This is a genomic window from Acidovorax sp. GW821-FHT09B03 (assembly GCF_059418305.1).
This window is the reverse complement of the sequence record NZ_JBWKPP010000009.1, coordinates 164,073-220,827: the sequence shown is the minus strand read 5'-3', so window position 1 is coordinate 220,827 and position 56,755 is coordinate 164,073. Positions and strand designations below refer to the sequence as shown.

The 56,755-nt window shown below is 68.3% G+C and carries 49 protein-coding genes and 2 tRNA genes (2 of these 51 only partly in view); 26 read left to right on the top strand and 25 right to left on the bottom strand.

Translation table 11 applies throughout. The features are described from left to right. On the top strand, positions 1-879 hold the 3' portion of the coding sequence (locus tag AC07PA_RS18195; RefSeq protein WP_494607647.1) for a DMT family transporter. Its footprint begins 108 nt before the window's first position; the window shows 879 of its 987 coding nt (coding positions 109-987); its start codon lies beyond the left edge, outside the window; the stop codon is at positions 877-879. Here AC07PA_RS18195 and AC07PA_RS18190 read toward each other — a convergent pair. Beyond that, complete coding sequence (locus AC07PA_RS18190) at positions 866-1,468, bottom strand: DUF2199 domain-containing protein (protein ID WP_157405875.1); 603 nt, start codon at positions 1,466-1,468, stop codon at positions 866-868. The genes AC07PA_RS18195 and AC07PA_RS18190 overlap by 14 nt on opposite strands. Positions 1,469-1,566: 98 nt before the next feature. Between AC07PA_RS18190 and AC07PA_RS18185 the strand changes: the two genes are divergently transcribed. After that, positions 1,567-2,343: a hypothetical protein gene (locus AC07PA_RS18185; protein ID WP_494607645.1), complete on the top strand. Its 777-nt coding sequence runs from the start codon at positions 1,567-1,569 to the stop codon at positions 2,341-2,343. A gap of 13 nt (positions 2,344-2,356) precedes the next feature. On the opposite strand, the gene AC07PA_RS18180 is transcribed toward AC07PA_RS18185, so the two are convergent. The 5 genes from AC07PA_RS18180 to aceE all read right to left on the bottom strand — a co-directional run bounded on the left by AC07PA_RS18180 (position 2,357) and on the right by aceE (position 10,590). Next, positions 2,357-2,869, bottom strand: coding sequence for a DUF4274 domain-containing protein (locus tag AC07PA_RS18180; protein ID WP_494607643.1), 513 nt, complete (start codon positions 2,867-2,869; stop codon positions 2,357-2,359). Between the two features lie 16 nt (positions 2,870-2,885). Beyond that, positions 2,886-4,085: a hypothetical protein gene (locus tag AC07PA_RS18175; protein ID WP_494607641.1), complete on the bottom strand. Its 1,200-nt coding sequence runs from the start codon at positions 4,083-4,085 to the stop codon at positions 2,886-2,888. 247 nt (positions 4,086-4,332) lie between these two features. After that, a complete protein-coding gene (gene lpdA, locus AC07PA_RS18170) occupies positions 4,333-6,165 on the bottom strand; it encodes a dihydrolipoyl dehydrogenase (RefSeq protein WP_494607639.1) in 1,833 nt (610 codons plus the stop codon). Between the two features lie 15 nt (positions 6,166-6,180). Next, on the bottom strand, positions 6,181-7,854 hold the full coding sequence (aceF, locus tag AC07PA_RS18165) for a dihydrolipoyllysine-residue acetyltransferase (protein WP_494607637.1): 1,674 nt from the start codon (positions 7,852-7,854) through the stop codon (positions 6,181-6,183). 18 nt (positions 7,855-7,872) lie between these two features. Then, positions 7,873-10,590: a pyruvate dehydrogenase (acetyl-transferring), homodimeric type gene (gene aceE, locus AC07PA_RS18160; protein WP_007848506.1), complete on the bottom strand. Its 2,718-nt coding sequence runs from the start codon at positions 10,588-10,590 to the stop codon at positions 7,873-7,875. A gap of 239 nt (positions 10,591-10,829) precedes the next feature. Between aceE and AC07PA_RS18155 the strand changes: the two genes are divergently transcribed. Genes AC07PA_RS18155 through AC07PA_RS18135 form a run of 5 tightly spaced genes read left to right on the top strand, consistent with a single transcriptional unit; the run spans position 10,830 to position 17,709 of the window. Next, complete coding sequence (locus AC07PA_RS18155) at positions 10,830-13,391, top strand: sensor histidine kinase (RefSeq protein ID WP_007848515.1); 2,562 nt, start codon at positions 10,830-10,832, stop codon at positions 13,389-13,391. Next, a complete protein-coding gene (locus AC07PA_RS18150; RefSeq protein WP_007848524.1) occupies positions 13,388-14,014 on the top strand; it encodes a response regulator transcription factor in 627 nt (208 codons plus the stop codon). Before AC07PA_RS18155 ends, AC07PA_RS18150 begins: the two co-directional genes overlap by 4 nt. Before the next feature lie 60 nt (positions 14,015-14,074). Next, positions 14,075-14,932, top strand: coding sequence for a bifunctional methylenetetrahydrofolate dehydrogenase/methenyltetrahydrofolate cyclohydrolase FolD (gene folD, locus AC07PA_RS18145; protein ID WP_007848532.1), 858 nt, complete (start codon positions 14,075-14,077; stop codon positions 14,930-14,932). 41 nt (positions 14,933-14,973) lie between these two features. Continuing rightward, entirely contained in the window at positions 14,974-17,019 is a 2,046-nt protein-coding gene (locus AC07PA_RS18140) for a M3 family metallopeptidase (protein WP_494607634.1), read from the top strand. Between the two features lie 36 nt (positions 17,020-17,055). Continuing rightward, complete coding sequence (locus tag AC07PA_RS18135) at positions 17,056-17,709, top strand: glutaredoxin domain-containing protein (protein WP_494607632.1); 654 nt, start codon at positions 17,056-17,058, stop codon at positions 17,707-17,709. 112 nt (positions 17,710-17,821) lie between these two features. On the opposite strand, the gene rpiA is transcribed toward AC07PA_RS18135, so the two are convergent. Further along, positions 17,822-18,511: a ribose-5-phosphate isomerase RpiA gene (gene rpiA, locus AC07PA_RS18130; protein ID WP_494607630.1), complete on the bottom strand. Its 690-nt coding sequence runs from the start codon at positions 18,509-18,511 to the stop codon at positions 17,822-17,824. Positions 18,512-18,558: 47 nt separating this feature from the next. Between rpiA and AC07PA_RS18125 the strand changes: the two genes are divergently transcribed. Together AC07PA_RS18125 and AC07PA_RS18120 are read left to right on the top strand one after the other, a co-directional pair. After that, positions 18,559-19,614: a quinone-dependent dihydroorotate dehydrogenase gene (locus AC07PA_RS18125; RefSeq protein ID WP_007850468.1), complete on the top strand. Its 1,056-nt coding sequence runs from the start codon at positions 18,559-18,561 to the stop codon at positions 19,612-19,614. Positions 19,615-19,804: 190 nt separating this feature from the next. Continuing rightward, complete coding sequence (locus AC07PA_RS18120) at positions 19,805-20,455, top strand: response regulator (protein ID WP_007850470.1); 651 nt, start codon at positions 19,805-19,807, stop codon at positions 20,453-20,455. 85 nt (positions 20,456-20,540) lie between these two features. Here AC07PA_RS18120 and AC07PA_RS18115 read toward each other — a convergent pair whose 3' ends face one another. After that, positions 20,541-22,322, bottom strand: coding sequence for an ATP-binding response regulator (locus tag AC07PA_RS18115; RefSeq protein ID WP_494607628.1), 1,782 nt, complete (start codon positions 22,320-22,322; stop codon positions 20,541-20,543). A 136-nt stretch (positions 22,323-22,458) separates the two neighbouring features. Here AC07PA_RS18115 and AC07PA_RS18110 point away from each other — a divergent pair, with 136 nt between their 5' ends. After that, positions 22,459-28,080: an alpha/beta fold hydrolase gene (locus tag AC07PA_RS18110; protein WP_494607626.1), complete on the top strand. Its 5,622-nt coding sequence runs from the start codon at positions 22,459-22,461 to the stop codon at positions 28,078-28,080. On the opposite strand, the gene AC07PA_RS18105 is transcribed toward AC07PA_RS18110, so the two are convergent. From AC07PA_RS18105 to AC07PA_RS18085, 5 genes are all read right to left on the bottom strand, one after another. Then, complete coding sequence (locus AC07PA_RS18105) at positions 28,043-28,369, bottom strand: hypothetical protein (protein ID WP_007850480.1); 327 nt, start codon at positions 28,367-28,369, stop codon at positions 28,043-28,045. The genes AC07PA_RS18110 and AC07PA_RS18105 overlap by 38 nt on opposite strands. Further along, the gene (locus tag AC07PA_RS18100; RefSeq protein ID WP_145696571.1) at positions 28,369-28,764 is read right to left on the bottom strand and encodes a phage holin family protein; all 396 of its coding nucleotides are present in this window, start codon (positions 28,762-28,764) and stop codon (positions 28,369-28,371) included. Before AC07PA_RS18100 ends, AC07PA_RS18105 begins: the two co-directional genes overlap by 1 nt. A gap of 65 nt (positions 28,765-28,829) precedes the next feature. Further along, on the bottom strand, positions 28,830-29,135 hold the full coding sequence (locus AC07PA_RS18095) for a DUF883 family protein (protein WP_007850485.1): 306 nt from the start codon (positions 29,133-29,135) through the stop codon (positions 28,830-28,832). A gap of 160 nt (positions 29,136-29,295) precedes the next feature. Then, positions 29,296-30,396, bottom strand: a complete 1,101-nt coding sequence (locus AC07PA_RS18090) for an NAD(P)/FAD-dependent oxidoreductase (protein WP_494607623.1) — start codon at positions 30,394-30,396, stop codon at positions 29,296-29,298. Next, entirely contained in the window at positions 30,393-31,439 is a 1,047-nt protein-coding gene (locus AC07PA_RS18085; protein WP_494607621.1) for a histone deacetylase family protein, read from the bottom strand. The genes AC07PA_RS18090 and AC07PA_RS18085 overlap by 4 nt, the downstream gene beginning before the upstream one ends. A gap of 332 nt (positions 31,440-31,771) precedes the next feature. Here AC07PA_RS18085 and atzF point away from each other — a divergent pair, with 332 nt between their 5' ends. The 14 genes from atzF to AC07PA_RS18015 all read left to right on the top strand — a co-directional run bounded on the left by atzF (position 31,772) and on the right by AC07PA_RS18015 (position 45,241). Then, entirely contained in the window at positions 31,772-33,508 is a 1,737-nt protein-coding gene (atzF, locus tag AC07PA_RS18080) for an allophanate hydrolase (RefSeq protein WP_494607619.1), read from the top strand. Positions 33,509-33,556: 48 nt separating this feature from the next. Further along, positions 33,557-34,564, top strand: coding sequence for an ABC transporter substrate-binding protein (locus tag AC07PA_RS18075; protein WP_494607617.1), 1,008 nt, complete (start codon positions 33,557-33,559; stop codon positions 34,562-34,564). Positions 34,565-34,578: 14 nt separating this feature from the next. Further along, complete coding sequence (locus tag AC07PA_RS18070) at positions 34,579-35,409, top strand: ABC transporter permease (RefSeq protein ID WP_007850497.1); 831 nt, start codon at positions 34,579-34,581, stop codon at positions 35,407-35,409. After that, on the top strand, positions 35,406-36,227 hold the full coding sequence (locus tag AC07PA_RS18065) for an ABC transporter ATP-binding protein (RefSeq protein WP_007850500.1): 822 nt from the start codon (positions 35,406-35,408) through the stop codon (positions 36,225-36,227). Before AC07PA_RS18070 ends, AC07PA_RS18065 begins: the two co-directional genes overlap by 4 nt. After that, on the top strand, positions 36,224-36,430 hold the full coding sequence (locus tag AC07PA_RS18060) for a DUF4089 domain-containing protein (protein WP_494607615.1): 207 nt from the start codon (positions 36,224-36,226) through the stop codon (positions 36,428-36,430). Before AC07PA_RS18065 ends, AC07PA_RS18060 begins: the two co-directional genes overlap by 4 nt. Beyond that, positions 36,427-37,845 (top strand): AtzE family amidohydrolase, encoded by a 1,419-nt coding sequence (locus AC07PA_RS18055; protein ID WP_494607613.1) that lies wholly within the window; start codon positions 36,427-36,429, stop codon positions 37,843-37,845. Before AC07PA_RS18060 ends, AC07PA_RS18055 begins: the two co-directional genes overlap by 4 nt. A gap of 11 nt (positions 37,846-37,856) precedes the next feature. Continuing rightward, positions 37,857-38,237 (top strand): oxalurate catabolism protein HpxZ, encoded by a 381-nt coding sequence (hpxZ, locus tag AC07PA_RS18050; RefSeq protein ID WP_494607611.1) that lies wholly within the window; start codon positions 37,857-37,859, stop codon positions 38,235-38,237. A gap of 65 nt (positions 38,238-38,302) precedes the next feature. Next, positions 38,303-39,424 carry a BMP family ABC transporter substrate-binding protein gene (locus AC07PA_RS18045; protein WP_494607609.1) on the top strand — a complete coding sequence of 374 codons (1,122 nt, stop codon included), beginning with the start codon at positions 38,303-38,305 and terminating at the stop codon, positions 39,422-39,424. Between the two features lie 13 nt (positions 39,425-39,437). After that, positions 39,438-40,532, top strand: a complete 1,095-nt coding sequence (locus tag AC07PA_RS18040) for an ABC transporter permease (RefSeq protein ID WP_494607607.1) — start codon at positions 39,438-39,440, stop codon at positions 40,530-40,532. Next, positions 40,529-41,455 carry an ABC transporter permease gene (locus tag AC07PA_RS18035; RefSeq protein ID WP_494607605.1) on the top strand — a complete coding sequence of 309 codons (927 nt, stop codon included), beginning with the start codon at positions 40,529-40,531 and terminating at the stop codon, positions 41,453-41,455. Before AC07PA_RS18040 ends, AC07PA_RS18035 begins: the two co-directional genes overlap by 4 nt. A 12-nt stretch (positions 41,456-41,467) precedes the next feature. Further along, complete coding sequence (biuH, locus tag AC07PA_RS18030) at positions 41,468-42,169, top strand: biuret amidohydrolase (protein WP_494607603.1); 702 nt, start codon at positions 41,468-41,470, stop codon at positions 42,167-42,169. Positions 42,170-42,187: 18 nt separating this feature from the next. Continuing rightward, positions 42,188-43,795 carry an ABC transporter ATP-binding protein gene (locus AC07PA_RS18025; protein WP_494607601.1) on the top strand — a complete coding sequence of 536 codons (1,608 nt, stop codon included), beginning with the start codon at positions 42,188-42,190 and terminating at the stop codon, positions 43,793-43,795. Next, complete coding sequence (locus tag AC07PA_RS18020) at positions 43,792-44,478, top strand: cysteine hydrolase family protein (RefSeq protein WP_494607599.1); 687 nt, start codon at positions 43,792-43,794, stop codon at positions 44,476-44,478. The genes AC07PA_RS18025 and AC07PA_RS18020 overlap by 4 nt, the downstream gene beginning before the upstream one ends. 16 nt (positions 44,479-44,494) lie before the next feature. Then, positions 44,495-45,241 carry a GntR family transcriptional regulator gene (locus AC07PA_RS18015; RefSeq protein ID WP_494607597.1) on the top strand — a complete coding sequence of 249 codons (747 nt, stop codon included), beginning with the start codon at positions 44,495-44,497 and terminating at the stop codon, positions 45,239-45,241. A gap of 8 nt (positions 45,242-45,249) precedes the next feature. On the opposite strand, the gene AC07PA_RS18010 is transcribed toward AC07PA_RS18015, so the two are convergent. The 7 genes from AC07PA_RS18010 to AC07PA_RS17980 all read right to left on the bottom strand — a co-directional run bounded on the left by AC07PA_RS18010 (position 45,250) and on the right by AC07PA_RS17980 (position 52,588). Beyond that, on the bottom strand, positions 45,250-46,623 hold the full coding sequence (locus AC07PA_RS18010) for an MmgE/PrpD family protein (protein WP_494607595.1): 1,374 nt from the start codon (positions 46,621-46,623) through the stop codon (positions 45,250-45,252). An 81-nt stretch (positions 46,624-46,704) separates the two neighbouring features. Further along, on the bottom strand, positions 46,705-47,685 hold the full coding sequence (locus AC07PA_RS18005; RefSeq protein WP_494607684.1) for a Bug family tripartite tricarboxylate transporter substrate binding protein: 981 nt from the start codon (positions 47,683-47,685) through the stop codon (positions 46,705-46,707). Between the two features lie 170 nt (positions 47,686-47,855). Next, entirely contained in the window at positions 47,856-48,521 is a 666-nt protein-coding gene (locus AC07PA_RS18000) for a GntR family transcriptional regulator (protein ID WP_494607593.1), read from the bottom strand. 41 nt (positions 48,522-48,562) lie between these two features. Next, on the bottom strand, positions 48,563-49,540 hold the full coding sequence (locus AC07PA_RS17995; RefSeq protein ID WP_494607591.1) for a Bug family tripartite tricarboxylate transporter substrate binding protein: 978 nt from the start codon (positions 49,538-49,540) through the stop codon (positions 48,563-48,565). A gap of 29 nt (positions 49,541-49,569) precedes the next feature. Beyond that, positions 49,570-50,565 (bottom strand): quinone oxidoreductase family protein, encoded by a 996-nt coding sequence (locus tag AC07PA_RS17990; protein ID WP_494607589.1) that lies wholly within the window; start codon positions 50,563-50,565, stop codon positions 49,570-49,572. A 23-nt stretch (positions 50,566-50,588) separates the two neighbouring features. Then, the gene (locus AC07PA_RS17985; protein WP_494607587.1) at positions 50,589-51,398 is read right to left on the bottom strand and encodes an enoyl-CoA hydratase; all 810 of its coding nucleotides are present in this window, start codon (positions 51,396-51,398) and stop codon (positions 50,589-50,591) included. After that, positions 51,398-52,588, bottom strand: coding sequence for a CaiB/BaiF CoA transferase family protein (locus tag AC07PA_RS17980; protein WP_494607585.1), 1,191 nt, complete (start codon positions 52,586-52,588; stop codon positions 51,398-51,400). Before AC07PA_RS17980 ends, AC07PA_RS17985 begins: the two co-directional genes overlap by 1 nt. A gap of 185 nt (positions 52,589-52,773) precedes the next feature. Here AC07PA_RS17980 and AC07PA_RS17975 point away from each other — a divergent pair, with 185 nt between their 5' ends. Together AC07PA_RS17975 and AC07PA_RS17970 are read left to right on the top strand one after the other, a co-directional pair. Next, positions 52,774-53,634 (top strand): ABC transporter substrate-binding protein, encoded by an 861-nt coding sequence (locus AC07PA_RS17975; RefSeq protein WP_494607583.1) that lies wholly within the window; start codon positions 52,774-52,776, stop codon positions 53,632-53,634. Between the two features lie 48 nt (positions 53,635-53,682). Further along, positions 53,683-54,654 (top strand): MBL fold metallo-hydrolase, encoded by a 972-nt coding sequence (locus AC07PA_RS17970; RefSeq protein WP_494607581.1) that lies wholly within the window; start codon positions 53,683-53,685, stop codon positions 54,652-54,654. 80 nt (positions 54,655-54,734) lie between these two features. Here AC07PA_RS17970 and AC07PA_RS17965 read toward each other — a convergent pair. From AC07PA_RS17965 to hscA, 5 genes are all read right to left on the bottom strand, one after another. After that, positions 54,735-54,809, bottom strand: a tRNA-Val gene (locus tag AC07PA_RS17965). A gap of 52 nt (positions 54,810-54,861) precedes the next feature. Next, positions 54,862-54,936, bottom strand: a tRNA-Val gene (locus AC07PA_RS17960). A 38-nt stretch (positions 54,937-54,974) separates the two neighbouring features. Next, entirely contained in the window at positions 54,975-55,688 is a 714-nt protein-coding gene (dnaQ, locus tag AC07PA_RS17955) for a DNA polymerase III subunit epsilon (protein WP_494607579.1), read from the bottom strand. A 1-nt stretch (position 55,689) separates the two neighbouring features. After that, on the bottom strand, positions 55,690-56,028 hold the full coding sequence (fdx, locus tag AC07PA_RS17950) for an ISC system 2Fe-2S type ferredoxin (protein ID WP_007851267.1): 339 nt from the start codon (positions 56,026-56,028) through the stop codon (positions 55,690-55,692). A gap of 42 nt (positions 56,029-56,070) precedes the next feature. Then, positions 56,071-56,755, bottom strand: partial view of a Fe-S protein assembly chaperone HscA gene (gene hscA / locus AC07PA_RS17945; protein WP_494607577.1) — the end only. Its footprint extends 1,184 nt past the window's final position; only the last 685 of its 1,869 coding nucleotides appear in the window; its start codon lies off the right edge, out of view — the gene reads right to left on this strand; its stop codon occupies positions 56,071-56,073.

The following is a 56,755-nucleotide window of genomic DNA, read 5'->3' as shown; positions in this document are numbered from 1 at the left end:
GTGCCCCAGGCCACGCCGGTCGATTCGGTCACCCTGCTGGCGCTGCGCATGGCGTTCTCGCTGCCGGTGTTCGCCTGGGTCGGCTGGCGCGCCAGCCGCAGCCTGGCGCCGCTGACCCGGCGCGACTGGGCGCTGGTCGCGGCCCTGGGCCTCCTGGGCTACTACGGCGCGAGCATCCTCGACTTCATCGGCCTGCAGTACATCACGGCCAGCCTGGAGCGGCTGATCCTGTTCCTGTACCCCACGCTCACCATCGTGATCGGCGTGCTCTTCATGGGCAAGCGCGCATCGCGGCGCGAGATCGGCTCGCTGCTGCTGTCCTATGCCGGCATCGGCCTGGCCTTTGCGCACGACCTGCACGTGGCCGGCGATACCCGGGCCGTGCTCATCGGCGCAGGCTTCGTCTTCGGCTCGGCCGTGTCGTACGCCTTCTACCAGGCGGGCAGCGAATCGGCCATCCGCACCCTGGGCGCGGCGCGCTTCACCGCACTGGCCATGCTGGTGTCCACCGTGGCCACGCTGGCGCATTTTGTCGCGACCCAGCCGGTCGCGGCGCTGGCGCAACCCGCGCCGGTGTACCTGCATGCACTGGGCATGGCGATCTTCTCCACCGTGCTGCCGGTGTTCATGACGTCTGCCGCTATCCGCCGCATCGGCGCCGCCCGCACCGCGCTGATCGGCAACCTGGGGCCCATGCTGACCATCTTCTTCGGCTGCTGGCTGCTCAACGAGCCGCTGTCCTGGTGGCAGATGGCCGGCGCGGGGCTGGTGCTGGCGGGGGTGCTGCTGATCAGCAAGCGCCCCGCGCCAGCGGCGGCCAGGGCCCTGCCCCCGTCCACCCCGCTGGCGGGCAAGCCCAGCGTGGTCACCCAGCCTTGATCGAGGCGAACCAGGCCTTGATGGACTCGACGCGCTCGGGGCTAACGCCCCCGGCCTGGTCCTGCACCAGCGGATGCGGCCCGGCATCCAGCACAAAATTCGGCCGCAGCCCCTGCGGCTGGACATGCACCATCAGCGGCAGGCCGAGGGTCACCGGGTAGAACGGGATGTCGGTACCCAGCAGCGCCGCCAACGGCGCGTGCGCCTCCCGCCCCTCCTCGGCACGCAGTTCCTGGTAGGCCATGAACTGCTCCTCGCTCACTTCGGCCCAGGCGCCCCAGGCAAACTCGTCCGGGTGGCCATGGATGGAGAGCAGCACCGACCCGTACAGGTAGAAGCGCTCGTCGTCGATCACGCACATCTCGCCGTTGGACCAGACCCGCTCGGCCCACTCCGCGGGCGGCACCTTGTCCGTCAGTGTCGGCCGCGAGACCGGGATGGAAACCGACAGGCCGTCGTGCGCCAGCCCGCAGCAGGGGCAGATGCCGGGAGCCGGGGCGGTTGGCGTGTCGGCCTCTGGTGGGCGGCTGGTGTTCATGCGGTCGTGCCCGTGGATTCGGTCACCGGTTGTGGGGGATGGGAGGGGCATGCTACCTGACAGACCGACTGGTTGGGCCGCAGGCCTACACCGGCATCCAGGCACCATGCCTATCATCAGTGCTCCCCCGCCCCACGCTGCCAGCTCCCATGCGCAACCTGCTCGACTTTAGCTCCTGGTCCACCCTGCTCACCACCCTGATGGGCCTGCTGGTGGCCACCCTGGTCATGGTGGGTACGCGCCTGGTGTTCATGCAGACCATCCAGAAGCGGCGCGAGCGCGAGAACCGGCAGATCAACGAACGCCTCAAGACCCTGATTGCCGCGTACAAGACGCTGGGTGGCTCATTCACCGGGCAGTTGCAGGTGCATCCCACGCACATGCGCGACCTGAGGCGCCACCAGGTGCATGACAGCGCCGTGCAGATGGCCATGGCTGGAGAAACGCCGCAAGCCGATGCCGCCGAAAATGGGGAGCCAGCCCTGCCTTCCCTCGCCCTCACCAGCACCGAACGCCAGCGCCGCGTGCGCGATGCGGTCGAGGCCGCGCTGTCCGACGTGATCCTGCTCGGCACCGAGGAACAGGTGGAACTGGCCGCCAAGGCCGCCCAGGACATGGTGGCCGGGCGCAGCATCGAGACTGCGCAACTGGTGGTGTCGCTGCGCCACTTCATTCGCTCGGCACTGGACCTGGAGCCCATCCCCAGCGCGGTGGCCATTCCCAACCAGGGCCCATTGCGCCCCAGCAGCGGCGGTGGAGGCGGTGCCGCCGGAAAGCGGGCAGCCGGCAGTACCGAGGGCGGTGGCGGGCGCAGCGCAGGTGGCAGTGGCGGTGGTGGGGCCGGCATGGGAGGCATGGCCATGGGCGCGGGACTGGGCTCGCACAGTGCAGACACCGAGGCGCCCGACGGTACGACGGCCCGCTGACCCGCCGGAAAGCTCAGCTGTCGCTGTCCTCGAACAGCGCGTAGATCGCCACTGCCACAGCCATCGGCAGCCCGTCGTCAAAGCCCTCCGGGTCCAGCTCAACGAACTCGCTGCCGTTCACCGGCTTCAGCATGATGGCGGGCACGGGCCGCACCACCGGCACCTTGGGGTAGTCGTCGGGCCGGCCGCCTTCGGAGGTGTGCGGGTCGAACCAGATATGGCCCGTGTTGTAGAAGCCCGCTGCGTAGCGCTCCTCGATCAGGCGCAATAGCAAGAAGGTCTCTGGGCTCAAGGCCTGTTCTGCCGAGGTGAACTGCACATGCCAGCCGGCGCCCAGGTACCAGTAGATGAGCAGCGCCGTACCCCGGTCCAGCGTGGGCTGGTCCACCAGCCACTGCAATGCCTGCAGATTGCCGTCGTAGTTGGAGCGCGCAGCAAAGACGTGCCAGGCGGCGGGAGAGGCATCGGCCAGGTAGGCCTGCACGATCGCCTGGACACGGGTTTCGATGTCGTTGTCGGAAGTCATGTCGGTAGGGGATGGATCAGGCGCCCAGTGCGGCAGGCCGCTCGACCAGGCTGTGGAGAATGGCGTCGAACAAGGCATTGCCATCGTTGCCGCTGACGGGCTTCCACTGCACGTGCTGCGTCACGCGCTGGCGGTGGCGCAGGGTTTCGACCCAGACATCGCGCAGCGGCGTCCTGCAGTGCAAGGCCAGTACCAGAAGGGCCATCTGCTCCTGCAGATAGAACAGGCCGTGCACGCCGCTCTCGCCGTCCTTGAGCACGCGGCTGACCTGGTCGACCGAAAGCAGCAGCTTGCCCAGGGCCGCCATGTCCTTGGGCGCGTCCTGCCAGAGGATGGCGCGCTCGGCGGCCCAGAAGGCCAGGGCCTTGGCAAACTCGGCCAGGTCGTGCGCGCTGCGCAGGTCGTTCTGGCCCAGGCGCGGGTTGCGGTGCCAGGGGATCTGCTGAAAATCGTTCAGGGTCCGCTCGTAGTCGGGGATGAAGGTCTTGATGCGGCCGCGCAGTTCGGGCCCGCCCAGTTCGTCCAGGCGCGCCAGCCAGGCCTCGCGCACGCCGGGCAGCCACCAGTTCACGGAGCAATGGATGTACTGCCGGTCATGCTCGGGCTGCACCTGTATGAAAAACGCCTGCACCGTAGGGCCATAACTGCGCTGCACGAGGCGCGCGCGTGAGTTCACCGGATGGGGGTGGACTTCGAAACCCAGGGGCGCGAGCCGCTCCAGCAGTGCACCGCACAGCACGTCCAGGCTGTGCGGCACCCGCGCCGGGGCAAAGCTGCCGGGCGCGGCATGCACCTTGGGCGGCTCCACGCGCAGGGCGCGTTCGGCAAAGGGCTCGACCGTGCCGTCCTCGTAGACCACCTGGCGGTCCAGCCGGTACAGCGCCCCGCCCTGCGGCTCGAACAGCTGCAGCCCGGCGTCGGCTGCCACATGGCCCAGGGTGGAGAGCACCGTGGCGTCCAGCGCCTGCAGGTGCAGGCCCAGGTTCAACGGCCAGTGGTCCAACGGCCCGAACGGCAGGCCCTCGGCCCAGATCAGGGGCTGCTCCACCCCGTTGGCACCAGCGGCCAGCGGGTAGTAGCACTGCACCTCGCGCAAGAACTGGTCGAACATGGCCACCACCCGGGGCGTGGCGCGCTGGTCGCGCTGGCACGCGGCCAACGCGGTGGGCACGTCGGTGGCCGTGATGCGGTCGAAGATCTGAACGATGGTGCTCATGAAAGCGGCAGGCGCCCGAAAATGTAACGGGATCAGCGGATTGTGCGCAATGGCGCGCCGGGCGGCTACCGGAAAACCCCGCCTGCCCGGGACCCGATGCACTCGCACAACGGTTGGTAGAGGCCGGGTGGCAGCCGCGCACGCCGATGTCCTGGTGGATCGGTACGTGGCCGGGCACAAAAAAAAGCCGCACGTGCCCGAAGGCATGCGCGGCTTTTTGCTGGAGTGAAGCGGCCCGTCTGCCTACTTACTTCTTCTGCGGCGGCACATCCGTGCAGCTGCCGTGCGCGATCTCCGCCGCCATGCCGATGCTCTCGCCCAGCGTGGGGTGCGGGTGGATGGTCTTGCCGATGTCCACCGCGTCCGCGCCCATCTCGATGGCCAGCGCGATCTCGCCGATCATGTCGCCGGCGTGGGTGCCCACGATGCCGCCGCCCACGATCTTGCCGTGGCCATGGGCCTCGGGGCTGTCGTCGAACAGGAGCTTGGTGTAGCCCTCGTCGCGGCCGTTGGCAATCGCCCGGCCCGAGGCCGTCCAGGGGAACAGGCCCTTCTTGACCTTGATGCCCTGGGCCTTGGCCTGGTCTTCGGTCAGGCCCACCCAGGCCACTTCGGGGTCGGTGTAGGCCACCGAGGGGATCACGCGGGCGTTGAAGGCGGCGCTGGCCAGTTCCTTGTTGCCCTGGATCTCGCCAGCGATGACTTCGGCCGCCACATGCGCTTCGTGCACCGCCTTGTGCGCCAGCATGGGCTGGCCCACGATGTCGCCGATGGCGAAGATGTGCGGCACATTGGTGCGCATCTGGATGTCGACGTTGATGAAGCCACGGTCGGTGACGGCCACGCCAGCCTTCTCGGCGGCGATCTTCTTGCCGTTGGGGGTGCGGCCCACGGCCTGCAGCACCAGGTCATAGACCTGGGGCGCCGGAGCCGTGCCGCCCTCTTCCGCGGCAGCAAACGTCACCTCGATGCCTTCGGGCGTGGCCTTGGCCCCCACCGTCTTGGTCTTGAGCATGATGTTGTCGAAGCGCTTGGCGTTCATCTTCTGCCAGACCTTGACGAGGTCGCGGTCGGCGCCCTGCATCAGGCCGTCCAGCATTTCCACCACGTCCAGGCGCGCGCCCAGGGTGCTGTAGACGGTGCCCATTTCCAGGCCGATGATGCCGCCGCCCAGGATGAGCATGCGCTTGGGCACGGCCTTCAGGTCCAGGGCGCCGGTGGAGTCCACCACGCGCGGATCGTCGGGCATGAAGGGCAGGCGTACGGCCTGGCTGCCAGCGGCGATGATGGCGTTCTTGAAGGCGATGACCTTCTTGGTGCCCGTCTTCTCCTGGCCGGTGGCGCCGCTGGTCTCTTCCACCTCGAGGTGGTTGGCACCGACGAATTGGCCGAGGCCCCGCACGGTGGTGACCTTGCGCATCTTGGCCATGGCGGCCAGGCCGCCAGTCAGCTTGCCGATGACCTTTTCCTTGTGGCCGCGCAGCTTGTCGATGTCGAGCGTAGGCTCACCGAAGCTCACGCCCAGGTCGGCCATGTGGCTGACTTCGTCCATCACGGCCGCCACGTGCAGCAGCGCCTTGGAGGGAATGCAGCCCACGTTCAGGCACACGCCGCCCAGGGTGGCGTAGCGCTCGACCAGTACGACCTTGAGGCCCAGGTCGGCTGCGCGGAAGGCGGCGCTGTAGCCGCCGGGGCCGGCGCCTAGCACCAGCACGTCGCATTCGAGGTCGGCGCTGCCGCCGAAGCTCGATGCCTGGGGCGCGGGTGCAGCGGGGGTTGCCGCAGCGACCGGTGCGGCTGCCGCGGGCGCTGCCGCAGGTGCGGGAGCCGCGGCACCTGCGTCCGCCGCCTCCAGCGTCAGCACCACGGCGCCCTGGGCGACCTTGTCACCGATCTTGACCTTGAGCTCCTTGACCACGCCAGCGTGGCTGGAGGGGATCTCCATGGAGGCCTTGTCGGACTCCACGGTGATCAGGCTCTGCTCGGCCTTGATGGTGTCGCCGGGCTTGACCAGCACTTCGATGACGCCGACTTCGTCGAAGTCGCCGATGTCCGGAACCTTGATATCAATGATTGCCATACCAGGGTCTCCTCGTTACAGCAGGATGCGGCGGTAATCCGCCAGCACCTGGCCCAGATAGGCGTTGAAGCGCGCAGCGCTGGCACCGTCGATCACGCGGTGGTCGTACGACAGCGACAGCGGCAGCACCAGGCGCGGCACGAACTGCTTGCCGTCCCACACGGGCTTGGTCTGGCCCTTGGACAGGCCCAGGATGGCCACTTCGGGCGCATTGATGATGGGCGTGAAGTGCGTGCCGCCGATGCCGCCCAGCGAGCTGATCGACATGCAGCCGCCCTGCATGTCGGCCGAGCCGAGCTTGCCGTCGCGGGCCTTCTTGGCCAGCTCACCCATTTCATTGCTGATTTGGATGATGCCCTTCTTGTCGGCGTCCTTGAGCACGGGCACCACCAGGCCGTTGGGCGTGTCCGCCGCAAAACCGATGTTGTAGTACTGCTTGTAGACCAGGGTGTCGCCGTCCAGGCTGGTGTTGAACTCCGGGAACTTCTTGAGTGCAGCCACCACGGCCTTGATCACGAAGGCCAGCATGGTCACCTTGACGCCGCTCTTCTCGTTCTCCTTGTTGGTGGAGACGCGGAAGGCTTCGAGCTCGGTGATGTCGGCCTCGTCGTTGTTGGTGACGTGGGGGATCATCACCCAGTTGCGGTGCAGGTTGGCGCCGCTGATCTTCTTGATGCGCGACAGGTCCTTGCGCTCGACGGTGCCGAACTTGCTGAAGTCGACCTTGGGCCAAGGCAGCAGGTCCAGGCCTGCGCCGCCACCACCACCGCCCGCAGGCGCCTTGGCAGCCTGGGCCTTGGTCTGGGTGGCGCCGCTCATGACCTGCTTGGTGAAGGCCTGTACGTCGTCCTGGCTGATGCGGCCCTTGGGGCCGGTGCCCTTGACTTCTTCGAGCGGCACGCCCAGTTCGCGGGCGAACTTGCGCACCGAGGGCGATGCGTGGGGCAGGCCTGCGGTGGGGGTGCCGGGTTGGTGGGCGGGTACTGCAGCGGTGGCGGCTGCGGAGGCTGGCGCTGCGGCGGCCTGGGCCGGCGCAGGTGCTGCTGCAGCTGGCTGGGCTGCGGGGGCCGGAGCAGGTGCTGGCGCAGATGCTGCGGGCGCGGCCGCGCCCTCGAGAATCGCCACCAGGTCACCGATGTTCACGGTGTCGCCGATCTTGACCTTGAGTTCCTTGACCACGCCTGCGGCGGGCGAAGGGATCTCCATGGAGGCCTTGTCGGACTCCACGGTAAACAGGGACTGCTCAACCTTGATGGTGTCACCCACCTTGACCAGCATCTCGATGACGGCCACGTCCTTGAAGTCGCCGATGTCGGGTACGCGCACTTCCACCGGGCCGGATGCCGCGGCCGGGGCTGCAGCGCGTGCAGGCGCAGGTACTGCGGCCTGGGGCGCCGCAGCCGCCGGAGCGGGTGCCGCGGCCGGGGCTGCCGCTGCGGGAGCAGCCGCGTCGGCGGCTTCCAGCACGACGATGACGGACCCCTGCTTGACCTTGTCGCCCACGGCGATCTTGATCTCCTTGACCACGCCTGCGTGGCTCGAGGGGATCTCCATCGACGCCTTGTCGGATTCCACCGTGATCAGCGACTGCTCGGCCTTGACCGTGTCGCCGGGCTTGACCAGCAGCTCGATCACGCCGACTTCGTCGAAGTCACCGATGTCCGGAACCTGAATGTCTACCAATGCCATTGTTGTCTCCGGTGCGATTTATGCGTAGAGCGGGTTGACCTTGTCGGCCTGGATGTTGTACTTGGCGATGGCCTCGGCCACCTTGGCCGCAGGCACCTTGCCTTCTTCGGACAGCGCCTTGAGGGCCGCCACGACAATGTAGTGGCGGTTGATCTCGAAGTGCTCACGCAGCTTGCTGCGGAAGTCGCTGCGGCCGAAGCCGTCGGTGCCCAGCACCTTGTAGGTGCGGCCGGCCGGGATGAACGAGCGGATCTGGTCCGCGTAGTTCTTCATGTAGTCGGTGGAGGCGACCACGGGGCCCGTGGTCTTGCCCAGCTGCTCTGCGACGAACGAGACGCGTGGCGTTTCGGTCGGGTGCAGCAGGTTCCAGCGCTCCACGTCCTGGCCATCGCGGGCCAGTTCGTTGAAGCTCGGGCAACTCCAGATGCTGGCGGCCACGCCCCAGTCCTTTTCCAGCAGCTCCTGGGCGAAGAAGGATTCGCGCAGGATGGTGCCGCTGCCCAGCAGTTGCACCGTGGGCGCATCGGCGGCCAGGGCGGGTGCCTGCTTGCACAGGTACATGCCCTTGAGGATTTGCTCTTCCGTGCCGGGCTGCAGGCCGGGCATGGGGTAGTTCTCGTTGAGCAGCGTGATGTAGTAGAAGACGTTTTCCTGGCGCTCGACCATGCGCTTCAAGCCATGGTGCATGATCACGCCGACTTCGTGGGCGAAGGTCGGGTCGTAGCTCACGCAGTTGGGGATGGTGCCGGCCAGAATGTGGCTGTGGCCGTCTTCGTGCTGCAGGCCTTCGCCGTTGAGCGTGGTGCGGCCCGAGGTGCCGCCCAGCAGGAAGCCGCGGGCCTGCATGTCGCCCGCCGCCCAGGCCAGGTCGCCGATGCGCTGGAAGCCGAACATCGAGTAGTACACGTAGAACGGGATCATGATCCGGTTGTTCGTGCTGTAGCTGGTGGCGGCAGCGATCCAGCTGGCCATGCCGCCGGCTTCGTTGATGCCTTCCTGCAGGATCTGGCCGGCCTTGTCTTCACGGTAGTACATCACCTGGTCGCGGTCGACCGGGGTGTACAGCTGGCCCTTGGGGTTGTAGATGCCGATCTGGCGGAACAGGCCTTCCATGCCGAAGGTACGTGCCTCGTCCACCAGGATGGGCACGACGCGCGGGCCCAGGGCCTGGTCGCGCAGCAGCTGCGTGATGAAGCGCACGTAGGCCTGGGTGGTGGAGATCTCGCGGCCTTCGGCCGTGGGTTCGAGCACGGCCTTGAAGGTATCGAGCGAGGGCACGGTGAAGCTCTCTTCGGCCTTGGGCAGGCGCTTGGGCAGGTAGCCGCCCAGGGCCTTGCGGCGCTCTTGCAGGTACTGCATTTCCGGCGTGTCGTCGGCCGGCTTGTAGTAGGGGATGTCGGCCAGTTGGCTGTCCGGGATCGGGATGCTGAAGCGGTCGCGGATGTACTTGATGTCCTCGTCCGAGAGCTTCTTGGTCTGGTGCACGGTGTTCTTGCCTTCACCGGCCTTGCCCATGCCATAGCCCTTGACGGTCTTGACCAGCAGCACGGTGGGCTGGTTCTTGTGCGCGTTGGCGGCGTGAAAGGCGGCATACACCTTGGCGGGCTCGTGGCCACCGCGGCGCAGCTCGAAGATCTCGTCGTCGGTCATGTGCTCGACGAGCTTGAGCGTCTCGGGGTAGCGGCCGAAGAAGTTCTTGCGCACGAAGGCACCGTCGTTGGCCTTCATGGCCTGGTAGTCGCCGTCCAGCGTCTCCATCATCAGCTGCTTGAGCTTGCCGGTCTTGTCGCGCGCCAGCAGGGTGTCCCAGCCATTGCCCCACAGGAGCTTGATGACGTTCCAGCCGCTGCCGCGGAACTCGCTTTCGAGCTCCTGCACGATCTTGCCGTTGCCACGCACCGGGCCGTCCAGGCGCTGCAGGTTGCAGTTGATCACGAAGACCAGGTTGTCGAGGTTTTCGCGCGCGGCCAGGCCGATGGCGCCCAGCGATTCGGGTTCGTCCATCTCGCCGTCGCCACAGAACACCCAGACCTTGCGGTTTTCGGTGTTGGCGATGCCCCGGGCGTGCAGGTACTTGAGAAAGCGCGCCTGGTAGATGGCCATCAGCGGGCCCAGGCCCATGGACACCGTGGGGAACTGCCAGAACTCGGGCATCAGCTTGGGGTGCGGGTAGCTCGAGAGGCCCTTGCCGTCCACTTCCTGGCGGAAGCTGTCGAGCTGCTCTTCGGTCAGCCGGCCTTCGAGGTAGGCGCGGGCGTAGATGCCGGGCGAGCTGTGGCCCTGGATGTACAGCAGGTCGCCGCCGTGGTCTTCGCTGGCGGCATGCCAGAAGTGGTTGAAGCCCGCGCCGAACATGCTGGCCACCGATGCGAACGAGCCGATGTGGCCGCCCAGGTCGCCGCCGTCGGCGGGGTTCAGGCGGTTGGCGCGCACGACCATGGCCATGGCGTTCCAGCGCATGTAGGCGCGCAGGCGCTTTTCAATCGCGATGTTGCCGGGACAGTGGGCTTCCTGGTCGGCTTCGATGGTGTTCACGTAGCCGGTGTTGGCCGAGAACGGCATGTCGATGCTGCTCTGGCGCGCGTGCTCCAGCAGTTGTTCCAGCAGGAAGTGGGCGCGCTCGGGGCCCTCCTTGTCGATCACGGCGGACAGCGCATCCATCCATTCACGGGTTTCCTGCTGATCGACGTCGGTACCGAGGCCGAAAGCGGCCTGAGGGTCGGGCTGAGCTGACATGCTTTGTCTCCTATGGGTGTGGCAGCAATTTAGAACACTGCCCCTAGTTTCTCACAACTTTTCGCCAATTTCAAATGGTGCCCATCGATATCGCATTATGAGATTTTGCTGCAACTGCACAAGAACGAGCGTTCGCAAAAGGCCTACGCCAGCCTGACAAGCCGCCGCAAAAGGGATCGTGGACAGGTTTGTCCCCGCTGTCCGTAACCAGGTGTGCACCTCCTCTACACTTGAGGGACATGCATCCCACCGACCCAGCGCCCTCCCCCACGGTCTCCCCCATCGCGGCCCCTGCGCGCTGGTGGCGCAAGTGGTGGCGCAGCCTCTCGCCCACCCGGCAGGACCGGTTCGCCGCGCTCGCGCCCCTGGCGGCGGTGCTGATGTTCCTGGCGGCGATCGTGGCGGCCTTCTGGTACCTGCGCGCCGAAGAGGCCGAGCGCGAGCAGGAAGCCCTGCGCCGCGATGTGGAATATGCCCAGCAGCGCGTGCGCCTGCGCCTGCTGGAGCGGCAGGAGCAGCTCATGCGCATTGCGCGCGACCTGTCCAACCAGGAGCTGGAGCGCTCCGAGTTCGTGAGCCGGGCCGAGACGCTGATCAGCCAGTACCCCGAGCTGCAGGCCATCACCTGGATCGACGAGCGCCGCCGCATCCGTGCCAGCCATGCCGCGCCCACGCTGGCCAGCAGCGAGCTGCGCATTGCCGGCGAGGTGCTCAAGGCCGGCGACACGGCCGACACCTACGGCCTGGCGCGCGACCTGCAGCAGCCCGTCTACGCCCAGCCACCGGCCGCCCAGGGCGATGTGACGCCGCTGCTGCAACTGCAGGTGCCGCTGAACAACCAGGGCAAGTTCAGCGGCGTGGTGCTGGGCGAGTACTCCATCGACAGCCTGCTGCGCTATGGCACGCCGACCGAGGTGCTGGCACGCTATGCCGTGACCATGCTCGATGGCAAGAGCCAGGTGCTGGCGGGTACGCCCCTGGGCCCGCGCAACCCGGCCACGCAGTTCCTTCCCTGGAGCCCGCGCGCCAACGAGTACGAGGTGCCCGTCTCCCCCGTGGGCAACGGCCTGGTGCTGCGCGCCCAGGCCTACCGCACCTCGCTGGGCGTGGTGGGCAGCGGCCTGTTCTGGCTGGTGGGCACGCTGTCGGCCATGACGGCCTGGATGCTGATCGCCACCTGGCGCCACACGCGCCGGCGCATGCAGGCCCAGCAGGCCCTGGTGGCCGAGACCAATTTCCGCCGCGCGATGGAGAACTCCATCCTCACCGGCATGCGCGCCCTGGACATGGAAGGCCGCATCACCTACGTGAATGCCGCGTTTTGCCAGATGACGGGCTGGAGCGAGGCCGAGCTGGTGGGCCTGAAGGCACCCTTCCCCTACTGGCCCGACTCGGACCACGAGGCGCTGCACGCCAAGCTGCGCGATGAACTCAGCGGCAAGACCATCGTCGGTGGCTTCCAGGTGCGGGTGCGGCGCAAGAGCGGCACGCTGTTCGATGCGCGGCTGTACGTGTCGCCGCTGATCGACGCCCATGGCCACCAGACGGGCTGGATGACGTCGATGACCGACATCACCGAACCCAACCGGGTGCGCGAGCAGCTGTCGGCATCGCACGAGCGCTTCACCATCGTGCTCGAATCGCTCGATGCCTCGGTGTCCGTGGCGCCGCTGGGCAGCGAGGAGCTGCTGTTTGCCAACAAGCTGTACCGCCAGTGGTTCGGCTCGCAGACCGGCGGCCACCTGCAACTGGTGGCCCAGGCCGGCGTGGTGCCCGTGGCGAGCAGCACGTCGACGGGGGTGGACGACGAGGACGGGCTGATGGGCCTGCCCACCGATACGCTGACCAGCGCCCGCACCGAAAACGCCGAGATCTACCTGCCCGACCTGGGCAAGTGGCTGGAAGTGCGCTCACGCTACCTGAACTGGGTGGACGGCCGCCTGGCACAGATGGTGATCGCCACCGACATCACGCCGCGCCGCCAGGCCGAAGAGCAGGCCTCGCGCCAGGCCGAACGCGCCCAGTCGGTGAGCCGGCTGATCACCATGGGCGAGATGGCATCCAGCGTGGCGCACGAGCTCAACCAGCCGCTCACCGCCATCAACAACTACTGCAGCGGCATGGTCTCGCGCATCCAGAGCGGGCAGCTGACCGAGGAGGCCCTGCTCACGGCCCTGCAGAAGACGGCCCACCAGGCGCAGCGCGCCGGGCAGATCATCCAGCGCATCCGCTCCTTCGTGAAGAAGAGCGAGCCCAACCGTGCCCTGGCCGACGTGCACTCCATGGTGACCGAGGCCGTGGAGCTGGCCGACATCGAGCTGCGCCGCCACCATGTGCGCCTCACGCTGTACATCGCTGCGCGCCTGCCGCCCGTGATGGCCGACACCATCCTGATCGAGCAGGTGCTGGTGAACCTGATGAAGAACGGCGCCGAGGCCATCCAGCAGGCCAACCGCCCCACCGCCGGCCGCAGCGTGGAGCTGCGCGTGGTCCCCAAGACCATCGAGGACCGCGGCGTGGTCGAGTTTTCGGTGCTGGACACCGGCAAGGGCCTGGCGCCCGAGGTGCTGGAGCGGCTGTTCGAAGCCTTCTTCTCCACCAAGCAGGAAGGCATGGGCATGGGCCTCAATCTGTGCCGCAGCATCGTCGAGTCGCACCAGGGCCGGATGCATGCAGAGAACATCTACAATGGTTCCGAGGTCACGGGCTGCAGGTTCTCCTTCTGGTTGCCGCTTGCCAAGCCTGCCGATGACACTACAAATTCTGTAGCAAACGCACATACTCCAAGGACAATTGCATGAGCTTGATTCCGAAAAAAGGCACCGTATACGTCGTGGACGACGACGAAGCCGTCCGAGACTCCCTGCAGTGGCTGCTGGAAGGCAAGGACTACCGGGTGCGCTGCTTTGATTCGGCCGAGACCTTTCTGTCGCGCTACGACCCGCGCGAAGTGGCCTGCCTGATCGTGGACATCCGCATGGGCGGCATGACCGGGCTGGAGCTGCAGGACCGTCTGATCGAGCGCAAGTCGCCCCTGCCCATCGTGTTCATTACCGGCCACGGCGACGTGCCCATGGCCGTGAACACCATGAAGAAGGGTGCGCTCGACTTCATCCAGAAGCCTTTTGACGAAGAAGAGCTGGTCGGCCTGGTCGAGCGCATGCTGGACCATGCCCGCGAGGCCTTCGCCGGCTACCAGCAGGCCGCCAGCCGCGATGCCCTGCTTTCCAAGCTCACCAGCCGCGAGGCGCAGGTGCTCGAGCGCATCGTCGCCGGCCGCCTGAACAAGCAGATCGCCGACGACCTCGGGATCAGCATCAAGACGGTGGAGGCGCACCGCGCCAACATCATGGAAAAGCTCAACGCCAATACCGTGGCCGATTTGCTGAAAATCGCCCTCGGCCAGAATGCCCCCAAGGGCTGAGCCCACACCAGTCACCCACCAGGGCGCCCCCCGGCGCCCTTTTCGATCCGTATTCCAGCCATGACAGCCCAACTCATCGACGGCACCGCCCTCTCCCGCCAACTGCGCAGCGAAGTCGCCCAGCGCGCCGCCGCCCTCACCGCGCGCGGCCACCAGCCCGGCTTGGCCGTGATATTGGTGGGTGAAGACCCGGCCTCCGCCGTCTATGTGCGCAACAAGGTCAAGGCCTGCGAGGACAGCGGCGTGCGCTCGGTCTTCGAGAAGTACGAGGCCACTCTGAGCGAGGCCGACCTGCTGGCCCGCATCGCCGCGCTGAACGCCGACCCGACGGTGCACGGCATCCTGGTGCAGATGCCCCTGCCCAAGCACATCGACCCGCACAAGGTGATCGAGGCCATCTCCACCGCCAAGGACGTGGACGGCTACTCGGTGCTGTCGGCCGGCGAGCTGATGGCCGGCCTGGAGGGCTTTCGCCCCTGCACGCCCTACGGCAGCATGAAGCTGATCGAGTCCACCGGCCAGTCGCTCAAGGGCAAGCATGCCGTGGTGATCGGGCGCAGCAACACCGTGGGCAAGCCCATGGCCCTCTTGCTGCTGCAGGCCAATGCCACCGTGACCGTGACGCACAGCGGCACGCCCGACCTGGGCTACCACACGCGCCAGGCCGACGTGGTGGTGGCGGCCGTGGGCCGCGCCAACACGCTCACGGCCGACATGGTCAAGCCCGGTGCCATCGTGATCGACGTGGGCATCAACCGCAACGCCGAAGGCAAGCTCTGCGGCGACGTGGACTTCGAGGGCGTCAAGGAAGTGGCCGGCTGGATCACCCCCGTCCCTGGCGGGGTTGGCCCGATGACCATTACCATGCTGCTGGTGAACACCATCGAGGCCGCCGAGCGCACCGCGGCAGCCCGGTGAAAAATCCTTGAACCTACGCCCCGAGGCGCCATCTACACCGCATGAGCAACGCCCTTCTCGAATTCTCCGGCCTTCCCCAGTTTGACCGCATCACCCCCGAGGACGTCGCGCCTGCGGTCGATGTGCTCCTTGAGCGTGCCAACGTGGCGCTGGAAAAGGTGACCGCCCCCGACTTTCCCGCCCGCTGGGACGCCATTGCCCAGGTGCTGGACGTGGCCACCGAGCAACTGGGCACAGCCTGGGGCGCGGTGAGCCACCTCAACAGCGTGGCCGACACACCCGAGCTGCGCGCCGCCTATAACGCCGCCCTGCCCCGCGTGACCGAGTTCTGGACCCGCCTGGGCGCCGACGAGCGCCTGTACGCCAAGTACAAGGCCATCGACCCCGCCGCCCTCACCGGCGAGCAGCGCCAGGCGCACAAGAATGCCGTGCGCAACTTCGTGCTCAGCGGTGCAGAGCTGGTGGGCGCCGCCAAGGAGCGCTTCGCTGAAATCCAGGAGCGCCAGGCCGAGCTGAGCCAGAAGTTCAGCGAGAACGCGCTCGATGCCACGGACGCCTTTGCCTACTACGCCACCGAAGCCGAGGTCGATGGCGTGCCGGCCGACGTGCTGCAGGCCGCGCGCGATGCCGCCCAGGCCGATGGCAAGGATGGCTACAAGCTCACGCTGAAGATGCCGTGCTACCTGCCGGTGATGCAGTTCGCCCACCACAGCGCCCTGCGCGAGAAGATCTACCGCGCCTACGTGACCCGCGCCTCGGACCAGGCCGAGGGCGACGCCCGCAAGTACGACAACACGGCGCTGATCAGCGAGATCCTGGCCCTGCGCAAGGAAGAGGCACAGCTGCTGGGCTACGCCAACTTTGGCGAGGTCTCGGTGGTGGCCAAGATGGCCGAATCGCCTGCCGAAGTGGTCAGCTTCCTGCGCGACCTGGCGCACCGTGCCCGGCCCTACGCCGAGAAGGACGTGGCCGACCTGCGCGCCTTTGCCTCGACCAGCCTCGGCCTGGCCAACCCCCAGGCCTGGGACTGGCCCTATGTGGCCGAAAAGCTCAAGGAGGCGCGCTACGCCTTCAGCGAGCAGGAGGTCAAGCAGTACTTCACGGCGCCCAAGGTGCTCGCCGGCCTGTTCAAGATCATCGAGACGCTGTTCGAGGTGGCGATCCGCCGCGACAGCGCCCCGGTCTGGAACCCGGCCGTGGAGTTCTACCGCATCGAGCGCGGCAACACACTCGTCGGCCAGTTCTACCTGGACCAGCCAGCGCGCACCGGCAAGCGTGGCGGTGCCTGGATGGACGACGTGCGCACCCGCTGGCTGCGCCCCGACACCGGCGTGCTGCAGACCCCTGTGGCGCACCTGGTGTGCAATTTCGCCAGTGGCGTGGACGGCAAGCCGCCACTGCTCACGCACGATGACGTGATCACCCTGTTCCACGAATTCGGCCACGGCCTGCACCACATGCTGACCCAGGTGAACGAGCGTGACGTCTCGGGCATCGGCGGCGTGGAGTGGGATGCGGTGGAGCTGCCCAGCCAGTTCATGGAGAACTTCTGCTGGGAGTGGGACGTGCTCAAGCACATGACGGCCCATGTGGACACCGGCGAGCCGCTGCCGCGCGCGCTGTTCGACAAGATGATCGCGGCCAAGAACTTCCAGAGCGGCATGCAGACGCTGCGCCAGATCGAGTTCTCGCTGTTCGACATGCTGCTGCACACCGAGCACGACCCGGCCCGGGACATCATGCCCCTGCTGGCCCAGGTGCGTGCCGAGGTGGCGGTACTGCAGCCACCGGCTTTCAGCCGCACGGCGCACACCTTCAGCCACATCTTCGCGGGCGGTTATGCTGCGGGCTACTACAGCTACAAGTGGGCCGAGGTGCTGAGCGCCGACGCCTATGCCGCTTTTGAAGAAACGGTGGGCAGCGATGGCCAGCCGAGCGCCGAGACCGGCCGCCGCTACCGCGAGGCCATCCTGGAAGCCGGCGGCAGCCGCCCGGCGATGGAGTCGTTCAAGGCCTTCCGGGGCCGAGAGCCGCGCCTGGACGCCCTGATGCGCCACCAGGGCATGGCCGAACCGGCCGCAGCCTGAGTTTCCCCACAACACACGGATCCGAGGAGAAAGACGATGCGCAAGAACCTGCTGTCCCTGCCCATGCTGGCCCCGGTGCTGGTCCTTCTTGCCTGCGCGGGAGCCCAGGCGCAAACGGTGTACCGCATCGTCGGGCCCGACGGCAAGGTCACCTTCTCGGACCGGGCACCGGAAAATGCGAGCAAGGCCACGGCCACCACCACCAACCCGGCAACGGGTGCCGTGGGCAGCACGACCGGCCTGCCACTGGAACTGTCGCGCATTGCCCAGCGCTTTCCCGTCACGCTGTACACCGGCAGCGACTGCGCGCCCTGTGTCAGCGCACGCAGCCTGCTGGTGAACCGGGGCGTGCCCTTCACCGAGCGCAGCGTGACCACCAACGAAGACCTTGATGCACTGCGCAAGCTCAGCGGAGACACCTCCTTGCCCTTCGGCACCATCGGAACCCAGCGCATGGTCGGTTTTTCTGACACGGAGTGGACGCAATACCTGGATGCGGCCGGCTATCCCAAGGCGTCGCAATTGACGGCCAGCTATCGGCGCCCGCCCGCTACGCCATTGGTCGCCGCGGCCCCTGCTGCCGCAGCGCCCGCCTCGGATGCGGCGGCCACTACGGCTTCGCCGCGCGCGCGCCCGGCACCGTCCACCGAAGGCCCGTCGACCACCAACCCGGCAGGCATCCGGTTCTGAGCCTTCGAGCAGGCATCCGGCCAGCCCCATCCTCCAAAAGACAATGGGCCGCGACTGCGGCCCATTGTCTTTTTTGCTGGCAAAGCCCCGACGAGGGGGCGTGCGCAAGCAATCAGTAGCTCAGCGTCTTCACACCCTGGGCGGTGCCCAACAGGCAGACCGAGGCCTTCTGGTGCGCAAACACCCCCACCGTGACCACACCAGGCCACTGGTTGACGTCAGACTCGAAGGCCAGCGGGTCAGTGATGGACAGGCCGGTGACGTCAAGGATGTGCTGGCCGTTGTCGGTGACCAGGGGCTGCCCGTCCTTCTGGCGGATGGATGCCTTGCCGCCCAGGGCCGCAAAGCGGCGTGCAATGTTCTGGGCCGCCATCGGAATCACTTCCACGGGCAGGGGGAACTTGCCCAGGGCCGGCACCAGCTTGGATTCGTCGGCGATGCAGACGAAGCGGCCGGCCAGTGCGGCCACGATCTTCTCGCGCGTGAGCGCTGCGCCGCCGCCCTTGACCATGTGGCCCTGGCCGTCGATTTCGTCGGCGCCGTCGATGTAGACCGACAGGGCTTCGACCTCGTTCGCGTCGAACACGGGAATGCCCAGGGCCTTCAGGCGTTCGGTGCTGGCCACCGAGCTCGACACGGCGCCCTTGATGCTGTCCTTCATGCTGGCCAGCGCGTCGATGAACTTGTTGACGGTGGAGCCCGTGCCCACCCCCACTATCTCGCCAGGCACCACGTATTGCAGGGCAGCCTGGCCTACGAGGGCCTTGAGTTCGTCTTGGGTCAGGGGGATGGAGGTCGTCATGAGGGAAAATCGGAGGTTGTTGCGCAATTATCCCCTGTCATCCCCCCATGTCTCTGATCCCCTACGCCCTCACCCGCCCTTTCCTCTTCGGCATGGATGCCGAAGCCGCGCATGAACTCACCATGGACATGCTGGCGCGCGGGCAACGCACGCCGCTGCAATGGGCCTGGTGCAACACCCGGGTGGACGACCCCATCGAGCTGGCAGGCCTCACATTTCCCAACCGCGTGGGCATGGCCGCCGGGCTGGACAAGAACGCCCGCGTGATCGACGCCCTGGGCGCCATGGGCTTCGGTTTCGTGGAAGTGGGCACCGTGACACCCAAGGCCCAGCCCGGCAACCCCAAGCCGCGCATGTTCCGCCTGCCCGAGAAGCGCGCCCTGATCAACCGCCTGGGCTTCAACAACGAAGGGCTGGACGCCTTCTTGCGCAATGTGCAGCAGTCGCGCTTTCGCGAGCAGAAAGGCCGCGGCCCGCGCATGCTGCTGGGCCTGAACATCGGCAAGAATGCCAGCACGCCCATCGAGAATGCCACCAGCGACTACCTGGCCTGCCTGGATGGCGTGTACCCCCATGCCGACTACGTGACGGTGAACATCAGCTCGCCCAACACCCAGAACCTGCGTGCGCTGCAAAGCGACGAGGCGCTGGACGGACTGCTGGGCGCCATTGCCGAGCGCCGCGAGGTGCTGGCAAAACAGGCCGGCAAGCGCACGCCCATCTTCGTGAAGATCGCGCCCGACCTCAGCGAAGAGCAGGTGTCCGTGATCGCCGCCACTTTGCAGCGCCACGGCATGGACGGCGTGATCGCCACCAACACCACCATCGGCCGCGATGCGGTCAAGGGCCTGCGCCACGCGGAGGAAACCGGTGGCCTGAGCGGCGCACCGGTGCTCGAAGCCAGCAACAACGTGATCCGCCAGCTGCGCGCCGCGCTGGGCGGCCAATTCCCCATCATCGGCGTGGGGGGCGTGATGAGCGCCGACGATGCAGTGAGCAAGATCCGCGCGGGCGCGGACGTGGTGCAGATCTACACCGGGCTGATCTACGAAGGCCCGGCGCTCGTGACCCGGGCGGCGCAGGCCATCAAGGCCCTGCGCTGAGGCACCGGGGCAGGCTCTGCACGCCAGCAATTCCACCAAGTGGTAAAAAACTGGGGTATCCCACAGCACGGACGCCAAGACCATGGCATAGTCGGCGCGATACCAAATGTGTCATCCGATGGCAATCCAATCCATTTTGACCGTGCATGTGGCCTTTGTGGCATCACGGTGATGCCCCGCATTTCCATCCATGAATGTTCTTGTCATTGACGATCACTCCCTGTTTCGAGAGGGACTGCGCCTGCTGCTCGCCGAGCTCGGTTTCGGAATAGACACCCAGATCGCGGGCAGCTGCGAGGAGGGGCTCGAAAAACTGCGGGCGCAGCCCGCAGATGTCGTACTGCTGGACTGGCACATGGAAGGCCTTTCCGGCGCCGATGCCATGGTGGCCATCCGTGAACTGGTGCCCCAGGCACGCCAGATCGTGCTGTCGGGCGAGAAAAGCGCGGCCCTGGTGCGCACGGCGATCGACAACGGTGCGGTCGGCTTCATTGCCAAGGACTCCGAGCCGGAAATACTGCTGCAGGCCCTCAACACCATTGCCTCGGGCGGCATCTACCTGCCTGCCACCCTGCTCTCCGGGCCCGGGAGGACGGCGGCGCCCACGGACAAACACCTGCCCAGCGACCTCACCCAGGCGTTTCCCGAACTGACCCAGCGCCAGGGCGATGTGCTGGCGGCGATCCTGCGCGGCTTGCCCAACAAGGTGATTGCGCGCGAGCTCAACATCAGCGACCAGACCGTGAAGTCGCACCTGAGCGTCATCTTCCGCCAGCTGAACGTCCAGAGCCGCACCGAAGCGGTCTACGTCTGCGCACGGCAAGGTGTGCGCATCGCGTGACGCGATGGGGGGTGGCGCGCAGCGCCACGGATAACTGAAATGCTCCCGCTTGTTACGCGGGGCATGGGCCCGTGCCGGGCCCGCTTCATGACGGACTGACGGTCCCGGGCCTGTCGGCCAGAGGCCCCAGGGCCGGAGCACGGCGGTCGGCCACCGGCTCGCCGATCTCTGCCAGCCAGTTGATCAGCAGCGAAGGCAGCACCGGCTTTTGCCACATCGCGATATTGCCCAGGCGTGCGACCTCGTGGACGTCGATGCCGGGGTCGCCCGTGATGATCGCCACCGGCAGCGCGGGCCAGCGGGTGCGCAGGCGCTGCGCCACATCCAGGCCGGTGGCATCGCCAGAAAGCCGGTAGTCGGCGACCAGCGCATGCGGAGGTGCCGCCGCCGCGTCGATCGCGGAATCGGGCGGCATGCCGTCCCACTGCGTGACCTTGCAGCCCCAGGACTCAAGCGCCTGCGTGGTCGCCATCCGCACCAGGGCATGGTCCTCGACGAGCCAGACATCCACCGCCATGCCCAACACCACCGGCTGGGCCGGTGCCGAGAGGGCGCCCGCGCCCGTGCTCTCGAAGATGGGCGCCTGGGGCAAGGTGAGCATGAAGGTCGTTCCCTGGCCGGGATTCGACTGCATGCCCATTTCCAGCCCGAGCAGGGTCGCCAGCCGGCGCACGATGGCCAGGCCCAGGCCACTGCCCTGCCCCGGGTCGCGCGAGGGATTGCCGACCTGGAAGTACTCCTCGAACACGCGGGCCTGCGAGTCGAGCGCAATGCCGATGCCGGTATCGCGGACCTGCAGCTCCACCACGCTTTCCTTCGCGAGCACGGAGACCATGACGCCACCGTCGTTGGTGTACTTCACCGCGTTGTCCACCAGGTTGCGCAAGATGCGCTCCAGCAGAAAGGCGTCACTCAGCACCCACGCCTCATCGTCGCCCTCGGCCACGATGGACACCCCTTTGGCAGCGCACCTCGGCTCGAACTCGCGTGCCAGGTCCTTCACCATGGCGGCGATGTTCAGGGCCTGCATCTGCGGCACGATGCTGCCGGTTTCGAGCTTGGAGAGATCGAGCAGCCCCGAGAACAGCTTGTCCAGCGAGCCTGCCGCATCACGGATGTGGGCGATCAGTTGCGCAGTCTGGGGCGTTTCATGGCGGTGCAGCAGGGAGGAGAAGACCAGCAGGGCATGCAGGGGCTGGCGCAGGTCATGGCTGGCAGCGGCCAGGAACCGCGACTTGGCGGCGTTCGCCTCTTCGGCCACCTGCTTCTCTTCCCCCAGCCGGCGCAGCAGGTCCGCATTCTCGAAGCGGATCTGCAGCGAATCCCGGAAGGCCTGCGCCGTCTGCCGCGACGAGACCGCGACCACCAGCCCCACGCCAAACAGGGCCAGGGCCAGCGGCAGACCATTCGTGCCGCCCTGGGTGAGCCAGAACACGGCGGCGAAGGCCAGGTTGATCCACGCCCCGGCGATGAAGGTCGCCGGGTGCGTTGACGCATTCACCAGCGCCCCACCCAGGTAGATGAGCTGCAGCACGGTGGCAAACGTCGCGATGCCCCCGCTGGTGCCGTAGCCGATCCACCAGACGGTCGTCCCCATCAGGGCCTGGTTGGCCACAGTGATCCACCAGTGATCGGTCTGCTGCTCGGCCAGCGCAGCAGCGTCCGCCGTCTCGAGCATGGCCAGTGCGCGGGCACTGAGCACCGCATTGATCTGGGCCATGAGCACCACGGGAAGCATCCACGCCAGCACGCGCCAGGCCGGCGTGGAAAAGCCAAAGCAGATCGCCGCCACGATGGCCGCCACGACCACCATGGTGCGCGCGCTGACCGACTGCTGCGCACGCAAGCGCAGGGACTCGCGCGCCATCGCTACATCCAATGGGTGATTGGCATCGACGGGAAAGGGCGGTAGAAAATGCATGTAAACAATTGTTACTCAAAAACAAGCCCTACGGAAAGGCCCCATGGCGACCCATTCTCGCTGGTCAGAACCAATCGAAGCGATGCTGCAGGTCCACCCCGCTCCCAGCTGCGATGTACTCATTGTGGGCTCCGGCTATGGGGGGAGTTTCGCAGCGCGCGAACTGGCCGGCCCAGGCGTGGAAACCTGGGTCGTCGAACGCGGCAAGGAATACGCGCTCGGCGACTTCCCCGAGGATATCGGCCACCTGCCCGGCCACCTGCGGATGCAGCGCAGTGCCAGTGGAAAATCCCTGGGCAACGCACAGGCGCTGCTCCAGGTGCAGAACTTCGACGACGTGGCGGTGCTCACCGGCAGCGGCCTGGGCGGCGGCTCCCTGGTCAACGCCGGCGTGGCCTTCAAGCCGGCGGCCAGCGCCTTTGGCCACGCACGGTGGCCCGGTGTGTACCGGCCCGGCGGCGCACGCCACGGGGCCCTGGTGCAGGCCCTGGACGAAGTCGTCTCGGCGCTGGAGGCGGCCCCCCTGGAACGCGCAGCGGAGCTGCCCAAGTTCCAGGCGCTGTCGCGCCTGGCCGGCGCGCTGCAGGCGGGCGGCGCCCAGCCGGTCGACCTCACCATCTCGAGCACGAAGAGGACCAACGCCCACGGGGTGGAGATGGAGGCCTGCGTGCGCTGCGGCAACTGTTTCACCGGCTGCAACATCGGTGCCAAGGGATCGCTGGCCACGAACCTCATCCCGGCGGCGCACAGCCGTGGCGCGCGCTTTTTCGTCGGCGGCCATGCCCTGCGGGTAGAGCCCCTCGCGGCATCCGCACACAGCGCCAACGGGCGCGGCCTGCGCTGGCGCGTGCATTTCCGGTGTGCCACGGGCGGCCGCAACACGGCGCCCGCCGAGTTCACCATCGACGCGCACACCGTCATCGTCAGCGCAGGCAGCCTGGGCAGTACCGAGCTGCTGCTGCGATCCACCGGGCTGCCGCACTCCGGAACGCTCGGCTCCGCCTTTTCCACCAACGGCGACGTGGTGGCGATGGGCTGGCGCCAGCGCCAGAGCGTCAACGCCGTCTCGGCCCCCGAAGCCGGCAGCACCGCACCGAGCCGTGATGTCGGCCCGACGATCTGCGCCACGCTGCGCGTGCCCCTGGAGGTGGACGGTGTGCCGCAGGAGATCCTGGTCCAGGACGGCGCCATCCCCTCCGCGCTCGCCCAGGCCACGAATACCCTGGGCCACACGCTGGCGACCCTGCACCGCTATGTGGGCGATGCCGATGCACGGTTTCCCGGCACCGACGACCCCCTGGCCCTGCCCCCCGTTGCGGCGCGGCACACGCAGTTGCTACTGGCCATGGGCCAGGACGCGTCGAACGGCAGGATCTCGCTGCGCCCGCCCTCCGGCACCAGTCCCGTGGACCCAGAGGCCCTGGAACTTGACGTGCGCTGGCCGAGCCACGGCAAGACCGCGACCGCAGGGCGTGCCGCGTACTACCAGGCCGTGCACCGCGCACTCCACCAGGCGCATGCGGCCGGCGGTTTCGATGGTGGCGACTACCTGCCCAATCCCCTGTGGCACCCGGCACCCGATGGCTTTTCCGACATCATCGCGGGCGGCCAGCGCGAAAAATCGGTCACCGTGCACCCGCTGGGCGGCTGCCCCATGGGCGACGACGGTGCGCAGGGGGTGGTCGACTGGCGCGGCGCGGTCTTCCAAGGCCCGGGGCGCGAGGTGCATGCGGGCCTGCACGTGCTGGACGGAGCCATCGTTCCACGCGCCCTGGGCGTCAATCCCTTCGTCACGATTTCCGCCCTGTCCATGCTCGCGGCCAGGGACATCGCCAGCGAACTGGCCCTGCCGGACCTGGGCAGCGCAGCGCCCGTGGCGGCGAAGCCCGTTCCCAGGCCGCAGCCACGTGTGGCGCAGGCCACGCGTGCCGGCTCCGATGGGGTGGCGGTGTTTCGCATCCACGAGCACCTGCTGGGCGGTACCGAACAGGGCCACTTTCCCGACTGGGCCCGGCAGCTCCTGTCCCGGCACGACCCCGCGCTGCCGCCCGGGGCCGCGATGCAGCCGCGCGCGTTCATCGCAGCCGTCGAGGTCGCGGTGGACCTGCAGCAATGGCTGGTCAACCCGTCGACCCGCTGGGATGCCTCGATGGCGATCTACGCCAACCCCCTTCCCGGCTGGCCGTCGATCCACTCCGAGGCCTTGAAGGGCGAGCCTTTGCTGCGCGGCCCGGGCCAGGTGTCCCTGCTCGCACTCGACCAGGCCGGCTTCGCGTGCAGGGTCTGGCGTTGGCTGCTGGCGTTCGGCACTTACCTGAAGCGCAGGCCCGGCGGAATCCGCCAGTACTTCACCGCCGACTGGCGCAAGAAGATCATGGCCTTCATCCGCGCGGGCTGGCTGCATACCCACTATCGCACGCTCGACTACCGCTTCACCCTGACCCCGCATGCCAGCACCGCAGGTGAAGCCCTGGAGATCGCCGTCACGGGCCGCAAGCTGCTGGCCTACCGGCATGGCACACGCACGCTGTGGGAAGCGCTCACGATGCTCGACCTCGAACTGCGGCACAAGGACAGCGCGCCCTGGAAGATTGCGCTGCGGGTCGATCTCGCGGATCTCGTGAGCCGGCTGCGGCTGCAGATCCGCGAGGCATCGAGCACGCCGGCCTCCATCGTCGCGCTGGCATCGTTCGCCTCCGTGTGGCTGCGCGCGGTGATGCAGACGCACTTCTGGTCGCTGCGCGGCCTGGACTACGGCAAGTACCAGCGCCCGGCCCTGCCAGCGCATCCGCCCATGAAAACCGCGCAGGGAATCGAAGTCTGGCCAGAGACCGAGGTGCTGAAGGCGGCACGCCGCCATGGCGCGCAGGAACAGATCGATCTCCAGCTGACGGTCTACCGCCCACCCCGCAGCGCGCGCCATGTCCTGTTCATCCATGGGCTGGCCCACGGCAGCGGCGTGTATGCGACGGACACCGTGGACACCAACATGGCCGGCCACTTCCTGCGCGAGGGCTACACCGTCTGGCTGCTGGACAACCGCATGTCCAACCGCCTGGGCTACGCGCGCGATGCGCACACCATGGACGACATTGCGCACAACGACATCCCGGCCGCCATCGACCGCGTCCATGCGCAGGCCGGCAACCAGGCCATCGACGTCTTTGCGCACTGCGTGGGCGCGGGCGCCTTCGCGATGGCGGCGCTGCAGGCGCGCTTTGACACCACCAAGGTGCGCGCGGCCATCATCCATGCCGTGCACCCCTGGGTGGTGCCGTCCGTGTCCAATCGGTTCTCGGGGGCGCTGGCCGCGCTCTACCGCAACCTGCTGACGGGAGACGAGCGCATCGACCCCCTGCCCCCGGCCAACCCCGGCCCTGCCGACGAACTGCTGGACCGCTTCGCCGCGACCCTGGCCTGGTCGGACGAGGAACGCAGCCTGCACGAAGCGCACCGCGAATCGCCGGGCGCAGGCTGCGCCATCTGCAACCGGATGACCGCCTTCTACGGACGCGAATGGGTGCATGGCAACCTGGATCCGCGCACGCACGAGCGGCTCGGCGAACTCGTGGGCGTGGCCGGCGTCGAGGTGTTCCGCCAGCTGTACTTCATCGTGCTGCGCGAGCGGCTCACCAACCGCGAGGGCGAGAACACCTACCTCCTGGAGGACAACTTCCTTCGGAACTGGCACTTTCCCACGCTGTTCGTGCACGGCCTGGACAACCAGGTGTTCGATCCGCGCGGAGCGGCGCGTACCTGGAACCGGCTGCGCCGGGTCTTCGCGCACCGTCCCGGGCGCGTGGTGCGCACCTTCATCCGTGAAGGCTACGGGCACATGGACTTCCTGTTCGGAAAGAATGCCCACCGGGACATCTATCCCCACCTCACCCGCTTTTTCGGGAATCCGGCCGCATTCGAGGACATCTCCGATGGCTGCCACATCGATCCCGACCTGCCGTGCCCGGACGGCCAGTCCAGCGACACCGACCTGGCCGACCGCGACTTCATCGCGCCCATCCGTCCGTTGACCGGCCCCATGCTGCAGGCCGAGTGGCACGGGCAGGGAGCCACGCGCCAGCGCCGGCTCGTGATCTGGGTGGAGCAGTACTTCGACACCACCAGCACGCCGATGCCGCCCGAGGTCCGGATCGGTGGCGAAGTGTGCCATGCCGCCCGCGTGACGGCGTTTCCCGGCGTGCTGGAGGAAAGCACCGCGCCGGCCGCGCCGGCCACCGGCCAGGGCTACTACTGGACCTGTGTGCTCGAGGAAAGCGACAGCCTGCGGTTCGCAGGCCTGCCGCCGATCAGCCTGACGCTGCGCTGCCTTCCCCAGGAATCCGGCACGGCCCGGGCGGTACAACCTGACCGCCAGCCCGGCGCAGCGGCGCCGATCCCTGCTCCGAACGCATCGCAGCCCGTCGTTCTCGATCTGGCGGCACTGCCCTGGTGGCAGCACTGGACCACGGAGGGCCAGGCGCGTACCAGCACCAGCTTCCTCGCCAGTTCCTGCCGCTGGCCCGGCATGGCCTTCGAGCGCCGCGCGATCGACGCGCTGGCCGGCGACATGGAGCAGCATGTCACCCATGCCACCGCGCCGGTGCAGGCCTTGCTGCTGCTGGGAGACCAGATCTACGCCGATGCCACGGCCAACATCGCAGAAACCACGGAACGCGATGAACGCGGTGCCCAGCGCTACCGCGAGAGCTGGGGCAGCACCGCCACGCGGCAGCTGTTTTCACGCCTTCCGGTCTGGCTGGTGGTGGACGACCATGAGTTCGACGACAACCTCGATGGTGCGGACCATGCCGCCGCAGATTCCTTGCGCGGGCAGCGCTTCTTCCACGGCTTCCTGGCGGCCACGGCCTACCAGTCGCGCTTTCACCGCCCGGAGCGACCCAGGCTGTCCAGGCCGTCCATGGGCCCGCAGGGATGGAAGGTGGAGCACGGCCTGTGGCACGCATTCGAGGTGGGTGGTATTCCCGCCTTCGCCGCCGATACGCGCACCGAGCGCACCTCACGCACCCTGCGCAACTGGAGGGACGTGACCATCATGGGCGAAGAACAGATGTGCGCCATCGAAGGCTGGCTGCAGGCGCACCCCAAGGGGCCCAAGCTGCTGTGCAGCGGCAGCGTGTTCGCCATGCCGGAAAACCGCTTCGTCGCCGAGCCGACGACCTGCGTCGCGGCCGACAACTGGCTGGGCTACCCGGCCAGTTGGCGCAGGCTGGTCCGGTTCATTGTCCGGAACGAGATCGAGGGACTCATCTTCGTGGCCGGCGACTACCATCTGAGCGCCCTGGTCGAGATCGAACTCAGCAGCCAGGGCAAATCCGTGACGGCGCTCAATCTGGTGTGTTCGGCGTGGAACGCCAGCCTGCCCTTCGCCAACGCCCAGCAGTCGGATTTCACCTTCGACCAGCCGGTGCGCGCGCCGGGCAGCGATGCGGATGTGGCCATGGTGTCCACCGCACGCTTCGCGTCGGACGCCCTGCGGCAGTTCTCCAAGATCACGGTCAGCCAGGATCCCGCGGACGGTGGCCAGGCAATGGTCGCCATGGACGTCTACGAACCTGGCAACACCCTGGCCAAGGAACTGCGGGCCCCGCTGGCAGTGGGCAGCCGGACCACCGGCGCGCTGCATGTGCAGGCCGTGCGGCCCGCGGCCGTCAGCCCCCGCGCGCCAGGAAGGGCCGAAGCCGGGTGATGAGCGGCATCGCCAGCCCCACCCAGCGGACCAGGCGGCGCGGCCCTGCGACCAGGGCCACACCCGCCAGGGCTGCGACCGCGACCGGGTGCTGCTTGGCAAAGGCCGCAGCCCGCAGCGCAAACGGCTCGTCCGAGGAGGCCTGCTGTGCAGACTGGGCCAGCGCCATCGACTGGGCTCGGGCCACGCGCCGCGCGCGGATGCGCTCGCGCTGCATGGCAATGCGGTCGAGCACGCGCTGCTGCTCGGCCGTGGGTTCGGGAACAAGGGCTTGGTTGTCGGCAGCCATCACAGGCGCTCCTTGATATCGCGCCAGTCCTGGGCGAGTTCCTTGCGGGTCAGGGCAAAGCCGTTGCTGGCCCGCTTGGCCACGGAAACCAGACCCAGCAGCGTGCCGCCCCAGCCCAGCAACCAGGCCCCCGCCACCAGCCAGCCCACGAGCACCCGGTGTTCGGTATCCCAGAAATGCACCAGCACCGCCATGGACAGCATGATGAGTGCCACCACCGTGAGCCCGCCGAGCAGGATGGTCAGCACCAGCAATTGCTGCAGGCGCTGCTTCTGGTCCTGCCATTCCAGGCGGGCCAGGTCCATCCGGTCTTCGGCGGCAATGGCCCCTTCTATGACATTTGCGCGCCAGCGCGCCACCAGCGCATCCAGGCCCAGAAGAGCAAGCCAGTTCATCAGTGTCCTTGGGTTCTACGGGATAAAAGCAAGCGGCGGGGCCAGCGGTTCAATGCACAGCCGCTTCAGCGGCGGGCCAGCAGAAAGCCGACCAGGGCGCCCACGGCCAGCGCAGCACCGGCCACACGCCAGGGTTCGTCATGGGCATAGCGGTCGGCGGCCAGGGCAGCATCCTTGGCCTGGCGGGCGGCGTCCTGGGCAGCACGCACGGCGGCCTCGCGGGCCGAATGCAGGCCATCGTCCAGCTTCTGGCGCAGGATCTTGATGTCGGGCACGGAATCGAGGTCCTTGCTGGCCAGCAGGCCGCGCAGGTCGGACACGAGTTTTTCCAGATCGGCCTGGGTCGTGGAGAGGGATTCGGAAACGCTCATACAGCAAACCTTTCTGATTAGAAATTGAAAAGAACACACCCCATGGGTTGCCTGTGGCTCCCACTCATGCAGCGTTCGTTGTCATCTTAGCGGACACATCGCCAAAAACCATGTAGGACTTGGACGCAATGGCTTACCGTTGGCAGGGAGTTGACACGGATCAGGCAGCCATTGCAGCCACGTGCGCACCGATCGCCAGTGCGCTCGTGAGCCCCGGCGACTCGATGCCGAACAGGTTCACCAGCCCTGGCACGCCATGCTCCGCAGGCCCCTGGACCACGAAGTCGGCCGCCGCCTCGCCCGGTGCACTGATCTTGGGGCGCATGCCGGCATAGCCCGGGTCCAGCGCCCTATCGCGCAGTCCCGGCCAGTACTTGCGCACCTCGGCGTAGAAGGCATCGCCGCGGGCCGGGTCCACCTGCAGGTCGGCAGGGTCGTCCACCCATTGCACGTCGGGGCCGAAGCGGGCCTGGCCACCCAGGTCCAGGGTCAGGTGCACGCCCAGGCCCGCGGCCTCGGGTGCGGGGTAGATGAGGCGGCTGAACGGCGCGCGCCCGGCCAGCGTGAAATAGCTGCCCTTGGCGTAGTAAGGCGTGGGCACGTGGCGGGCGTCCAGGCCCCCGAAGCGGCGCGCCAGGTCGGGCGCGGCCAGGCCCGCCGCATTGACCACCGTGCGCGCCAGCAGTTCGGTGCCATCGGCGGCCTGCAGGTGGATGCCTTGGGCCGTGCAGCGTGCCTGGGCCAGCGGCGAGTTGAGCGCCACCAGGCCGCCCGCATGCTCCAGGTCGCCTTGCAGCGCCAGCATCAGCGCATGGCTGTCGACAATGCCGGTGCTGGGCGAATGCAGGGCCGCCACGCACTGCAGCGCGGGCTCCAGCGCCTGCGCGGCCGCGGCGTCCAGCCACTGCAGGTCGGTGACGCCATTGGCCAGGGCACGTGCCGCGATGCCCTGCAGCGCAGGGATCTGGTCGGGGGACGTAGCCACGATGAGCTTGCCACAGCGCTGGTGCGGCACGCCGCGCTCTGCGCAGTAGGCATACAGCATCTCGCGCCCCTGCACGCACAGCCGGGCCTTGAGGGACCCCGTGGCGTAGTACAGACCGGCGTGGATGACCTCGCTGTTGCGCGAACTGGTGCCGGTGCCGATGGCATCGGCCGCCTCCAGCATCACCACCTCGCGCCCCTGCAGCGCCAGGGCCCGGGCCACGGCCAGACCGACCACGCCGGCGCCCACTACCACGCAGTCGACGGCTTCGCTCATCGCGCCGCTGCGTGGTCGAAGCCGTCGAGCACGTTCACGGCGTTGTGGCCCAGTTCGGCCGCCGCATAGCCGCCTTCGAGCACGAACACCGTGGGCAGGCCCAGCGCTGCCAGGCGTTCGCCCAGGCGCGTGAAGTCCGAGGTCTTGAGGGCAAACTTGGAGATCGGGTCGTCCTCGAAGGCATCGAGCCCGAGCGAGACCACCAGCGTATCTGCCTGGTACTGCGCAATCCGCACGCAGGCCTGCTCCAGTGCGGCGAACCATTCGTCGGCACTGGTGCCCGCGGGCAGCGGCAGGTTGAGGTTGAAGCCTGCCCCGGCGCCTTCGCCGGTTTCGTCGGCATGGCCCAGGTAGAACGGGTATTCGGTGCGCGGATCGCCATGCATGCTGATGAACAGCACATCGGCGCGGTCGTAGAAGATGCTCTGCGTGCCGTTGCCGTGGTGGTAGTCCACGTCGAGCAGCGCCACGCGAGCGGACCCGTGGTTGCGCAGCCATTGCGCGGCCACCGCCGCGTTGTTGATGAAGCAGTAGCCGCCCATGAAATCGGGGCCGGCATGGTGGCCCGGCGGGCGCGTGCAGCAAAAGGCTGCGCGCGCCCCCTGCGCCACACGGGCCGCCGCGCTGGCCGCAGCGTCGGCACCGGCCTTCGCGGCCTCCCAGGTGCCTTCGGCCATGGGCGTGCCGTTGTCCATGGAGTACAGGCCCAGCTTGGCGACGAAGTTGTCCGGCTCCACGTCGCTGCGCAGGCTGCGCACCGGCCAGACCGAGGGAAAGGGCTGCACCGAGGCGTTGGCGGCGTCCAGCGCCAGCCATTGCTGCCAGGCCGTCTGCAGAAAGGCCAGGTAGCGCGGCGCGTGGATCTGGGCCAGCACGGGGCTGCTGTCCACATCGGGCACCAAGAGGCCGTGGCCGCGTTCGCGCAAGGCGTCCTCGACATACTGGGCGCGCACCGGCTTCTCGAAGCAGGGGACGCGCTCGCCGCGGTAGAACTCGTGGACCGGCGCATGCCGGTGGTGCAGGGGGTTGTGGAAGGAGATCATGCGGACACGGGCAGGGAAAGGGTTTCACGCCGGCGTCCTCCATGCGCTCCAGGGACACCAGCAGGGCTCACCACTTTAGCGCGTCCCGCACCACCCGAGACCCAATCCGTGCACCAGACGGCAGCAGGACCCGTCTCGATGGCCCTTCGCTGGCGCCACACCCCGCCAGCCCGGCCAGTGCGCCCATGACCACGGCCAGCAACCCCGCACACAGGAAGACAGGCGCCCTCTTCCCCCTGCCCGGATGTGCAAACCACCGCGCACTTGGCGCTACCCGCCGTCCTGGCACAGCGCTTGCATCTCATCTTGTATCCAAGATTGAATTCTTCAAAATGGTGCAAACAATAAGCCCCCTGGTCGCCGAACTTCCTGCCGCAGCGGAAGGCCTGCCCGTGCTGGCGCCGCAGGCCTGGATCCTGCGCTGCAGGCCGCCCATCGCCGGCACGCCGGGCGGGCCGCTCAGCGGCCTCACTTTTGCGGTCAAGGACAACATCGACGTGGCGGGCCACCCCACGTCGGCCGCATGCCCCGCCTTCGCCTACACCGCCACGGCCCATGCGGCGGTGGTGCAGCGCCTGCTCGATGCGGGCGCCACGCTGGTGGGCAAGACCAACCTGGACCAGTTCGCCTGCGGGCTCAACGGCACGCGCTCGCCGCACGGTGCCGTGCCCAATGCGCTGGACCCGGCCTATGTGTCGGGCGGCTCCAGCTCGGGTTCGGCCTATGTGGTGGCCACGGAGCAGGTCGACTTCGCGCTGGGCACCGACACCGCAGGTTCGGGTCGCGTGCCGGCCGGGCTGAACAACATCGTCGGCATCAAGCCGACCAAGGGCCTGGTCAGCGCACGCGGCGTGGTGCCCGCGGCGCAGAGCGCCGACTGCGTCTCGATCTTCGCGCGCACGGTGGACCTGGCGGCCCGCGTGCTGCAGGTGGCCCAGGGCTACGACGCACAGGACCCCTATGGCCGCCAGCTCACGCTGGCCCGCCAGCCGCTGCCCGCGGGCTTTCGCTTCGGCGTGCCCGACGTGCTGGAGTTCTTCGGCGATGCCGCGGCCGAGGCGGCCTTCGCCGAAGCCGTTGCCCGGCTGAAGGCCCTGGGCGGCACGCCGGTCTCCATCCACTACGCACCGCTGGCCCAGGCCGCCGCCCTGCTCTACGAAAGCGCCCTGGTGGCCGAGCGCTACGCCGCCGTGCGCAGCTTCTTCGATGCGCATGCCGACGAGGTGGTGGAGCCGGTGCGCAGCATCCTGGCCAGCGGGCGCGGCTACAGCGCGGCCGACCTGTGCGATGCCCAGACCCGCCTGCGCGCGCTGGGCCAGCAGGTCGCACCCATGTGGCAAGGGGCCGAGGCCATCGATGTGCTGCTGGTGCCCACGGCGCCCACGCACTACACCATTGCCGCGATGCAGGCCGACCCGGTGGTGCTCAACCGCAACCTCGGGGCCTACACCAACTTCGTCAACCTGCTGGACTATGCCGCCATCTCGGTGCCCAGCAGCCTGCGCGCCGACGGCCTGCCCTTTGGCATCACCCTGATCGGCCCCTGCGGCAGCGACCTGCAACTGGCCGAGCTGGGCCAGCGCTACCACCATGCCACGGGCCTGCCCCAGGCCGCCGGCAGCACGCCCCTGCCCGCGCCCCAGCCCATTGCCGGGCTGCAGGCGCCTGCCACGGTGCGGGTCGCCGTGGTGGGCGCGCACCTGAGCGGCATGCCGCTCAACGGCCAGCTCACCGAGCGCGGCGCCACGCTGGAGCGCGCCACCGAGACCGCACCCGACTACCAGCTCTACGCCCTGCCCGGCACCGTGCCGCCCAAGCCCGGCCTGCTGCGCGTGACGCCCGGCCAGGGCACGCGCATCGCGGTCGAGGTCTGGCGCATGCCCGCCGCGCACTACGGCAGCTTCGTCGCGCTGATCCCGCAGCCACTGGGCATAGGCACCCTGTCCCTGGCCGATGGCAGCAGCGTGCAGGGCTTCATCTGCGAGCCGCTGGCCCTGGCCGGTGCACGCGACATCAGCCACTTCGGCGGCTGGCGGGCGTACATCGCGTCGCTCAAGGCCGACGGCTGACGCCCCCCATTCCCTCTCCACCTTCCAACCCTGCTGCAGGAGCCTTCCATGACATCCCACAGTTCCCCCCTTTCCAACGGCAGCTCGCGCCGCCGCATCCTGCAGGCCTCGGCCGCCACCCTGGGCGCACTGGCCGCGCCCGCACTGGTGCGCGCCCAGGCCGGCCCCAAGATCCGCATCGGTTTCTGGCCCGTGGCGGCCGGCCTGCCTTTCTTCGCGGCGGTGGAAAAAGGCTATTTCAAGGAGGCCGGGCTGGACGTGGAGCCTCTCAAGTTCGCGGGCGCCCAGCAGGTGATGGAGGCCATGCTCTCGGGCCGGTCCGACGGCAGCTCCAACGGCACGGGTTCGGCCAACCTGGCCATCGGCGAGATCGCCCAGCCCGGCCTGTTCAAGATCTTCGCCACCAACCCGAGCAACGCCAAGTTCGTGCTCGACCAGTTCATCACCGGCAAGGACAGTGCCATCAAGACCATGGCCGACCTCAAGGGCAAGAAGGTCGCGTCGGGCCCCGGCATCCAGAACATGACCCTGTGCAAGACCATGCTGGAGCGCGCCGGCGCCAGCGGCGTCACGGTGACCGAGCTGCCCATCGGCCAGCACATCGCCGCCATCGTGGCCGGCCAGGTCGATGCCTGTTACACGCTCGAACCCACGGGCACCATCGGGCGCATGAACGGCACCACGCGGGTGATCGAGTCGGGCGTGGTGGCCAGGTACATCCTGGGCGACGCCATGGCCCCCTGGCACGGTGGCGCAGCCAGCCTGACCAGCGAATTCATCAAGAAGAACCCCGAGGCCGCCAAGAAGTTCATCGCCGCCTATGCCCGTGGCATCGAGCTGGTGCGCAGCAAGCCCGAGGAGGCACGCCAGTTCATGAAGGGCTACACCGCCATCGAGGGCCCGCTCACGGCCGAGGTGCCGCTGGCCTCGTACATGCTCTACAACGAGTTCAAGCCCAGCGACCTGGCGCACTTCCAGAAGTTCTACGACCTGTTCACCGAAAAAGGCATCTTCGAGAAGAAGGTCGTGGTCGACAGCCTGATCTACAAGGCCTGAGGGCAGGACGCGCCATGGCCGACAACACGTCCACCACCGCCGGCGCCTGGTCGCCACCCGCGGGCAAGGCGGCTTCCGCCGCGCCCAGGAAACCCGCCTGGGACAAGTTCCTGCCCTTTGCCGGGCCGCTGGCCCTGTTCATCGTCTGGGACCTGGTGGTGCGCCTGGGCTTCATCAAGCCCATATTGCTGCCCCCGCCAGGAACCACCGTGCTCACCCTGGTCACCGGCCTGGCCGGCGGGCCGCTGCTGCTGGACTTTGCCGTGACCGTTTGGCGCACGGTGCAGGCCTTTTTGATCGCCGCCGTGGTCGGTGTGCCCCTGGGCGTGCTGCTGGGCAGCAACGAGCGTGCTTACCGCAGCGTGGAGTTCCTGATCGACTTCTTCCGCTCCACGCCCTCATCGGCCCTGATCCCGCTGTTCCTGTTGATCTTCGGCGTTTCGGACGTGAACAAGGTCGCCATCGCCGCATTCGGCGCCTTTTTGATCGTGATCTTCAACAGCGCCTACGGTGTCATCAACGCCCGCAAGCAGCGCGTGATGGCGGCGCGCGTCATGGGCGCCTCGCGCTGGCAGATCTTCAAGGACGTGCTGGTCTGGGAAAGCCTGCAGCCTACCTTCGTCGGCCTGCGCTCGGCGGTGTCGATGGCACTGGTCATCGTCATCGTGGCCGAGATGTTCATTGGCTCGGACAACGGCCTGGGCCACCGCATCATCGATGCGCAGCAGGTGCTCAACGTCAAGAGCATGTACGCCGCCATCCTGGCTGCCGGCGCGCTGGGCTATGCCCTGAACATTCTGTTCCTCGTCGCCGAGCGCAAGATCGTGCACTGGAGCGGCCGATGAACGCCGTCGTCAACGGCGCCGTGTACGCCGACGTGCCCCGCCGCGCCTTCACCCCCGGCCCGGCCGGCACGCACATCACCATCCGCGGGCTGACCAAGTACTTCGCGGGCTGGCCGCTGTACGAGGACTTCGACCTCGACATCCCCAAGCACAAGATCGTCTCCGTCTTCGGGCCCAACGGCTGCGGCAAGAGCACGTTGATCAACATGATCGCAGGCCTGGTGCCCATCGACCGCGGCGAGATCCTGTTCGACGGCAAAAGCCTCAAGGACACCAAGATCGGCTACGTCTTCCAGAACTACCGCGAGGCGATGTTCCCGTGGATGCGCACCATCGACAACATTGCCTACCCGCTCCAGCTCGAAGGCAAGAGCAAGGCCGAGGTGGACCGCCGCATGGCCGAGCTGGTGGCCTCGTTCGACGTGAAGTTTGACCTCAACCGCTACCCCTACGAGCTCTCGGGCGGGCAGCAGCAGACGGCGTCCATCATGCGGGCGCTGGCGCCCAACCCCGAGGTGCTGTTCCTCGACGAACCCTTCTCGGCGCTGGACTTCGAGATGACGCTGTTCATCCGCGAGAAGCTGCAGGAGGTGTTCATGCAGACCGGCACCACCATGCTGCTGGTCTCGCACGACCTCGAAGAAGCCGTCTACCTGGCCGACGAGGTGCTGCTCTTGACCAAGCGCCCGACCAAGGTGGCCGAGATCCTGCGCTACGAGGACGCGCGCCCGCGCACCCTGGCCACGCTGAGCGAGCCGAGCTTCGTGGCGATGAAGAAGCTCAGCCTGGAGATCTTCCAGCGCGAGGTGCGCCGATGAACGCCGCCGAGCTCGAACGCTACCTGGACGCGGCCTCGGCAGCCATCGGCCTGCCCATCGCGCCCGAACACCGCACGGCCGTGCTCGGCTACCTGGCGCTGGCCAGCGGCTTTGCCGATACGGTCAACGCCGTGCCTCTGGACGCCACGGACGAACCCGCCATGGCCTTCGTGCCCGTGGCACCGCTGGAGGGCCGCACATGACAGCCCCCTGGTGGCAGCAGGACGCCGCCGGCATGGCCCAGGCCGTGGCAGCGCGCGACGTGACGGCCACGGCGCTGGTGGCGGCCTGCCTGGCGCGCATCGCGCAGACCGACGCCCGCGTGAACGCCTTCACCGAGGTGCTGGGCACCCGCGCCCTGGCACGCGCCGCGCGCATCGACGCCGGCCTGGCCGATGGCACGCAGGCCGCCCTGCCCCTGCTGGGCGTGCCCTTTGCGGTGAAGAACCTGTTCGATGTGGAAGGCATCGCCACCCTGGCGGGCTCGAAGATCGAGCGCAGCTCCGCACCCGCCACGGCCGATGGCCTGCTGGTGCAGCGGCTGGAGGCTGCGGGCGCCATCCTGGTCGGTGCGCTCAACATGGACGAGTACGCCTACGGCTTCACCACCGAGAACAGCCACGAGGGCGCCTGCCACAACCCGCACGACCTGGCACGCATCGCAGGCGGCTCCTCGGGCGGTTCGGGCGCCGCCGTGGCCGCGGGCCAGGTGCCGATCACCCTGGGCTCGGACACCAATGGCTCCATCCGCGTGCCGGCCTCGCTGTGCGGGGTGTTCGGCCTCAAGCCCAGCTTCGGGCGCCTGCCGCGCACGGGCAGCTTTCCCTTCATCTCCAGCCTGGACCACCTGGGCCCCATGGCGCGCAGCGTGCGCGACCTGGCGCTGGCCTACGACGCCCTGCAGGGGCCGGAGGCACCCGGTGCGCACACCGATGCCGGCTGCGCGCAGCGGCCCGTGGAGCCGGTAGCCGCCACCCTGGGCCAGGGCACGGCCGGCCTGCGCATCGGCGTGCTCGGGGGTTACTTTGCCGACAATGCCCTGCCCGAGGCGCGCGCCGCCGTGGCGCGGGTGGCACAGGCGCTGGGCGCCGAGGCCGAGCCGGTGGAACTGCCGCTGGTGGAGGCCGGCCGTGCCGCGGCCTTCCTCATCACCAATGCCGAGGCCGGGGCCCTGCATCTGGATAACCTGCGCACGCGGGCGGCCGACTTCGAACCGCTGTCGCGCGACCGCTTCCTGGCCGGTGCACTGATCCCGGCGGCCTGGGTGGCACGGGCCCAGCGCGTGCGCAGCCGCTACGCCCATGCCGCCGCCCAGGTGCTCTCGCGCTACGACCTGCTGCTGGCCCCTGCCACGCCCTGCGCGGCCACGCCCATCGGCACCGAGTGCTTCGACCTCAACGGGCGCCGCCTGCCGCTGCGCCCCAACATGGGCCTGCTGACCCAGCCGATCTCGTGCATCGGCCTGCCCGTGTGCTCCGTGCCCGTGTGGGGCGCCCACCCGACCTTGCCCATCGGCGTGCAGCTCATCGCCGCGCCCTGGCGCGAAGACCTGGCGCTGCGCGCCGCCGCCGTGCTGGAGGCTGCAGGCATCTGCCAGGCACCGGTCGCATCCCTCTGAAAGCCCGCACCATGCCCTACCCCATCAACCAGCCCGACGTGCTTGCCGAAGTGCAGGCCGTGTTCGCCCGCTACGAAGATGCGCTGGTGAACAACCAGGTCGACGTGCTCGACGAGCTGTTCTGGGACAGCCCCCACACCCTGCGCTATGGCGCCACCGAAAACCTGTACGGCTACGCGCAGATCCAGGCGTTTCGCGCCGCACGCCCGCCCCAGGGCCTGCAGCGGCGCCTGCTGCGCACCGAGATCACCACGTATGGCAGTGACTTCGCCACGGCCAACGTGGAGTTCCAGCGCGAGGGCAGCGCCCGCACCGGCCGCCAGAGCCAGACCTGGCTGCGCACGCCAGCCGGCTGGCGCGTGGTGGCCGCCCACGTGAGCCTGCTGGACTGACCCCGCTCCTCTTTCCCCCTGCAACCCACCTCGCCGAAAGGACCGCCATGAAACCCGAGAAACCCATGTCCCGCCTTGCCCACCCGAACCGCCGCGGCGCCCTCCAATCCCTCGCGGCGCTGGGCGTTGCAGGCACTCTGGGCGGCTGGGCCCAGCAGGCCAACGCGCAGGCTCCGCTCACCGTGGGCGTGATCTACGTGGGCCCACGCGACGACTACGGCTACAACCAGGCCCATGCCCAGGCCGCGGCCGAGCTCAAGAAGATGCCCGGCGTGAAGGTGGTCGAAGAGGAGAACGTGCCCGAGACCGCCGCCGTGCAGAAGACCATGACCGGCATGATCGCGCAGGACGGTGCCAAGCTGCTGTTCCCGACCTCGTTCGGCTACTTCGACCCACACCTGCTGGCCTTGGCCGCCAAGTACCCCGACGTGCGCTTTTCGCACTGCGGCGGCATGTGGACCGAGGGCAAGCACCCCAAGAACGCGGGCAGCTTCTTCGGCTACATCGACGAGTGCCAGTTCCTCAATGGCGTCATTGCCGGCCACATGAGCAAGAGCGGCAGGATCGCCTTCATCGCGGCCAAGCCCATTCCGCAGGTGCTGCGCAACATCAACGCCTTCACGCTGGGCGCGCGCTCGGTCAAGCCGGGCATCACCTGCAGCGTGATCTTCACGGGCGAATGGTCCATGGCCGTCAAGGAGGCCGAGGCCACCAACAGCCTGGCCGACCAGGGCTGCGACGTGTTCACCATGCACGTAGACGGGCCCAAGGTCATCGTCGAGACCGCCGCCAAGCGCGGCAAGATGGTCTGCGGCTACCACGCCAGCCAGGCCAAGCTGGCGCCCCAGGCCTACCTGACGGGCGCCGAGTGGAACTGGCTCACGGCCTACACCACCATCATCGAGGCGGCGCGCACGGGCAAGCCGCACCCCAACTTCCTGCGCGGGGGCCTGAAGGAAGGCTTCGTGAAGATGTCGGCCTACGGCCCGGCCGTGAGCGATGCGGCGAAGAAGCAGGCCGACGAGACCAAGGCCAAGATGGTCGCGGGCGGCTTCGACATCTTCAAGGGCCCGCTCAAGACCAACAAGGGCAAGGAGGTCATCGCCAGCGGCAAGTCGTTCAAGCAGACCGACCTGGAACTGGAAAAGATGGACTACCTGGTCGAAGGCGTCCAAGGCTCTTTCTAAGCAAGGGACTGCCATGCACCCGGCCGCCAAGGACATTCTCCTGCCCGTTGCCGCCATCGCGCTGGCGCTGCTGCTGTTCGGCGGCTTCGTCGGCTTTGCCGGCGTGAACCCGCTCGACGTGTGGGCGACGCTGTTCAAGGGCGCCTTCGGCGACTGGTTCTCGTGGCAGAACACCCTGCAGCGCGCCGCGCCGCTGATGCTCACGGCCCTGTGCGTGGCGCTGCCCGCGCGCGCTGGCCTCACGGTGATCGGCGGCGAAGGCGCGCTGGTGCTCGGCGGCCTGGCCGCCGCGGCCCTGCCCATGGCCGTAACCCTGCCCACCAACGCGGCAGGCACGGTGCTGGCCTGCGCGGCGGGGGCGGTGGCCGGCGCACTCTGGATCATGCTCGCGGGCTGGCTGCGCCAGTACCGCGGCATCAACGAGACCATCAGCAGCCTGCTGCTGTCCTACGTGGCCATCGGCCTGTTCAAGCACTTCGTGGAGGGTGCGTTGCGCGACCCGGCCAGCCTGAACAAGCCGGCCACGCCCAGCCTCAGCCCCGGGCTGCTGATCGGCGGCATTGGCGGCTCGGACGTGCACTGGGGCCTGGTGTTGGGCGTGCTGGCCTGCGTGGCCCTGGGCCTGTGGCTGCATTTCACGGCCTCGGGCTTCTCGGTCCGCGTGGTGGGCGGCAACCCGCGCGCGGCGCAGCTCGTGGGCCTGCCGGCCACGCGCCTGGTGCTGCTGGCCTGCGCCCTGGGCGGGGCGGCGGCCGGGCTGGCCGGCGCAGTGGAAGTGGCGGCAGTGCACACCAATGCCAACGGGGCGCTGATCGCGGGCTATGGCTATGCAGGCATCCTCGTGGCCTTCATCGCGCGGCACAACCCCATCGCCATCATCCCCGTGGCCATCGTGTTCGGCGGCTTTGGCGCGGCGGGCAGCCTGCTGCAGCGGCGCCTGGGCCTGCCCGACGCCTCGGTGATGGTGCTGCAGGGCATCGCCTTCGTGCTGATCCTGGCCAGCGAGGCGCTTCGCGACGTGGATTGGCGGGCCTGGTGGGCCCAGCGCCGCAAGCGGCCCGAGGACACCGGCACCCCGGCACCCACTGCCCACGTGGAGGCCATATGACCGCTGACCAATGGATTGCCCTCGTCGCCGCCATCGTGGGCGGGGCCCTGCGCGTGGGTGTGCCCTTCCTGTTCGTGAGCCTGGGCGAATGCCTCACCGAAAAGTCGGGCCGCATCAACCTGGGGCTGGAGGGCGTGCTGGTGCTCTCGGCCATGGCGGCCTTCGGCGGCGCCTACCTCACGGGCTCGCCCTGGCTGGGCGTGCTGGCCGGTGCCACGGCAGGCGCCCTGCTGGCCACGCTGCACGGCGTGCTGTGCTCGCTGCCGCGCGTGAACGACGTGGCCACCGGCATCGCGCTGATGCTGCTGGGCACGGGCCTGGCCTTCTACCTGGGCAAGCCGCTGATCCAGCCGCAGGCCCCGCAGATCCCTGCGCTGGCGCTGGGCGGCTGGAGCGACTCGCCCGTGGTGCAGTCGGCCCTGCAGGTCAATGCCCTGCTGCCGCTGGGCGTGGTGCTGGCCGTGCTGCTGTGGTGGGCCTTTGCACGCACGCGCTGGGGCCTGCTGGTGCGGCTGGCGGGCGACTCGGCCAACGCCACGCGGGCCCTGGGCTATTCGGTGCCGGGCATCCGCATCGCGGCCACGGCGGCGGGCGGCTTCATCGCCGGGCTGGGCGGCGCCTCGCTGACCCTCTTCTACCCCGGCAGCTGGAACGAGGGCATCTCCAGCGGCCAGGGCCTGATCGCCGTGGCACTGGTGATCTTTGCGCGCTGGAGCCCCCTGCGCTGCCTGGTCGCCGCCCTGCTCTTCGGCGGCGCGGGCGCCATCGGCCCGGCCCTGCAGTCGGTGGGCGTGGGCTGGGGCTACCACCTGTTCAACACCGTGCCCTATGTGCTGACCCTTCTGATCCTGGTCGTGACTTGCAAGCCCGGCAGCGTGGCCACCGGTAGCCCGGGCGAATTGTCTTCCACCAAACAGTCTTGAAGGACCTTTCACGTGACCACAGCCACCACCCGCCATGTCCAGGCCAACCCCTATGCCTGGCCCTACAACGGCGACCTGCGCCCGGACAACACCGCGCTGCTCGTGATCGACATGCAGACCGACTTCTGCGGCATCGGCGGCTATGTGGACGTGATGGGCTACGACATCACCCTCACGCGCGCCCCCATCGCGCCGCTGCAGCGCCTGCTGCCGGCGATGCGCGCGCAGGGCTTTCGCATCATCCACACGCGCGAAGGCCACCGGCCGGACCTGGCCGACCTGCCGGCCAACAAGCGCTGGCGCTCGCGCCAGATCGGCAAGGAGGGCCTGGGCATCGGCGATGCCGGGCCCTGCGGGCGCATCCTGGTGCGCGGCGAGCCGGGCTGGGAGCTGATCCCCGAACTTGCGCCGCTGCCCGGCGAGGTGGTGATCGACAAGCCCGGCAAGGGCTCGTTCTACGCCACCGACCTGGACATGGTGCTGCAGCTGGCGGGCGTGCAGAACCTGATCCTTGCCGGCATCACCACCGACGTCTGCGTGCACACCACCATGCGCGAAGCCAACGACCGGGGCTACGAATGCCTGCTGCTCTCGGACTGCACGGCCGCCACCGACCCGGCCAACCACCAGGCCGCGCTGAACATGGTGACCATGCAGGGCGGCGTGTTCGGGGCGCACGCCACTTCGGCCGAGCTGTTGATGGCCCTGGAATAGCCCACAAGGGATCACGCGATGTCCGACCATTTGCCCGATCACCCCATTGGCGCCCTGCCCGCCGGCACCGGCGCCCTGGCGCTGGAGACCTGGAACCTGACCAAGCGCTTCGGCAGCTTCACCGCCATGGACCGCGTGAGCATGCGCGTGGAGCCCGGCAGCGTGCATGCCCTGCTCGGCGAGAACGGGGCGGGCAAGAGCACGCTGGTCAAATGCGTGGCGGGGTACCAAAGGGCCGAGGAAGGCGCCATCCTGATCGACGGGCGCGAGCAGGCCATCGCCAACCCCATCGTCGCGCGCAGCCTGGGCATCGGCATGGTCTACCAGCACTTCACGCTGGCGCCGGGCATGACGGTGGCCGAGAACCTGCTGCTGGCCGGCGGCCAGACCCCGGCGGTGATCGACTGGCGCGCCAAGCGGGCCGAATTGCAGGCCTTTCTGGCCACCACGCCCTTCCAGCTGGACCTGGACGCCCGCCCCTCGGAGCTGGCAGCCGGCGAAAAGCAGAAGCTCGAACTGCTCAAGCAGCTGTACCTGCGCCCGCGCCTCTTGATCCTGGACGAGCCCACCTCGGTGCTGACCCCGCAGGAGGCCGACGAGGTGCTGGGCCATGTGCGCGCCTTTGCGCAGAGCGGGCAGTGCAGCGTCATCATCATCACGCACAAGTTCCGCGAGGTCATGGCCTATGCCGATGCGGTGACCGTGCTGCGCCGGGGCCAGGCCGTGCACCATGGCCGCGTGGCCGATACCGGGCCACAGGCCCTGGCCCAGGCCATGATGGGCGAGACCGCCAACGCCCCGTCCATCGCCGTCCGCCCGGCGCCGGCTGCCGACACCGAAGCCGCACCGGGCGAGGTCGCGCTGCAGGTGCAGGGCCTGCAGGCCCCGGGCGACCGCGGCACGCTGGCCCTGCCGGGCCTGGACCTCGTGGTGCGCCGGGGCGAGGTGCTTGGCGTGGCCGGCGTGTCGGGCAACGGCCAGCGCGAACTGGTCGAGGCCCTGGTGGGCCAGCGCCCGCGCCTGGCCGGCCGGGTGCAGGTGCTGGGCCGGGATTACACCGCCACGCGCGCGCAGAACCGCGAGCTCAAGGTGCGCAGCCTGCCTGAGGAACCGCTGCGCAACGCGTGCGTGGGCGACCTGTCGGTGGCCGAGAACATGGCCCTGCGCGACTTCGACCAGCCGCCGCTGCGCCGCGGCGGCGTGCTGCGTTTTGCCGCCTGGCGCAGCCGCGCGCGCGAATGGATCGCGGGCTACGGCGTCAAGACCCAGGGCGAGGGCGCGCCCATCCGCAGCCTGTCGGGCGGCAACGTGCAGCGTGCGGTGCTGGCACGCGAGCTGGCGGGCGAGATCAACGTGCTGATCGCCGCCAACCCCGTGTTCGGGCTGGACTTCGCGGCCGTTGCCGAGATCCATGCTCGCATCCTGGGCGTGCGCGAACGCGGCGGGGCCGTGCTGCTGATCAGCGAAGACCTGGACGAACTGCTGGAGCTAGCCGACCGCATCGTGGTCATGAGCGAGGGCCGCATCGTCCACGAAACCCCGGCCGCCATCGCCGAGCGCCATGTGCTGGGCGCCTACATGGGCGGCGGGCACGACCACACACCCCACCAGGAAGCCTCCGCATGAGCCTGCGCACCATCCACGCCAACCCCTTCGCCTTTCGCTTCGAGCTGGCGCACACCGCACTGGTCATCATCGACATGCAGCGGGACTTCATAGAGCCCGGCGGTTTTGGCGAGACCCTGGGCAACGATGTGTCGCTGCTCGAGGCCATCGTGCCGGCCTGCCAGGCCGTGCTGCAGGCCTGGCGCGCCGCAGGCGGCCTGGTGGTGCATACGCGCGAATCGCACCGGCCCGACCTGTCCGACTGCCCGCCCGCCAAGCGCCTGCGCGGCAACCCGCAGCTGCGCATCGGCGACGCGGGGCCCATGGGCCGCATCCTGGTCGCGGGCGAGCCGGGCAACCAGATCATTCCCGCGCTGGCCCCGGTGGCCGGCGAGATCGTGGTCGACAAGCCGGGCAAGGGCATGTTCTACGCCACGGGGCTGCACGCAACCCTGCAGGCGCGCGGCATCACCCACCTGGTCTTCATGGGGGTGACCACCGAGGTCTGCGTGCAGACCAGCATGCGCGAGGCCAATGACCGCGGGTATGATGGCCTGCTGCTGGAAGACTGCACCGAGAGCTACTTCCCCCCCTTCAAGGCAGCCGCCATCGAGATGCTGCGCGCCCAGGGCGCCATCGTCGGCTGGACCGCTCCATCGGCCGCGCTGCTGTCGGCCTTGGCCGACGCAGCCCCAGCCCCTTAGTTGCTAAAGTCGCCTTGTGCAGACACCCCGCCCCGCCCTCCCCCCTTCCCAGACGAAACCGGTGCGCAGCTCGCGTGCCGACGATGTGTACGCCCAGCTCAAGCGCGACGTGGGCGAGTTCAAGCTGGTGCCCGGCGACCGCTTCACCGAGAACGAGATCTGCGAGCGCCTCGGCGTTTCGCGCACCCCCGTGCGCCAGGCTTTGGTGCGTCTGCAGCAGGAAGGCTATGTGGAGGTGCTGTTTCGCAGCGGCTGGCGCGTGCTGCCCTTCGACTTCGACCAGTTCGAGCAGCTCTACGACCTGCGCATGGTGCTCGAGACCACGGCCGTGCACCGCCTGTGCGACGAGGGTGCCGGCGCGCTCAAGTCCATCCAGGTCGACCACCGCCTGCTCGACGAGCTCAACAACATCTGGCTGGTGCCCCCCGACCAGCGCAGCACCGACACCCTGCAGGTCGCCGCCTGGGACGAAGCCTTCCACTGCGCGCTGGTGCGCGCCGCCGGCAATGCCGAGATGGCGCGCGTGCACCGCGACGTGACCGAGCGCATCCGCATCATCCGCCGGCTCGACTTCACGCAGCAGGCGCGCATCGACGCTACGTACGACGAACACGCCACCATCCTCAAGGCCATCCGTGCGCACCGCGGCGATCAGGCCGCCATGCTGCTGCGCGCCCACATCCAGACCAGCCAGGCCGAGGTACGCAAGATCACCCTGCACCAGGTGCACATGGCGCGCAACGCACCGCTTGCCGCGGGCTGAGCCTGCGCCTATGCAGGCCGGGCCGCCTGCGCCAGTCCGCGCACGTCCGCCAACCGGCCGAGCTGCCAGCACGAAGCGATCAGTTGCACCGAGCGCTGCGCGCCAATCACCTGCGCAGCCAGGTCGTTGAACTTGGCTTCCAATGCCCCATCGGTCATGGGCCGTTGCAGCGAGCCCATGGCGTGGTCCACACGCACGTGCACGCGCTGGCCATCCCGGAGCACGGCGGTCACGTCCGCCGCGGCCTCGTCGATGGAATCGTCCACCGTGGCGACCACCTTGCGGCGCAGCGCGACCACGTCCTCCCGGTTGACGATGGCATCGTCGTACTCGCCCTCGCCGGCCTTGCCGAAGATCAGCCCTGCCGCACAGCCGTGGTACACGCTGAACTTGGCGGCCAGGCCGTCGGCCGGCTCCTTCTTGCCGGTGAGCTCCAGCACCAGTGAATGCACGCGCAGCTCGATGCGTTCGACGTCAGCCGCCGGCACCCCCCGCTCGCGCAGCTGCACGCAGGCATCGATGCTGGGGTGGATCACGATGCCGCAGGCAAACGGCTTGTAGGCGTTGAACGAGATTTCGAAGCGCTGCCCCAGCTCGTCGGTCATCTCCGACCAGGTGGCCTTGGGCGAGATCACCTGCACGAAGCCGCGCGGCGCCTCCAGCGCCCGCTCGCTGGCGGTGAAGCCCTGCTGCGCCAGCAGCGCCGACACCAGGCCCGCGCGCGCGGCGGCGCCGGGGTGGAATGGCTTGGTCATGGTGCCGAACTGTTCGCGCAGGCCCACGGGCTGCGACGCGGCGATGCCCAGCGCCATCTGGGTCTGGCGCACGTCCAGCCCGAGCAGGCGGGCACAGGCCGCAGCCGCCCCCAGCATGCCGGTGGAGCCGGTGATGTGCCAGCCGCGGTCGTAGTGGTCGGGGTAGATGGCATTGCCCACTCGGCAGGCCACGTCGATGCCGAGCACGAGGGCGTCCACCAGCTGGCGCCCGCTGGCTCCCGTGTGCTCGGCCAGCGCAAACGCAGCCGAGGCCACCGGGCCGGCCGGATGGATGATGGTCTTGAGGTGTGTGTCGTCGAAGTCGAAGGTGTGCGAGGTGATGCCGTTGACCAGCGCCGCGCTGGCGATGTCCACGCGCTCGCTGCGCCCGGCCACCGTGGCCTGGGGTGCGGGCTGCAGCACGGCGATGGCGGCCAGCGCCTTGTCGGCCGTCTCGTGGCGTGCCGCGCCGATGGCGCAGCCCAGCCAGTTCAGGAAGGTGCGGTGCGCTTCGTGCTCGACCGCGTCGCTCCAGCCGCGCGAGGGATGCTGCGCCACGTACTCGGCCAGGATGCGGGTGATGGGAGGGGCGTTGTGGTCGGCTGGGACCTGGGTATTGCGTGCCATGGATGGGAACTCGGGTTGAAGAAAGAGGAAGGAATGGCGAAACCGGTTCGGCTGAAGGAGCACCGCCGCAGACGGCAGCGCTCACGCATCCAGCGAAATCTTGCGTTCCCTGGCCAGGGCCGTCCAGCGCGCCACGTCGTTGCGGATGTAGGCGGTGAACTCCGCCGCGGCCATGGGCGACGGCTCCACGGCCTCGCCGGCCAGCTTGTCGAGCATCTCGGGAGCGCGCAGCACGGCGCCCAGGGTCTCGTTGAGCCTGGCGACGATGGCCGGGGGCAGGCCGGCAGGGCCGACCACGCCATACCACTGCACGGCATCGAGGTTCTTGAGACCCAGTTCCTCGAAGGTGGGTATGTCCTTGATCTGCTGCGCACGCGCCAGCCCGGTGACGGCGATGGCGCGCACCCGGCCCGAGCGCAGGTGCGGCAGCGCAGCGGCCAGGCCCGGGAAGCAGGCCTGCGTCTGGCCGCCGATGACATCGGTGATGGCCGGCGCCACACCGCGGTAGGGCACGTGGGTCAGCGGCGTGCCGAGCTGCTGGGTCAGCAGCTCCATGGTCAGGTGGGTGAGCGAGCCGGCCCCGGCCGAGCCGTAGCTCACCTTGCCGCGGTTGTCCTTGAGGTAGTCGACGAAGCCCTTGTAGTCCTTCACCGGCAGGTTGGCATCCACGATCAGCACGTTCGGTGTCGCACCGATCATGCCGATGGCCGTGAAGTCTTTGACCGGGTCGTACGGCAGCTTGCGCGTGGCCGGGCTGGTGCCATGGGTGGCCACGTAGCCCTGCATCAGCGTATAGCCATCGGCGGTCGCGCGGGCCGTGTTCTGGCAGGCGATGACGCCACCGCCACCGCCCACGTTCTCCACCACGAACTGCTGGCCGAGCACACGGCCCCAGCGCTCGGTGACGGTGCGGCCGATCAGGTCGCTACCGCCACCGGCGGCCACCGGCACGATGTAGCGGATGGGCTTGTCGGGATAGGCCTGCGCCCGTGCTACCTGCCAGCCCAGGCTGGCCGGGACGATCAAGGCAGGTACCGCCTGCAGAAGGCGTCGTCGTTGCATGCTCATGTCTGTCTCCTGTGGTCTTTCTGCGTGGCGGCCTTGCAGGGCAGGCCGCCATCACCGGGGCCGTGCCCTCAGCCCGTGCGTCGTCCAGGTGCCCGAACAGGCAGCACCTTGGCTATCCACCAGAGGCCATGGCACGCCGCATGGCGCACCAGGTACTTGGCTACTCAGCTGTCTTCGAAGAACGCCATCAGGCGCACCCGTCCCGCCTGCACATGGCGCTCCGCAGCGGCGCGGGCGCGCGCGGCGTTGTTGGCGGCGATGGCATCGAAGATCGCGCGGTGCTCGACGTTGGAGCGCCGCATGTTGCCCGGCGCATTGAAGTAACGCCGCCGCACCAGGTGCAGCTCCTTGACATAGTCGTCATAGGCCTGCTGCGCGCGCCGGTTGTTCGACAACTGCATGATCAGCGCGTGGAACTGCAGGTTGAGCTCGTAGTAGACGGTGCCCTCCCCCGCCTCGCAGGCCTGGTCCATTCCCGCAAGCAGCGCCTCGCAGCGCTGGCGGTGCTCTTCGGTCATGTGGTCGCAGGCGCGTTCGGCCGCGTAGCCAAACACCAGGGCGCGCAGTTCGTACAGCTCCAGTGCCTCACGCAGCGTGAGCTGGCGCACGTACACGCCCTTGTTCGGGACCGCGGTGACGATGCCCAAGCCGGCCAGCACCCGCACGGCTTCGCGGATGGGGCCGCGGCTCGTGCCCATGCGCAGGGCCAGCGCCGCCTCGTTCAGGCGGTCGCCCGGCTTGAACTCTCCGGCGTAGATCAGCTGCTTGAGCTGCTCCACGATGGAGTTCGAAAGGCCTGCGCCGCGGGGGACCGAAGGGGATGTCGTCATGGGGGTGGATCGTACCTGCGCCGGTTGCCGGGGCCATGCGCTCATTCGACCTTCACATTGGCGCTCTTGACGAGGCCGACCCAGAACTTGCCGTCCTCGTCGAGGAATCGGCCGAAATCCGCCGGCGAGCCGGACAGGGACACGTCGGTGCCGTCGCGCGCGAGCGCAGCCTTCACCGACGGCTTCTGCATGGCCGCCACAGTGGCCGCGAACACCTTCTGCAGGATGGGCGCCGGGGTGTTAGCCGGCAGGAACATGCCATACCAGAACTCGAGGTCGTACTCCGGCAGCCCGGCTTCGCGCATGCCCGGCAGCTGCGGCACGAGCGGCGAGCGCTCCCGGGTGCTGACCGCCAGGGCACGCAGCTTGCCGCTGCTGGTCATGGGCAGCACCGACGGCGAGGTGCCGAACGTGACCTGGGTGTCGCCGGCCATGACGGACTGGATGGCCAGGCTGCCGCCGCGGTAGGGCACGTGCGTCATCTCGGTCTTCGTCACCTGGCTGAACAGCGCCGCGCCCAGGTGCGGTGCCGAGCCATTGCCCGAGGTCGAATAGTTGAGCTTGCCCGGGTCCTTCTGCGCCGCCTTGATCAGGTCCTGCACCGACTGGATGCCGGTGGACGGATTGACCGCCAGCACCAGGGGCGAGGTGGTGATCCGGGTGACCGGCGCCAGGTCCTTGGCGGTGTAGGTGAGCTTGGGGTTGAGTGCCGGATTGACCGAGATGCTGCTGGGGCTGGCGATGAGCAGGGTGTAGCCGTCGGGCGCCGACTTGGCGACGATATCCGCCGCGATACTGGAACCATTGCCCGGCTTGTTGTCGATCACGACGGGCTGGCCCAGCTCCTTGGAGAAGGCATCACCCATGGCGCGGGCCACGTAGTCGGCCGCGCCCCCGGGCGCAAAGCCCACCACCAGCCGGATCGGCTTGGCGGGGTAGCTGGCCGCGCTGGACTGGGCGTAGGCACCGGTGGCGCAGGCCACGAGGGCCACCGCCAGCAGCAAAGGGGTCTTTTTCATCCGTCCGTCTCCTACTTTTTGGGGTTCGTTCACGTGGGCATGCGCAAAACGATCTTCCCGGCATGCGCGCCTGCTTCCATGCGCGCCTTGGCCTGGGCCAGTTGCGCAAAGTCCACCACTTCGTCGATCCGGGGCCGGATGCGGCCGTTGGCGAACAGGGGCAGCACCTCGGCCACGAAACGGGGGACGGCGGCCGACTTCTGCGCCTTGTTGCGCAGCTTGTTGGAAACGCCGAAGACGGTCAGGCGCCTGGCATGCAGGGTGCCGAGGTCGATGTCGGCGTGCACCACGCCGTCCACGTAGCCCACCGTGGCCAGCCGGCCTTCGAAAGCCAGGCAGCGGATGCTCTCGGCGAAGACGGTCCCGCCCACCGTGTTGATGGCCAGGTGCACGCCCTTGCCTGCGGTCGCCTCGAGCACCTGGCCCGAGAAGTCCGGCGCCCGGGTGGGAATTCCCAGGTCCAGGCCCAGCGAAGCCAGCAACCCGAGCTTCTCCCGTGAGCCGGAGGTGCCGATGACCCGCGCGCCCAGCGCCTTGGCCAGCTGCAGCGAGGCAACGCCCACGCCGGACGACACGCCGTTGATCAGCACCCACTGGCCCGCCTCGAGCCCGCCCTGCAACACCAGCATGTCGTAGGAGACCAGAAAGGTCAGCGGGATGCTGGCCGCCTCTTCCCACGACAAGGTGGCCGGCACGTGCATCGCCTCGGGGGCATCGATCAGCGCGTACTCCGCGAAGGCCCCCGCACACCGGCCCATGGTGCGGTCCCCGATGGCAAAGCCGGTGGTGCCATCCCCCAGAGCCACCACCTCCCCCGAACATTCGCCGCCGATGGCTTTCCAGCTGCCCGGCACGCCGTGCAGCCCATGGCCGGCGACGAATTCACCGCGGTTGAGCGATGCGGCGCGCACGCGCACCAGCAGTTGCTGCGTACCCGGCACGGGCACCGGCACGCTGCGCTGCTCCAGCAGCGACGCGTCCTCGTTCTGCTGCATCCAGTAAGACTGCATCTGGTTTTGGTCCATGGGTCGATTCCTTGCGATGGGGTTCAACGGCCGGTGAAGACCGGCTTGCGCTTTTCCATGAAGGCCGTGCGGCCCTCGGTGTAGTCGGCACTCTGGAAGCATCCCTGTATCAGCGACGTGCACAGCGGCAGGTCGATGTCCGTCGATGGCTTGAGGATCTCGCGCGTGATGGCCTTGCCGGCGGCGATGGTCAGCGGCGCGTTTTCGCCGATGGGCTCGGCGTACTCGGCCAGCAGCGCGGGAAACGCCTCGACCGGGGCCGTGCGGGTGATGAGGCCGACGGCCCTGGCCTCGGCTGCATCGATGCGGCGGGCGGTGAAGAACAGGTCCTTGGCCACGCCCGGGCCGACCAGGTCGACCAGGTTCTTCATGGCCGAGTAGCGATAGCCCAGGCCCAGGCGGGCCGCCGGCACGGAGAACACCGCATCGTCGGCCGCGATGCGGATGTCGCAGCTGATGGCCACGTTGACGCCGCCGCCAATGCAGTAGCCGCGGATGCTGGCCAGCGTGGGCTTGGGAAAATCATGGATGGCCATGAGGGCCTCTTCGGCCATGGCCTCGTAACGCGCCACGGCCTCGCGCGCGGCACGCATGTCCTCGAACTGCGAAATGTCCGCGCCGGACACGAAGGCCTTCTCGCCGGCACCGGAGAACACCACCAGGCGCACGCGGTCGTCATCGCGTGCCACGTTCAGCAGCCGCGGCACGGCCTCCCACATGTCGACGGACAGGGCGTTGTGCCGTGCCGGGTTGTTGAACTGCACGTGCAGCGCACTGCCGTCGAGCCAGGAGAGCACCCGCTCGGTGCCAGATTCGTAGACGGGGTCGGACATCAGAAAACTCCTTGTTCCTTCATCTGGGCGATGTGCCCGGCCGGGATGCCCAGCTCCTGCAGGACCTCTTCGGTGTGCTGGCCACGGCGCGGCGCCGCGCGCACGATGGTGCTCGGTGTGCGCTCGAGCTGCACCGGCTGGCCCACCAGCCGCTGCGGCCCCAGGCGCTCGGACACCACCTCCTTGACCAGGCCCAGGTGCTCTATCTGCGGCTCGGCAAAGACCTCACGCATGTCGCTGATCAGGCCGCAGGCCACGCCGCCCTCATTGAACTTCTCGACCCAGTGTGCGCGATCCTGCGCGGCCAGGCGCAGGTTGATCTCGGCGTTGAGGGTGTCGCGGTTGACCGAGCGCGAGGGCTTGTCGTGGTAGCGCGGGTCCGCGATCCACTCTGGCGCACCGAGGATGTTGCAAAAGCGCTCCCAGATCTTGGAGCCGAAGACGGCGATGTTCATGTAGCCGTCGCGGGCCTTGTAGACCCCGGTGGGAATGCTGGTCGGGTGGAAATTGCCGGCCTGCGTCGCCACCTCGCCATCGATGAGAAAGCGGGAAGTCTGGAAATCGAGCATGTAGACCATGGATTCGAGCAACGAGGTGTGCAGCCACTGCCCCTTGCCCGACGCTCCGCGTTCGAGCAGCGCCACCAGGATGCCCTGGGCCGCAAAGATGCCGGCGCACAGATCGGCGATTGGGATGCCCACGCGGATCGGCCCTTCGCCGGGCAGGCCGGTCACCGACATCAGGCCGCCCATGCCCTGCGCGATCTGGTCGAAACCCGGGCGCTGCGCCAGCGGCCCGGTCTGGCCAAAACCCGAGATGCTGGCATAGATGAGGCCGGGATGGTCCTTGGCCAGGCTGTCGTAGTCGATGCCCAGGCGGTACTTCACGTCCGGCCGGAAGTTCTCCACCACCACGTCCGCAGTGGCGATCAGGCGCTTGAGCGTGGCGATGCCCTCCTCCTCCTTGAGGTTGAGCGTGATCGAGCGCTTGTTGCGGTGGGTGTACTGGTAGTCGGAGCCATCCTGGCCGCCCAGGGTGTCGTCGCCGCGCATGTGCTCGGGCATCTGCACCTGCACCACATCGGCGCCCCAGTCGGCCAGTTGCCGGCAGGCGGTCGGCCCTGCCCGGACCTGGGTGAGATCGATGACGCGAAAGCGCGACAAGGCGGCGGAAGCAGGCAAATGGGGCATTGCATTTCCAGGACTGAGTGAGCCTATTGTTTTCATCATCCAGCCACAGTGTCAACACTTTTGCCATTTAAGTTGACTCAGGGAAATCCATTGTTTGCCATTCCAGGGGCCGGTGACACAATGCCTCGGCCCTGGACATGCAGCCCCGCCAGCCTCTGCCACCCAACACATCAAGGAGCACCGCCTTGTCTCTGCCCAGCCCTCTGGCCCGACTTTCCCCCCGTGCAGGCCTGGTGCGGCTGCTGTGCGCCGCTCTTCTGGGCGGCTGTGCAGCCATGGCGCCCACCGCGTCGCCCTCCTCCCCATCCATCCCGGCCGAAGCCATCCGCGCCCTCGCACCGGAAGGCGTGCTGCGGGCCTCGACCAACCTCGGCAACCCGGTGCTCGCCTCGCGCGATGCGGCGACGGGCGCGCTCAAGGGCGTGTCGGTCGACCTGGCGCAGGAACTCGGGCGGCAACTGGGCGTGCCCGTCGAGCTCAAGACCGTGGATGCGGCCGGCAAATCGGTGGAGGTGGTGCGCGCCGGCCAGGCCGACGTCGGCTTCTTCGCCATCGACCCGGTGCGCGGCGCGGGCGTGTCGTTCACCGCAGCCTATGTGGTGATCGAGGGCGCCTACCTGGTGCGCGCCGATTCGCCACTCACCGCCAATGCGCAGGTCGATCAGCCCGGAACCACGGTGGTCGTCGGCAAGGGCAGCGCCTACGACCTGTTCCTCACCCGCGAGATCAAGCAGGCCACGCTGGTGCGTGCCCCGACCTCGCCCCAGGTGGTCGATGAATTCCTGTCGCGCAAGCTCGACGTGGCGGCCGGCGTGCGCCAGCAGCTCGAGGCCGACGCGCAGCGCGTGCCCGGCGTGCGGTTGCTGCCTGGACGCTTCATGGTGATCGAGCAGGCCATGGGCGTGCCCGCGGGCCGCCCGCCGCTGGCGCACTCCACACTGCATGCCTTCGTCGAGCGCATGAAGGCCAGCGGCTTCGTCGCCGCGGCGCTCAAGCGCCATGGCATCGAGGGCGCAGCCGTCGCCAACCCGACAGCGCCGCGCTGACCAACGACCAACCCCTGTCTGCCCCCGCCTGTTGAACAAGGAGATGCCATGCGCTTAAAGTGCTCTGCCGCCGCCCTCTTCCTGGTCGCCGCTTTGTCGGCCCAGGCCCAGAACGTGAAGGTGACGCCGCTGGGCGGCATCGACGGTGAACTGTGCCCGCAGGACCGGGCCCTGGTCTTCGAAGACCCCAACGGCACGCGCGTGTTGTACGACCCCGGCCGCACGGTGGCCGGCGCCAGCGACCCGCGCCTGGGCAAGATCGACATCATCTTGGTGAGCCACATGCACGGCGACCACGTCGGCAACGCGCACAACAAGGCGCCCAACTCCGGGACCTGCGCCAGCCCGGACATGTCGGTCTCGGCCCTGCCCAACTCCAGCGCGGTGAACATCGCCCTGGCCAAGAAGTCCAAGATCGTCACGGGCAGCGAGATGCCGCCGTTTTTCGCGGCCAAGCTCAAGGCCCATGGCGGCGACCCGGCCAACTCCATGCTGGCGCGCTTCGGCGGCAGTGTCACGGTCGGCGGCGTGCGCATTGCCACGGTGACGGCCGTGCACAGCAATGGCGTGGACCCGGATTACATCGGCGGCCAACTGGGCGATGCGATGAAGGCGGCCGGCATTGCCGGTGACGTGGGCCTGGCGACGGGCTACGTGCTGACCTTCAGCAACGGGCTGGTGGCCTACCTGTCGGGCGACACGGGCATCACCGCCGACCAGGAGCGCGTGGTGCGCGACTACTACAAGGCGAAACTGGCGGTGATGAACATCGGCGACGGCTTCAGCACCGGCCCGGCGGAAGCCGCCTTCGTGATCAACGAACTGGTCAAGCCGGCCACCGTGATCGCGTCGCACGTCAACGAGGTCGGCACGGTGGACGGCGTGGTGCGCCCGGGCAGCAAGACTGAAGCCTTCATCAAGGCATCGCGGGTGCCGGTGGTGGTGCCGCTGTCCGGCAAGACCCTGGAGTTCACGGCGGCCGGTATCTGCTCAGCGGGTTGCGGCAAGGCCAGCAACTGAAAGGCCCAATACGGAGCGTGCGTTGCACGCGCTGCAACGAAAAAACCCTTGCAGGCCATAAGCCTGCAAGGGTTTCGAATTGGTGGGAGATGCAAGTTTCGAACTTGCGACCCCTGCAGTGTGAATGCAGTGCTCTACCCCTGAGCTAATCTCCCGCAGCGCCATCCTTCGTGCGAAGGACTTTGCCGTGGTCTGTCTGCGAGCGGGTGGTGGGAGATGCAAGTTTCGAACTTGCGACCCCTGCAGTGTGAATGCAGTGCTCTACCCCTGAGCTAATCTCCCGTTGTCGCTGCGACAGCCTTCGATTATGGCACAACTTTTCAGGCTGTTTGGAATTTGCGCCAGATTGTTTTGCCGTTGCTTGCCTTGTCGATCTGCGTGAGCACGTCGGCGTGCGACGCGACCTCCTGCTCGCTGGCGGGCAGCACGGGCAGAACCAGGGCACTCAGGTCGATGGCGGCGACGCTGATGCCGCCAGCGCTGTCGTCCGTATCGTCGATGACCAGGAGCGCATCCTGGCCGCGCGTCATGTTGATGTAGACATCGGCCAGCAGCTCGGCGTCGAGCAAGGCGCCGTGCAGCGTGCGGCCGGAGTTGTCGACTTCCAGGCGGTCGCACAGCGCGTCCAGCGAGTTGCGCTTGCCGGGGAACATCTCCTTGGCCATGGCCAGGGTGTCGGTCACGCTGCCGACATAGGTCTTGAGCGCCGGGCGGCCCGTGAGTTCGAGCTCCTTGTTCAGGAAGCCGACGTCGAAGGCCGCGTTGTGGATGATGACCTCGGCGCCCTGCAGGTACTCGAGGATGTCCGGCGCCAGCTCGGCGAACTTGGGCTTGTCGCGCAGGAACTCGTTGCTGATGCCGTGGACCTTGAGCGCGTCCTCATGGCTGTCACGCCCCGGGTTGAAATAGAAATGCAGGTTGTTGCCGGTGAGCTTGCGGTTGAGCAGCTCCACGCAGCCGAGTTCGATGATGCGGTCGCCACCTTCGGCGGAGAGGCCGGTGGTTTCGGTATCGAGAACGATCTGCCGTGTCATTTCAGTGGTTTTCCTTGGCGTGGTTGATCGTGTACTTGGGGATTTCCACGGTCACATCGGTTTGCGCCAGGATGGCCTGGCACGACAGGCGCGATTGTGGCTCCAGACCCCAGGCGCGGTCCAGCAGGTCTTCCTCTTCCTCCTCGGCCTCATTGAGCGAGGACAGGCCCTGGCGCACGATGACGTGGCAGGTGGTGCAGGCACAGCTCATGTCGCAGGCGTGCTCGATGTCGATGTGGTTGTCCAGCATGGCCTCGCAGATCGAGGTGCCGGCGGGCGCGGTGATTTCGGCGCCGGCAGGACAGTATTCCGGGTGGGGCAGGATCTTGATGACGGGCATGGTGGCGTCGGTTGTTCGTTCTTGTCGTAAGGGGGCGGTCGGTCAGAGAGACTGCACGTTCTTGCCGGCCAGGGCCTGCTGGATGCCGCGGTTCATGCGCTGCGCGGCAAAGGCCTCGGTGCCCTTGGCCAGGGCCTCGGTGGCGGCCTCGATCACGGCCGCATCGTCGGACTCGCGCTGGCCGCGCAAGGCCAGCATCAGGGCGTCGATGCCGGCGCGCTCACCGGCCGAGAGCACGTCGCCATCGGCGTCGAGCGCGCTCTGCGTGGCCAGCAGCATGCGGTCGGCGTCCACACGGGCCTCGACCACGGCGCGGGCGCGCATGTCCTGCGCGGCGGTGGCAAATCCGTCCTGCAGCATGCGGGCGATCTCGTCGTCCGACAGGCCATAGGAGGGCTTCACGTCGATGCGCGCCTCCACGCCGCTGCCCTGCTCTTTCGCGCTCACGCTCAAGAGGCCGTCGGCATCGACGGTGAAGGTCACGCGGATGCGGGCTGCGCCGGCCGCCATCGGCGGAATGCCGCGCAGCTCGAAGCGCGCCAGGCTGCGGCAGTCCTGCACCAGGTCGCGCTCGCCCTGCAGCACATGGATCGCCAGGGCGGTCTGTCCGTCCTTGTAGGTGGTGAAGTCCTGCGCCTTGGCGGTGGGAATGGTCTCGTTGCGCGCCACGATGCGCTCCACCAGGCCGCCCATGGTCTCGATGCCCAGCGACAGCGGGATCACGTCG

Bases quoted from the DNA above. Each gene is read 5' to 3' on its own strand.
- AC07PA_RS18190 (WP_157405875.1), bottom strand. From the start codon at position 1,468: ATGCCCCTCCCATCCCCCACAACCGGTGACCGAATCCACGGGCACGAC.
- AC07PA_RS18185 (WP_494607645.1), top strand. From the start codon at position 1,567: ATGCGCAACCTGCTCGACTTTAGCTCCTGGTCCACCCTGCTCACCACC.
- AC07PA_RS18180 (WP_494607643.1), bottom strand. From the start codon at position 2,869: ATGACTTCCGACAACGACATCGAAACCCGTGTCCAGGCGATCGTGCAG.
- AC07PA_RS18175 (WP_494607641.1), bottom strand. From the start codon at position 4,085: ATGAGCACCATCGTTCAGATCTTCGACCGCATCACGGCCACCGACGTG.
- lpdA (WP_494607639.1), bottom strand. From the start codon at position 6,165: ATGGCAATCATTGATATCAAGGTTCCGGACATCGGCGACTTCGACGAA.
- aceF (WP_494607637.1), bottom strand. From the start codon at position 7,854: ATGGCATTGGTAGACATTCAGGTTCCGGACATCGGTGACTTCGACGAA.
- aceE (WP_007848506.1), bottom strand. From the start codon at position 10,590: ATGTCAGCTCAGCCCGACCCTCAGGCCGCTTTCGGCCTCGGTACCGAC.
- AC07PA_RS18155 (WP_007848515.1), top strand. From the start codon at position 10,830: ATGCATCCCACCGACCCAGCGCCCTCCCCCACGGTCTCCCCCATCGCG.
- AC07PA_RS18150 (WP_007848524.1), top strand. From the start codon at position 13,388: ATGAGCTTGATTCCGAAAAAAGGCACCGTATACGTCGTGGACGACGAC.
- folD (WP_007848532.1), top strand. From the start codon at position 14,075: ATGACAGCCCAACTCATCGACGGCACCGCCCTCTCCCGCCAACTGCGC.
- AC07PA_RS18140 (WP_494607634.1), top strand. From the start codon at position 14,974: ATGAGCAACGCCCTTCTCGAATTCTCCGGCCTTCCCCAGTTTGACCGC.
- AC07PA_RS18135 (WP_494607632.1), top strand. From the start codon at position 17,056: ATGCGCAAGAACCTGCTGTCCCTGCCCATGCTGGCCCCGGTGCTGGTC.
- rpiA (WP_494607630.1), bottom strand. From the start codon at position 18,511: ATGACGACCTCCATCCCCCTGACCCAAGACGAACTCAAGGCCCTCGTA.
- AC07PA_RS18125 (WP_007850468.1), top strand. From the start codon at position 18,559: ATGTCTCTGATCCCCTACGCCCTCACCCGCCCTTTCCTCTTCGGCATG.
- AC07PA_RS18120 (WP_007850470.1), top strand. From the start codon at position 19,805: ATGAATGTTCTTGTCATTGACGATCACTCCCTGTTTCGAGAGGGACTG.
- AC07PA_RS18115 (WP_494607628.1), bottom strand. From the start codon at position 22,322: ATGGCGCGCGAGTCCCTGCGCTTGCGTGCGCAGCAGTCGGTCAGCGCG.
- AC07PA_RS18110 (WP_494607626.1), top strand. From the start codon at position 22,459: ATGCTGCAGGTCCACCCCGCTCCCAGCTGCGATGTACTCATTGTGGGC.
- AC07PA_RS18105 (WP_007850480.1), bottom strand. From the start codon at position 28,369: ATGGCTGCCGACAACCAAGCCCTTGTTCCCGAACCCACGGCCGAGCAG.
- AC07PA_RS18100 (WP_145696571.1), bottom strand. From the start codon at position 28,764: ATGAACTGGCTTGCTCTTCTGGGCCTGGATGCGCTGGTGGCGCGCTGG.
- AC07PA_RS18095 (WP_007850485.1), bottom strand. From the start codon at position 29,135: ATGAGCGTTTCCGAATCCCTCTCCACGACCCAGGCCGATCTGGAAAAA.
- AC07PA_RS18090 (WP_494607623.1), bottom strand. From the start codon at position 30,396: ATGAGCGAAGCCGTCGACTGCGTGGTAGTGGGCGCCGGCGTGGTCGGT.
- AC07PA_RS18085 (WP_494607621.1), bottom strand. From the start codon at position 31,439: ATGATCTCCTTCCACAACCCCCTGCACCACCGGCATGCGCCGGTCCAC.
- atzF (WP_494607619.1), top strand. From the start codon at position 31,772: ATGGTGCAAACAATAAGCCCCCTGGTCGCCGAACTTCCTGCCGCAGCG.
- AC07PA_RS18075 (WP_494607617.1), top strand. From the start codon at position 33,557: ATGACATCCCACAGTTCCCCCCTTTCCAACGGCAGCTCGCGCCGCCGC.
- AC07PA_RS18070 (WP_007850497.1), top strand. From the start codon at position 34,579: ATGGCCGACAACACGTCCACCACCGCCGGCGCCTGGTCGCCACCCGCG.
- AC07PA_RS18065 (WP_007850500.1), top strand. From the start codon at position 35,406: ATGAACGCCGTCGTCAACGGCGCCGTGTACGCCGACGTGCCCCGCCGC.
- AC07PA_RS18060 (WP_494607615.1), top strand. From the start codon at position 36,224: ATGAACGCCGCCGAGCTCGAACGCTACCTGGACGCGGCCTCGGCAGCC.
- AC07PA_RS18055 (WP_494607613.1), top strand. From the start codon at position 36,427: ATGACAGCCCCCTGGTGGCAGCAGGACGCCGCCGGCATGGCCCAGGCC.
- hpxZ (WP_494607611.1), top strand. From the start codon at position 37,857: ATGCCCTACCCCATCAACCAGCCCGACGTGCTTGCCGAAGTGCAGGCC.
- AC07PA_RS18045 (WP_494607609.1), top strand. From the start codon at position 38,303: ATGTCCCGCCTTGCCCACCCGAACCGCCGCGGCGCCCTCCAATCCCTC.
- AC07PA_RS18040 (WP_494607607.1), top strand. From the start codon at position 39,438: ATGCACCCGGCCGCCAAGGACATTCTCCTGCCCGTTGCCGCCATCGCG.
- AC07PA_RS18035 (WP_494607605.1), top strand. From the start codon at position 40,529: ATGACCGCTGACCAATGGATTGCCCTCGTCGCCGCCATCGTGGGCGGG.
- AC07PA_RS18025 (WP_494607601.1), top strand. From the start codon at position 42,188: ATGTCCGACCATTTGCCCGATCACCCCATTGGCGCCCTGCCCGCCGGC.
- AC07PA_RS18020 (WP_494607599.1), top strand. From the start codon at position 43,792: ATGAGCCTGCGCACCATCCACGCCAACCCCTTCGCCTTTCGCTTCGAG.
- AC07PA_RS18010 (WP_494607595.1), bottom strand. From the start codon at position 46,623: ATGGCACGCAATACCCAGGTCCCAGCCGACCACAACGCCCCTCCCATC.
- AC07PA_RS18005 (WP_494607684.1), bottom strand. From the start codon at position 47,685: ATGCAACGACGACGCCTTCTGCAGGCGGTACCTGCCTTGATCGTCCCG.
- AC07PA_RS18000 (WP_494607593.1), bottom strand. From the start codon at position 48,521: ATGACGACATCCCCTTCGGTCCCCCGCGGCGCAGGCCTTTCGAACTCC.
- AC07PA_RS17995 (WP_494607591.1), bottom strand. From the start codon at position 49,540: ATGAAAAAGACCCCTTTGCTGCTGGCGGTGGCCCTCGTGGCCTGCGCC.
- AC07PA_RS17990 (WP_494607589.1), bottom strand. From the start codon at position 50,565: ATGGACCAAAACCAGATGCAGTCTTACTGGATGCAGCAGAACGAGGAC.
- AC07PA_RS17985 (WP_494607587.1), bottom strand. From the start codon at position 51,398: ATGTCCGACCCCGTCTACGAATCTGGCACCGAGCGGGTGCTCTCCTGG.
- AC07PA_RS17980 (WP_494607585.1), bottom strand. From the start codon at position 52,588: ATGCCCCATTTGCCTGCTTCCGCCGCCTTGTCGCGCTTTCGCGTCATC.
- AC07PA_RS17970 (WP_494607581.1), top strand. From the start codon at position 53,683: ATGCGCTTAAAGTGCTCTGCCGCCGCCCTCTTCCTGGTCGCCGCTTTG.
- dnaQ (WP_494607579.1), bottom strand. From the start codon at position 55,688: ATGACACGGCAGATCGTTCTCGATACCGAAACCACCGGCCTCTCCGCC.
- fdx (WP_007851267.1), bottom strand. From the start codon at position 56,028: ATGCCCGTCATCAAGATCCTGCCCCACCCGGAATACTGTCCTGCCGGC.